The sequence below is a fragment of the Pseudomonas sp. CFII68 genome (assembly GCF_000416195.1).
Taxonomy (GTDB): Bacteria; Pseudomonadota; Gammaproteobacteria; order Pseudomonadales; family Pseudomonadaceae; genus Aquipseudomonas; species Aquipseudomonas kilonensis.
Window position 1 is genome coordinate 1 of sequence record NZ_ATLN01000102.1, and the last position, 47,966, is coordinate 47,966.

General features: G+C 61.6%; 45 protein-coding genes. 24 read left to right on the forward strand and 21 right to left on the reverse strand.

Features of this window, described 5'->3' with window-relative positions; all coding sequences use genetic code 11:
- Positions 1-238 precede the first annotated feature (238 nt).
- Entirely contained in the window at positions 239-1,480 is a 1,242-nt protein-coding gene (locus CFII68_RS08810; protein ID WP_162493989.1) for a glutamine synthetase family protein, read from the forward strand.
- 70 nt (positions 1,481-1,550) lie between these two features.
- Positions 1,551-2,918 carry an MFS transporter gene (locus CFII68_RS08805; protein ID WP_018610264.1) on the forward strand — a complete coding sequence of 456 codons (1,368 nt, stop codon included), beginning with the start codon at positions 1,551-1,553 and terminating at the stop codon, positions 2,916-2,918.
- A 61-nt stretch (positions 2,919-2,979) separates the two neighbouring features.
- Here the strand turns inward: CFII68_RS08805 and CFII68_RS08800 are convergent, their stop codons facing one another.
- From CFII68_RS08800 to flgA, 4 genes are all read right to left on the reverse strand, one after another.
- The gene (locus tag CFII68_RS08800) at positions 2,980-3,726 is read right to left on the reverse strand and encodes a flagellar brake protein (protein WP_018610265.1); all 747 of its coding nucleotides are present in this window, start codon (positions 3,724-3,726) and stop codon (positions 2,980-2,982) included.
- Positions 3,727-3,818: 92 nt separating this feature from the next.
- Positions 3,819-4,286 carry a flagella synthesis protein FlgN gene (locus CFII68_RS08795; RefSeq protein WP_018610267.1) on the reverse strand — a complete coding sequence of 156 codons (468 nt, stop codon included), beginning with the start codon at positions 4,284-4,286 and terminating at the stop codon, positions 3,819-3,821.
- A 47-nt stretch (positions 4,287-4,333) separates the two neighbouring features.
- On the reverse strand, positions 4,334-4,651 hold the full coding sequence (flgM, locus tag CFII68_RS08790; protein ID WP_018610269.1) for a flagellar biosynthesis anti-sigma factor FlgM: 318 nt from the start codon (positions 4,649-4,651) through the stop codon (positions 4,334-4,336).
- A gap of 172 nt (positions 4,652-4,823) precedes the next feature.
- Positions 4,824-5,588: a flagellar basal body P-ring formation chaperone FlgA gene (gene flgA / locus CFII68_RS08785; protein ID WP_018610271.1), complete on the reverse strand. Its 765-nt coding sequence runs from the start codon at positions 5,586-5,588 to the stop codon at positions 4,824-4,826.
- A 78-nt stretch (positions 5,589-5,666) separates the two neighbouring features.
- On the opposite strand from flgA, the gene CFII68_RS08780 reads away from it, so the two are divergent.
- The 6 genes from CFII68_RS08780 (at position 5,667) to flgE (ending at position 10,758) form a co-directional block, all read left to right on the forward strand.
- Positions 5,667-6,593, forward strand: coding sequence for a chemotaxis protein CheV (locus tag CFII68_RS08780; protein WP_018610273.1), 927 nt, complete (start codon positions 5,667-5,669; stop codon positions 6,591-6,593).
- 58 nt (positions 6,594-6,651) lie between these two features.
- A complete protein-coding gene (gene cheR, locus CFII68_RS08775; protein ID WP_018610275.1) occupies positions 6,652-7,479 on the forward strand; it encodes a protein-glutamate O-methyltransferase CheR in 828 nt (275 codons plus the stop codon).
- A gap of 359 nt (positions 7,480-7,838) precedes the next feature.
- Positions 7,839-8,246: a flagellar basal body rod protein FlgB gene (gene flgB, locus CFII68_RS08770; RefSeq protein ID WP_018610277.1), complete on the forward strand. Its 408-nt coding sequence runs from the start codon at positions 7,839-7,841 to the stop codon at positions 8,244-8,246.
- Between the two features lie 3 nt (positions 8,247-8,249).
- Positions 8,250-8,693, forward strand: coding sequence for a flagellar basal body rod protein FlgC (gene flgC, locus CFII68_RS08765; protein WP_014339780.1), 444 nt, complete (start codon positions 8,250-8,252; stop codon positions 8,691-8,693).
- Between the two features lie 15 nt (positions 8,694-8,708).
- Positions 8,709-9,431 carry a flagellar hook assembly protein FlgD gene (gene flgD / locus CFII68_RS08760; protein ID WP_018610281.1) on the forward strand — a complete coding sequence of 241 codons (723 nt, stop codon included), beginning with the start codon at positions 8,709-8,711 and terminating at the stop codon, positions 9,429-9,431.
- A gap of 28 nt (positions 9,432-9,459) precedes the next feature.
- Positions 9,460-10,758 carry a flagellar hook protein FlgE gene (gene flgE / locus CFII68_RS08755; protein ID WP_018610283.1) on the forward strand — a complete coding sequence of 433 codons (1,299 nt, stop codon included), beginning with the start codon at positions 9,460-9,462 and terminating at the stop codon, positions 10,756-10,758.
- A gap of 266 nt (positions 10,759-11,024) precedes the next feature.
- Here the strand turns inward: flgE and CFII68_RS08750 are convergent, their stop codons facing one another.
- Complete coding sequence (locus tag CFII68_RS08750) at positions 11,025-13,916, reverse strand: ribonucleoside-diphosphate reductase subunit alpha (RefSeq protein ID WP_018610285.1); 2,892 nt, start codon at positions 13,914-13,916, stop codon at positions 11,025-11,027.
- Positions 13,917-14,810: 894 nt separating this feature from the next.
- On the opposite strand from CFII68_RS08750, the gene CFII68_RS08745 reads away from it, so the two are divergent.
- Positions 14,811-15,533, forward strand: coding sequence for a response regulator transcription factor (locus tag CFII68_RS08745; RefSeq protein WP_018610287.1), 723 nt, complete (start codon positions 14,811-14,813; stop codon positions 15,531-15,533).
- Positions 15,530-17,140: an ATP-binding protein gene (locus CFII68_RS08740; protein WP_018610289.1), complete on the forward strand. Its 1,611-nt coding sequence runs from the start codon at positions 15,530-15,532 to the stop codon at positions 17,138-17,140. Before CFII68_RS08745 ends, CFII68_RS08740 begins: the two co-directional genes overlap by 4 nt.
- Positions 17,141-17,272: 132 nt before the next feature.
- Here the strand turns inward: CFII68_RS08740 and CFII68_RS08735 are convergent, their stop codons facing one another.
- Both CFII68_RS08735 and CFII68_RS08730 read right to left on the reverse strand, forming a co-directional pair.
- A complete protein-coding gene (locus CFII68_RS08735; RefSeq protein WP_218187453.1) occupies positions 17,273-17,998 on the reverse strand; it encodes a 4'-phosphopantetheinyl transferase in 726 nt (241 codons plus the stop codon).
- Between the two features lie 201 nt (positions 17,999-18,199).
- A complete protein-coding gene (locus CFII68_RS08730) occupies positions 18,200-18,988 on the reverse strand; it encodes a dienelactone hydrolase family protein (protein WP_018610293.1) in 789 nt (262 codons plus the stop codon).
- A 144-nt stretch (positions 18,989-19,132) separates the two neighbouring features.
- Here CFII68_RS08730 and CFII68_RS08725 point away from each other — a divergent pair, with 144 nt between their 5' ends.
- The 3 genes from CFII68_RS08725 (at position 19,133) to CFII68_RS08715 (ending at position 21,858) form a co-directional block, all read left to right on the forward strand.
- On the forward strand, positions 19,133-19,732 hold the full coding sequence (locus CFII68_RS08725) for an outer membrane beta-barrel protein (RefSeq protein WP_018610295.1): 600 nt from the start codon (positions 19,133-19,135) through the stop codon (positions 19,730-19,732).
- Between the two features lie 105 nt (positions 19,733-19,837).
- Entirely contained in the window at positions 19,838-20,515 is a 678-nt protein-coding gene (locus CFII68_RS08720; protein ID WP_014339772.1) for a response regulator, read from the forward strand.
- The gene (locus CFII68_RS08715) at positions 20,512-21,858 is read left to right on the forward strand and encodes an ATP-binding protein (RefSeq protein WP_018610300.1); all 1,347 of its coding nucleotides are present in this window, start codon (positions 20,512-20,514) and stop codon (positions 21,856-21,858) included. The genes CFII68_RS08720 and CFII68_RS08715 overlap by 4 nt, the downstream gene beginning before the upstream one ends.
- 189 nt (positions 21,859-22,047) lie before the next feature.
- On the opposite strand, the gene CFII68_RS08710 is transcribed toward CFII68_RS08715, so the two are convergent.
- On the reverse strand, positions 22,048-23,046 hold the full coding sequence (locus CFII68_RS08710) for an AraC family transcriptional regulator (protein WP_018610302.1): 999 nt from the start codon (positions 23,044-23,046) through the stop codon (positions 22,048-22,050).
- Between the two features lie 333 nt (positions 23,047-23,379).
- Here CFII68_RS08710 and CFII68_RS08705 point away from each other — a divergent pair, with 333 nt between their 5' ends.
- Together CFII68_RS08705 and CFII68_RS08695 are read left to right on the forward strand one after the other, a co-directional pair.
- Positions 23,380-24,732, forward strand: coding sequence for a dicarboxylate/amino acid:cation symporter (locus CFII68_RS08705; RefSeq protein ID WP_018610304.1), 1,353 nt, complete (start codon positions 23,380-23,382; stop codon positions 24,730-24,732).
- A gap of 314 nt (positions 24,733-25,046) precedes the next feature.
- Positions 25,047-26,228: a CaiB/BaiF CoA-transferase family protein gene (locus tag CFII68_RS08695; protein ID WP_018610308.1), complete on the forward strand. Its 1,182-nt coding sequence runs from the start codon at positions 25,047-25,049 to the stop codon at positions 26,226-26,228.
- Between the two features lie 119 nt (positions 26,229-26,347).
- Here CFII68_RS08695 and CFII68_RS08690 read toward each other — a convergent pair whose 3' ends face one another.
- Both CFII68_RS08690 and CFII68_RS08685 read right to left on the reverse strand, forming a co-directional pair.
- Positions 26,348-26,842 carry a SprT family zinc-dependent metalloprotease gene (locus CFII68_RS08690; protein WP_003204703.1) on the reverse strand — a complete coding sequence of 165 codons (495 nt, stop codon included), beginning with the start codon at positions 26,840-26,842 and terminating at the stop codon, positions 26,348-26,350.
- Positions 26,843-27,016: 174 nt separating this feature from the next.
- The gene (locus tag CFII68_RS08685; RefSeq protein ID WP_018610315.1) at positions 27,017-27,619 is read right to left on the reverse strand and encodes a Yip1 family protein; all 603 of its coding nucleotides are present in this window, start codon (positions 27,617-27,619) and stop codon (positions 27,017-27,019) included.
- Between the two features lie 414 nt (positions 27,620-28,033).
- Between CFII68_RS08685 and ttcA the strand changes: the two genes are divergently transcribed.
- The gene (gene ttcA, locus CFII68_RS08680) at positions 28,034-28,858 is read left to right on the forward strand and encodes a tRNA 2-thiocytidine(32) synthetase TtcA (protein WP_003178962.1); all 825 of its coding nucleotides are present in this window, start codon (positions 28,034-28,036) and stop codon (positions 28,856-28,858) included.
- Between the two features lie 64 nt (positions 28,859-28,922).
- Entirely contained in the window at positions 28,923-29,597 is a 675-nt protein-coding gene (locus CFII68_RS08675; protein ID WP_018610318.1) for a DNA-3-methyladenine glycosylase I, read from the forward strand.
- A gap of 96 nt (positions 29,598-29,693) precedes the next feature.
- Here CFII68_RS08675 and CFII68_RS08670 read toward each other — a convergent pair whose 3' ends face one another.
- Genes CFII68_RS08670 through arsC form a run of 3 tightly spaced genes read right to left on the reverse strand, consistent with a single transcriptional unit; the run spans position 29,694 to position 31,070 of the window.
- Positions 29,694-30,122: a DUF2069 domain-containing protein gene (locus tag CFII68_RS08670; RefSeq protein ID WP_018610320.1), complete on the reverse strand. Its 429-nt coding sequence runs from the start codon at positions 30,120-30,122 to the stop codon at positions 29,694-29,696.
- Complete coding sequence (wrbA, locus tag CFII68_RS08665; RefSeq protein ID WP_003204695.1) at positions 30,115-30,720, reverse strand: NAD(P)H:quinone oxidoreductase; 606 nt, start codon at positions 30,718-30,720, stop codon at positions 30,115-30,117. Before wrbA ends, CFII68_RS08670 begins: the two co-directional genes overlap by 8 nt.
- The gene (arsC, locus tag CFII68_RS08660) at positions 30,717-31,070 is read right to left on the reverse strand and encodes an arsenate reductase (glutaredoxin) (RefSeq protein WP_018610326.1); all 354 of its coding nucleotides are present in this window, start codon (positions 31,068-31,070) and stop codon (positions 30,717-30,719) included. Before arsC ends, wrbA begins: the two co-directional genes overlap by 4 nt.
- 114 nt (positions 31,071-31,184) lie before the next feature.
- On the opposite strand from arsC, the gene CFII68_RS08655 reads away from it, so the two are divergent.
- The gene (locus tag CFII68_RS08655; RefSeq protein ID WP_018610328.1) at positions 31,185-31,652 is read left to right on the forward strand and encodes a TlpA disulfide reductase family protein; all 468 of its coding nucleotides are present in this window, start codon (positions 31,185-31,187) and stop codon (positions 31,650-31,652) included.
- A 124-nt stretch (positions 31,653-31,776) separates the two neighbouring features.
- Here CFII68_RS08655 and CFII68_RS08650 read toward each other — a convergent pair whose 3' ends face one another.
- The 4 genes from CFII68_RS08650 to CFII68_RS08635 form a co-directional block, all read right to left on the reverse strand.
- Positions 31,777-32,181, reverse strand: coding sequence for an META domain-containing protein (locus CFII68_RS08650; protein ID WP_018610330.1), 405 nt, complete (start codon positions 32,179-32,181; stop codon positions 31,777-31,779).
- Positions 32,181-32,615 (reverse strand): hypothetical protein, encoded by a 435-nt coding sequence (locus CFII68_RS08645; RefSeq protein ID WP_018610332.1) that lies wholly within the window; start codon positions 32,613-32,615, stop codon positions 32,181-32,183. The genes CFII68_RS08650 and CFII68_RS08645 overlap by 1 nt, the downstream gene beginning before the upstream one ends.
- 193 nt (positions 32,616-32,808) lie before the next feature.
- Entirely contained in the window at positions 32,809-33,798 is a 990-nt protein-coding gene (locus CFII68_RS08640) for a 2-hydroxyacid dehydrogenase (protein WP_018610334.1), read from the reverse strand.
- 191 nt (positions 33,799-33,989) lie between these two features.
- Positions 33,990-36,740, reverse strand: a complete 2,751-nt coding sequence (locus tag CFII68_RS08635; RefSeq protein ID WP_018610335.1) for a response regulator — start codon at positions 36,738-36,740, stop codon at positions 33,990-33,992.
- Between the two features lie 817 nt (positions 36,741-37,557).
- On the opposite strand from CFII68_RS08635, the gene cysM reads away from it, so the two are divergent.
- The 5 genes from cysM to CFII68_RS08605 all read left to right on the forward strand — a co-directional run bounded on the left by cysM (position 37,558) and on the right by CFII68_RS08605 (position 43,779).
- The gene (cysM, locus tag CFII68_RS08625) at positions 37,558-38,460 is read left to right on the forward strand and encodes a cysteine synthase CysM (RefSeq protein WP_003204682.1); all 903 of its coding nucleotides are present in this window, start codon (positions 37,558-37,560) and stop codon (positions 38,458-38,460) included.
- Positions 38,460-39,830, forward strand: a complete 1,371-nt coding sequence (gene rlmD / locus CFII68_RS08620; RefSeq protein ID WP_018610340.1) for a 23S rRNA (uracil(1939)-C(5))-methyltransferase RlmD — start codon at positions 38,460-38,462, stop codon at positions 39,828-39,830. The genes cysM and rlmD overlap by 1 nt, the downstream gene beginning before the upstream one ends.
- A gap of 100 nt (positions 39,831-39,930) precedes the next feature.
- Positions 39,931-42,177, forward strand: coding sequence for a GTP diphosphokinase (gene relA, locus CFII68_RS08615; protein ID WP_003204671.1), 2,247 nt, complete (start codon positions 39,931-39,933; stop codon positions 42,175-42,177).
- 202 nt (positions 42,178-42,379) lie between these two features.
- Complete coding sequence (gene mazG, locus CFII68_RS08610) at positions 42,380-43,213, forward strand: nucleoside triphosphate pyrophosphohydrolase (protein ID WP_018610342.1); 834 nt, start codon at positions 42,380-42,382, stop codon at positions 43,211-43,213.
- A gap of 26 nt (positions 43,214-43,239) precedes the next feature.
- Entirely contained in the window at positions 43,240-43,779 is a 540-nt protein-coding gene (locus CFII68_RS08605; RefSeq protein ID WP_003204668.1) for a DUF2058 domain-containing protein, read from the forward strand.
- 187 nt (positions 43,780-43,966) lie between these two features.
- On the opposite strand, the gene CFII68_RS08600 is transcribed toward CFII68_RS08605, so the two are convergent.
- The 4 genes from CFII68_RS08600 to purM form a co-directional block, all read right to left on the reverse strand.
- Positions 43,967-44,161, reverse strand: a complete 195-nt coding sequence (locus CFII68_RS08600; protein ID WP_018610345.1) for a hypothetical protein — start codon at positions 44,159-44,161, stop codon at positions 43,967-43,969.
- Positions 44,162-44,456: 295 nt separating this feature from the next.
- Positions 44,457-45,170, reverse strand: a complete 714-nt coding sequence (locus CFII68_RS08595; RefSeq protein ID WP_018610347.1) for a DUF3108 domain-containing protein — start codon at positions 45,168-45,170, stop codon at positions 44,457-44,459.
- 8 nt (positions 45,171-45,178) lie between these two features.
- Positions 45,179-45,829 (reverse strand): phosphoribosylglycinamide formyltransferase, encoded by a 651-nt coding sequence (gene purN, locus CFII68_RS08590; RefSeq protein WP_018610350.1) that lies wholly within the window; start codon positions 45,827-45,829, stop codon positions 45,179-45,181.
- Positions 45,829-46,887 carry a phosphoribosylformylglycinamidine cyclo-ligase gene (gene purM, locus CFII68_RS08585; RefSeq protein ID WP_018610352.1) on the reverse strand — a complete coding sequence of 353 codons (1,059 nt, stop codon included), beginning with the start codon at positions 46,885-46,887 and terminating at the stop codon, positions 45,829-45,831. The genes purN and purM overlap by 1 nt, the downstream gene beginning before the upstream one ends.
- 366 nt (positions 46,888-47,253) lie before the next feature.
- Between purM and CFII68_RS08580 the strand changes: the two genes are divergently transcribed.
- Positions 47,254-47,966 (forward strand): DUF2066 domain-containing protein (locus CFII68_RS08580; RefSeq protein WP_018610354.1); only part of this gene is annotated, 713 nt, incomplete at its 3' end.

The window sequence follows — 47,966 nt, forward strand, 5'->3', positions numbered from 1 at the left end:
CGCTTTCGCGAGCAAGCCCGCTCCCACATTTCCCGCACTCGGTGTTTATTGCCTCCGGGTGCTTGATATTCCGAACAGCTGAAGCCTATTTTGTACGGGTTGCCGTTCGCGGCTCGCACATAACAAGGATTGCGTCATGACGACCGATGGCCAGCGTTCACTCGCGCAGCGACTGACGGGCATTGATGAGATTGAATGTGTCACGCCGGATTTGAATGGCGTGCCGCGGGGCAAGGTAATGACCGCTGAGGGTTTCCTCGAAGGCCGGCGGCTGCAGTTGGCGCGGGGCGTGCTGCTGCAATGCATCATGGGCGGTTATCCGCCGTCGCGTTTCTACGGCAGCGACGACGGCGACCTGGCGTTGGTGGCCGATCCGAAACAGATCCACCGCCTGCCCTGGAGCCAACAGCCCCGTGCCCTGGCGATCTGCGACGCCGACGAGCTGAGCGGTGAAAGCTCCCGGCTCTCGACGCGCGGCCAGCTCAAGGCCGTTGTCGCTCGCTATGCCGCCCTTGGCCTGGCGCCGGTGGTGGCGACCGAACTGGAATTCTTCGTGTTCGCCCCCAACCCGGACCCGACCCAGCCGTTCCAGCCGCCGATGGGCCTGGATGGGCGTCGTGAAGACGGCCATTCGGCGTTCAGCGTCAGCTCCAACAACGGCCTGCGCCCGTTCTTCAGTGAAGTCTATGCCTGCATGGCGGCGCTGGGCCTGCCTCGCGACACCTTCATGCATGAAATGGGCGTGAGCCAGTTCGAGATCAATCTGCTGCACGGCGATCCGCTGTTGCTGGCCGACCAGACGTTCCTGTTCAAGCACCTGCTCAAGGAAGTGGCCCTCAAGCACGGCCTGACCGTGGTCTGCATGTCCAAGCCCCTGGCCCACACGCCGGGCAGCTCGATGCATATCCACCAGAGCGTCGTCGAGGCGGACAGCGGTCGCAACGTCTTCAGCGACGAGGCAGGCGAACCGACGGCCGCTTTCCGGCACTTCATCGGTGGGCAACAGGCATGCCTGGCGGATTTCACCGCGTTGTTCGCGCCGAATGTGAATTCCTACCAGCGCCTGTGCCACCCGTTCGCCTCACCGAACAATGCCTGTTGGTCCCATGACAACCGTTCGGCCGGGTTGCGGATTCCCGCCAGTTCGCCAGTGGCCCGGCGGGTCGAGAACCGCTTGCCGGGGGCCGATGCCAACCCCTATCTGGCGATTGCTGCCAGCCTGGCCGCCGGGCTGTATGGGATCGAACATCACCTGGAGCCGAGCGCGGCGATCCAGGGCGAATTCGAAGTGCCGGATAATCTGTCGCTGCCATGTACCTTGCATGCTGCCCTGGAGCGTCTGAAGCGTAGTCATCTGGCGAAGGAACTGTTCGGTACGGAGTTCATCGAAGGCTACATCGCCTCCAAGACCCTGGAACTGACCAGCTTCTTCGATGAAATCACGCCTTGGGAGCGGCGTGTCCTCGCGGCCCAGGCATAACGAACCGTCGCATTCGGGCTATCTTCAACAGGTAGCCCTTACTCACCTCAAGGAGCCGCTCGGAACGCCGATGCGCCAAATCTGGAAACCTTTTCGAGCGCTTTATTTCGCCTCGCTGATGATGTTGATCGGCTCGGGCCTCTTGAGTACTTACCTGGCCTTGCGCCTGGCCGCCGACCATGTGGACAGCCTCTGGGTCGGTGCGCTGATGGCTGCCAACTATTTCGGCCTGGTGCTGGGTGGCAAGATCGGCCACCGGCTGATCGCCCGCGTCGGCCACATCCGCGCCTATTCGGCCTGCGCCGGGATTGTCGGGGCGGCCGTGCTGGGCCATGGCCTGGTGGACTGGCTGCCGGCCTGGATTGTGCTGCGGATGATTGTCGGCCTCGGGATGATGTGCCAGTACATGGTCATCGAGAGCTGGCTCAACGAGCAGGCCGACGCCAAGCAGCGTGGCGTGGTGTTCAGCGGCTATATGATCGCCTCGTACCTGGGGCTGGTGCTGGGCCAGTTGATCCTGGTCATGCACCCGGCCCTGGGGCCTGAGCTGTTGATGCTGGTGGCGCTGTGCTTCGCCTTGTGCCTGGTGCCGGTGACACTGACCCGGCGAATTCACCCGGCGGCGCTGCATCCGGCGCCCATGGAGCCGCGTTTCTTCATCAAGCGTGTGCCGCAGTCATTGAGTACGGTGCTGGGTTCCGGGTTGATCGTCGGCTCGTTCTATGGCCTGGCGCCCCTGTATGCCTCTCAGCAGGGCCTGTCGACCGAGCAGGTCGGTCTGTTCATGGGTAGCTGCATCTTCGCCGGATTGCTGGTGCAGTGGCCGCTGGGGTGGCTGTCCGACCGTTATGACCGGGCGCTGTTGATCCGCTGCTTTGCGCTGGTCCTGACGATCTGTGCGCTGCCATTGGCAATTCTTCCGACGGTGCCGCTGGAGGTGCTGTTCGTCGCGGGATTCTTCTGTTCGCTGGTGCAGTTCTGCCTCTATCCGCTGGCGGTGGCATTTTCCAACGACCACGTCGAAGCTGATCGAAGGGTGTCCCTGACCGCGATGCTGCTGGTGACCTATGGTGTTGGCGCCAGTATCGGGCCGCTGGTGGCTGGTGTGCTGATGAAGATGTTCGGCAGCCAGATGCTCTACGCCTTCTTCGCTTTCTTCGCCTTGGTGCTGGTGTGGCGGATCCGGCCGAAAGCGGTGACCAACCTGCATCAGGTCGATGACGCACCGCTGCATCACGTGGCAATGCCGGACAGCATGTCGAGTTCGCCTTTGGTGGCGTGCCTTGATCCACGGGTGGATGAGCAGGTGGTGCAGGAGCAGATGCAGTCGCCAGCCAATCCGGACGTGGAGCCTGAACCGACCACTGAGGCTGCGGCCGAGGCTGAAACTGAAACCGAGGCGCCTGAGACACCGAGTTTTACCCAGGCCAGGCCTTGAAGCAGGCATAAAAAAACGGGCAGTCACCGCAAGGGACTGCCCGTTTTTTATGCCTCGAAAATCAGAGGTCGTCTTTATCGAAGCGCCGGGCTTCTCGCTGGAGCTGGTAGACGAACCGCTCGACCTGCCGTTGCACCAGGCCGCTGATGTTGTGGAAGCGTACACCGGCGAACGTGGTGTTGATCCTTTCTTCGAAATGCAGGTAGCGCAGCTCGACTGGCGCGGTCATGTTGCCAAAAGGCAGGGCCGCGATGAAGCGCTCGTACACCTGGCCCAATTGCAGACGCTCCGTGATGTCGCCCTCGAAGCGCAACTTGCAACCGGTGGCGGAAATGTCCAGCAGCTTGCCATCCACCGGGGACTTCATCTTGTCGCCGCCCAGTTCAACGCTCACCAGTTGTGCCAGTTTCAGGGCGGCGCGGAAGGCGTTGCGACGTTGGTGGTAGACCACTTCGTCGGGCAGGGCGCCGCGATAGCAGCGACCGTCGCTGGATTCATCGATGGTCAGTGGGCCCTTGCCATCCCATGCGATACGCACGCCGTCATGGAAACCCTCGACACGAAACGGCTCGCCGGCCAGCAGGAAACGCTCGCCGTCCCGGGGGATCATTTCATCCAGGGCAATGGAGTTGGTCTCGCGATCGACGTTGACCAGATAACTCTGGAAGCGCTGGGTGCGTTCGTGGAAGGTAATGATCAGCGGGTCGTGGCTTTCTTGCAGCATCCGCAGGTTGCCGGAGATTTCCAGGGGCGTGGTGAGGACCTTGGGCGGCTGCGGAGCATCATCCGCGTTTGAGGCATTGAACACGGTGAGTCAATCTCCAGGCAAAATACGACTACGAAAGGCGGGCATTTTGCCAGCATGTATCGCGCGTTGATAGAGCGAAGGCATTGTTCGTTTCATGCCTGGCTGAGCGGGCGGTGCTTGACCATTCGGGCCGTTGAACCGCTAGCGTCATACAGCGTCGGGATCTCGCCACCGTTGAGAATGCGCAACTGGTTGGCGGTGGCGGCCTGCTGCATCAGGATCGACTGGCCGTTGCGGGCGTTGGTCGCCTGGCATTGGGCGAGCAGGTCGTTGAGCACGTTGCTCTGGGACAGCAACTGATCGCCGAGGGTCGACTGGCTGGCCAACTGCTCAAGGCCGTCATGATTGGCGGGCAGGTTGAGGCTGGCGAGGATCTCGCTGCGTTTGCGGCCATGCTGGTCAAGCAAGATGATCAATGCCTGTTTCTGCGCCAGGATATTCTCCAGCAGAGGCATGTCGCGACCGTGCAGTGCCACGGATTCGGCCTGCAACAATTCCAGCAATTGTTGTGCTGGAACAAAGTCGTCGATGATCAGTTGCAATAAATGAGTGTCGTGCATGGCTGGCCTTGGGTCTTAGCGTCCAAAAGCCTGGCGCAGGCGGTGGCCTAGCGCTGGGCTTCGAAGTTGAGCAGTTTGCTGGCTACGCGGTTGCTGTCGACTTTGTAGCTGCCATCGGCGATTGCTGCTTTCAACTCGGCCACGCGGGCGTTGTCGACGACAGGTTGATCGCGCAGCTTGTCAGTGACCTTCTGCAACTGCTGAGCCTCAGTGCTGAGGTGTACCGACTCCCCGTTGCTGACTTGTTCGGCGGGTGTAGGCAGCGGCGCGGATTTGCCGGCTTCGGCGGTTTCCTTGGTGGCGCTGGTACGCGTAGTGCCTGTCAGCGGTGAAGAGCTGTTTAAACGATTGAAATCGATGACCATGGTAAAAAACCTCTGGGTATTTGGACGCTTGCCATGTTTTCGGCCATCCCCCAAAAAACTTTAGGCTCATTTATACAATGAGCGTGCGCACGTCTGCGCTTGCCTTTGCGTAAGGCACAGTCTAGGGAACACCGGGATCAAGCGCCAGCTTTCTACCTCCTCTACCCAATCACTACATCGCCACTTCCACTTGGCCAGGGGCCATCACTTGCGCCTTGATCACGCGCTGGGAGTTGAGGTTTTTTACCCGTATCTGTTCACGCATGCCGCCGTTGGACAGGGCCTCGCCGGGCATCCGCACGGCCAGGGAGCCGCTGCGGGCGGTGATGACCACCTGGTCGCCCTTGCGGACCACCTCGGCCTGCTCCAGGTGCACCAGTGTCACGACCTGATCGGCGACCATTGGTCGGACAAGTTTCTGCCCGATGGCCTGGTCGACGGAGGTCAGGAAGCCTTGGGTGATCTGGCTGATGTCCCGTTCGCGCAAGATCACGTCCTGGGGCTCGACGATCCCGGCCCGTTTAAGCGGACGAGTGGTGGTGACAATGTCTCGAAACAGGCGCACTTGAGCGGGCACGAACACCGTCCAGGGCGCGGCGCTGTCGCAACGAACCTTCACCGTGACGCGGCCCAGGGGCCGGGCCGGGCTCTCCAGCGAAGCAGTCAATTCCTTGTCACACATGGGCATGCGCAGGCGTGGGTCGAGCTGGTTGACTTCGATTTCGTAACGACCTTCGGTTTGACTGGTAGCCAGATAGTCTTCTACGGTGAATTCAAGAAAGCCCTGAGTGACGCCGATAAGTAGATCAGGCAAGGTAACCGGAACTGCAGCAAGGGCAGGACCGCCCGAAGCGAACAAGCAGACAGCCAGCAGTGCACCGAGCCAGTGGCGGCAGTGAGTGGTCAGGCGTCGAGAAAATGTCGTTTGTGCGTTCATGCCGGTTCAATAGCAAGCCCCGTGCCGTTTAGTGATGAATGCGCGTCGGACACATTAGCGTTATGTAGGAGTCAGGGCATGGCGGGAGTAATGGATTCGGTAAACCAGCGCACTCAGCTGGTCGGTCAGAATCGCCTCGAGCTGTTGTTGTTCCGTCTCGACGGCCAACAAATGTATGGGATCAACGTATTCAAGGTTCGCGAGGTGCTGCAATGCCCCAAGCTGACCCTGATGCCCAAGTCCAATCCCGTCGTGTGCGGCGTGGCGAATATCCGCGGGGCGACCATCCCGATTCTCGACCTGGCGATGGCGACGGGTTCCGGTCGGCTGCTGGACCAGAGCAATCCGTTTGTGATCATCACCGAGTACAACACCAAGACCCAGGGTTTTCTGGTGCGCTCGGTGGAGCGGATCGTCAACATGAACTGGGAGGAGATCCATCCGCCACCCAAGGGCACCGGCCGCGATCACTACCTGACGGCGGTGACCCGGGTCGATAACCAACTGGTGGAAATCATCGACGTGGAGAAGATCCTTGCCGAAGTGGCGCCCACCACGGAGACCATTTCCCTGGGCGTGGTCGATGCCGAAACCCAGCACAAGGCGATTTCACTGCGCGTACTGACCGTTGATGATTCTTCGGTGGCACGTAAGCAAGTCACCCGTTGTCTACAAACGATCGGCGTCGAGGTGGTGGCCTTGAACGATGGACGGCAGGCGCTGGATTACCTGCGCAAACTGGTCGACGAGGGCAAGAAGCCGGAAGAAGAGTTTCTGATGATGATCTCCGACATCGAGATGCCGGAGATGGACGGGTACACCCTGACCTCGGAAATCCGCAGCGACCCGCGCATGCAAAAGCTGCACATCATCTTGCATACTTCGTTGTCCGGGGTTTTCAACCAGGCGATGGTCAAGAAGGTCGGTGCCGACGATTTCCTGGCGAAATTCCGCCCCGATGACCTGGCTTCCCGGGTCGTCGATCGGATCAAGGCAGCAGAATAAAGTAAAGGTCGGGCGCGTGGTGCGCCCGGCAAGTCAACACGATGAAAGAGGCGGTATCTTGTCTACGGGTAATTTGGATTTCGAACAGTTCCGGGTCTTCCTGGAAAAAGCCTGTGGCATCTTGCTTGGTGAAAACAAGCAGTACCTGGTGTCGAGCCGTCTCAATAAATTGATGGAGCAACAGGGCCTCAAGTCATTGGGCGAGTTGGTGCAGCGTATCCAGACCCAACCGCGCAGCGGCTTGCGCGAGATGGTGGTGGACGCCATGACCACCAACGAAACCCTGTGGTTTCGTGACACCTATCCGTTCGAGGTGCTGAAGAACAGAGTGCTGCCGGCAGCCATCAAGGCCAGCCCGGGCCAGCGCCTGCGAATCTGGTCGGCGGCCTGTTCATCGGGGCAGGAACCCTATTCGCTGTCGATGTCCATCGATGAGTTCGAACGCTCCAACCTCGGCCAGTTGAAAGGCGGCGTGCAGATCGTCGCCACCGACCTGTCCGGAACCATGCTCAACAACTGCAAGACCGGCGAGTACGATAGCCTGGCCATCGGCCGGGGCCTGTCGCCGGATCGCCTGCAACGGTTCTTTGATCCGAAAGGGCCGGGTAAATGGGTGGTCAAGGCGCCGATCAAGAGCCGGGTGGAGTTCCGCTCGTTCAACCTGCTGGACAGCTACGCCAGCCTGGGCAAGTTCGACATCGTGTTCTGCCGCAACGTGCTGATCTACTTCTCTGCCGAAGTGAAGAAAGACATCCTGCTGCGCATCCATAGCACGCTCAAGCCGGGCGGTTACCTGTTCCTCGGCGCCTCCGAGGCGTTGAACGGTTTGCCGGATCATTACCAGATGGTCCAATGCAGCCCGGGGATCATCTACCAGGCAAAGTGATTGGCTTGAGCTGTCAAAAAAACGGGAGTCCCAAGGGGCTCCCGTTTTTTTTGCCTGCCAGTTTCCCCCAATCCACCACAGTCTCCTGTGGGAGCGGGCTTGCTCGCGAAAGCGGTGTGTCAGTCAAGATAACTGTCACAGTCACACCGCTTTCGCGAGCAAGCCCGCTCCCACATTTGGAATATCACTGCCCTTGAAAAGCGGCAGAAAAGCGGCAGCCGGCGGAAACCCGTTGCCGCTTTTCTGGCATTGCCGCGTTGCCGGTGCCCGCAAAGCCCCGGTTTATGGGGTTTCTGAAAATGGCACGACGCTTGCTTTAGCCGTCGTACGTACATTCTGGTCACCCAAAGGTTTCCGCCATGAGCATCAGCTTCGATAAAGCGCTCGGTATCCACGAACAGGCCCTGAGCTTCCGCGCCCAGCGTGCCGAAGTCCTGGCCAATAACATCGCCAACGCCGACACCCCGAACTACAAGGCGCGGGACCTGGACTTCTCCAAGGTGCTCGCCGAGCAGAGCGAGAAGACCAAGAACGGCCACTTCGCCCTGAACATGACCAACACCCGTCATATCGAAGCCGAAGGCCTGGGCAATGGCGACGAATCGCTGATGTATCGCACGCCGATGCAGCCGTCGATCGACCAGAACACCGTGGACGCTCAACTGGAACAGTCCAACTACACGGAAAACTCCGTGAACTTCCAGGCCAGCTTCACCCTGCTCAACAGCAAGTTCAAAGGGCTGGTATCGGCCCTGCGCGGAGAGTAAGCCATGTCGATTGCTAGCGTATTCAACATTGCCGGCAGTGCCATGAGTGCCCAGACCACTCGCCTGAACACCGTCGCCAGTAACATCGCCAACGCCGAGACCGTTTCGTCGAGCATCGACCAGACCTACCGCGCTCGCCACCCGGTATTTGCCACCATGTTCCAGGGCGGCCAGTCCGGCGGCAGCGATTCGCTGTTCCAGGAGCAGGACGCGGCCGGGCAGGGCGTACAAGTGCTTGGCGTGGTCGAAGACCAGAGCAACCTCGATGCCCGTTATGAGCCAAACCATCCGGCTGCCGACGCCAAGGGTTACGTCTACTACCCGAACGTCAACGTCGTCGAAGAAATGGCCGACATGATTTCCGCCAGCCGTTCGTTCCAGACCAACGTCGAAATGATGAACACCGCCAAAACCATGATGCAGAAGGTCCTGACCCTCGGTCAGTGATAAGGGGCGAGTCACATGAGCGTTACCAATACGACAAGTGGTTTGAGCCTCAACGAGATTCTGGCCAACTCCTCGGTCAAGACCAACACCACGACTGATTCCCTGGGCACGGTGACTGGTTCGGCGACCGGCAAGAAGGAATTGGGCAAGGATGCGTTCCTGCAGTTGCTCGTGACCCAGCTGAAAAACCAGAACCCGCTGGAGCCACAGGATAACGGCGAGTTCGTTGCCCAGTTGGCGCAGTTCAGCAGCCTGGAAGGCATCACCACCCTTAACGACACCGTGAGCGGTATCGCCGGCAACTACAACTCGTCCCAGGCCTTGCAGGCCTCGTCGCTGGTGGGCCGCTCGGTCATTGCCCCGGGTGACAAGGCGGTGGTCGATACCTCCAAGAGCCTCAACGGCACGGTGGTGGTACCGACATCGGTGTCTTCTGTCGCCGTCAAGATCGTGGACAAGGACGGCAAGACCGTTCGCACCATCGACTTGGGCAGCCAGAACGCCGGCAATTCCGCGTTCATCTGGGATGGCAAGAACGATGCGGGCACGGTCGTTGAATCGGGCACTTACACCTTCGCGGCCTCGACCACCATCGACGGCAAGGCCACGTCACTGATTACCAACCTGCCGGCCACGGTCAGCAGCGTGACGATCAGCCAGACGGGCGGTGAACTGATGCTCAACCTGGCCGGACTGGGCAGCATTGCCCTGTCCAAAGTACAAACTATTGGTATGTAGAGCCGACTAACCGGCAAAAGGAGTCAACATGTCTTTCAACATCGGCCTTAGCGGTCTCTATGCAGCCAACAAACAGCTGGACGTGACCGGCAACAACATCGCCAACGTGGCGACCACCGGTTTCAAATCGTCCCGCGCGGAATTCGAAGACGTCTACTCGGCCACCAAGCTGGGTTCGGGCAGCAAGACCGTCGGCAACGGCGTGCGCCTGGCCAACGTTTCCCAGCAGTTCGGCCAGGGTGACGTGAACAACACCGGCAACGTGCTGGACATGGGCATCCAGGGCCAGGGCTTCTTTGTCCTGAGCAACGACGGCTCCCTGAGCTACACCCGTGCCGGTACCTTCAAGACCGACAAGGAAGGCTTCATCACCAACAGCGACGGCACTTCGCGCCTGCAAGGCTATGGCGTGGATGCCAACGGCAAGATCCAGAACGGTATCCTGACCGACCTGCGCATCGATACCTCGAACCTGCCGCCGAATGCCACCAGCCTGGTTTCCTCGACGATCAACCTGAACTCGACGGCAACGCCGATCACCGCGGCGTTCAATCCGGCCGACACCGCCACGTTCACCAAGCAATTCACCACCCCGGTCTATGACACCCAAGGCAACCAGCATTCCATGGACCAGTACATGGTCAAGACTGCCGGCAACACCTGGAACGTCTATACCTTGATCGATGGTCGTAACCTCAACGGCACCGCGCCGACCACGACCGGTGTGACCGCGCCTGTTCCTTCGACCATGAACTTCGATTCGAGCGGCAGGTTGACCACGGTCACCACTCCGCCAGCGACGGTCAATAGCGATCTGGTATTGACCGGTTGGGTTCCTGGCACCGTGACCAACGGGACATGGACCGCCAACGGCGCCGCCAGTGCACCAACCATCACGATCTCCATGGGCAATACCACCCAGTTCAACGCCGACACCGCGCGTTCGATCCCGGCTCAGAACGGTTACGCCACTGGCCAGATCACCAACCTGACCATCGACGGCAGCGGTGTATTGCTGGCCAACTTCAGCAACAACCAGACCAAGCCGATCGGTCAGCTCGCCCTCGCCAGTTTCACCAACGAGCAGGGTTTGCAGCCGGTAGGCGGCACCAGCTGGAAAGAAACCTTCGCCTCGGGCATCCCGGGCTACGATGCTCCGGAAACCGGGACCCTGGGTTCGATCGTCTCCAACTCCCTGGAAGAGTCCAACGTCAACCTGACCAACGAACTGGTCGAGCTGATCAAGGCGCAAAGCAACTACCAGGCGAACGCCAAGACCATCTCCACACAGAGCACCATCATGCAGACCATCATTCAGATGGCTTGATGTCGATGGTTGTTTGAAGGCTGCACAAGGAGCCCCTCGCAAGAGGGGCTTTTTCATGGGCGGTGATTTTTGTGGTGCCTGGCCTGACCCCATCGCGAGCAAGCTCGCTCCCACATTGGAATGCTTACCCCTGTGGGAGCGAGCTTGCTCGCGATGGGGCCAGTCCAGGCACCGACTTTTCTCCAGGCAAAAGAAAACCCCCGATAAACCAGCAGTCTATCGGGGGCTTCTTTCAGCAGGCGCCTTTACGCGCCCATCCGCTCAGCTTATTGGCAAGCTTCGCAATCCGGCTCGTCGATCGCGCAGGCCTTTGGCACTGGCGCTGGGCCTGCTGGAGCAGCCAGGACCGAATCGTCACCGTGGTTGCCGCCGCTGGAAACAGCGTTCAGCTTGCCGGTGTTGATGGTCGACTTCTCGGTGCTGGTCGCGGCCAGGGCACGGAGGTAGTAAGTGGTTTTCAGACCACGGTACCAGGCCATGCGGTAGGTCACGTCCAGCTTCTTGCCCGAAGCACCGGCGATGTACAGGTTCAGCGACTGAGCCTGGTCGATCCACTTCTGGCGACGGCTGGCGGCGTCGACGATCCACTTGGTGTCCACTTCGAACGCAGTGGCGTAGAGCTCTTTGAGCTCTTGCGGGATGCGTTCGATCTGCTGCACCGAACCGTCGTAGTACTTCAGGTCGTTGATCATGACCGAGTCCCACAGGCCACGGGCCTTGAGGTCGCGAACCAGGTACGGGTTGATCACGGTGAACTCGCCCGACAGGTTCGATTTCACATACAGGTTCTGGTAGGTCGGTTCGATCGACTGCGACACGCCAGTGATGTTGGCGATGGTGGCGGTCGGTGCGATGGCCATGATGTTGGAGTTACGAATGCCTTTCTGTACACGGGCACGAACCGGTGCCCAGTCCAGGGATTCATTCAGGTCAACGTCGATGTACTTCTGGCCGCGCTGGGCGATCAGGATCTGTTGCGAGTCCAGCGGCAGGATGCCCTGGGACCACAGCGAACCCTGGAACGTCTCGTAGGCGCCACGCTCGTCGGCCAGGTCGCAGGAAGCCTGGATCGCGTAGTAGCTGACCGCTTCCATGGACTTGTCGGCGAACTCGACCGCGGCATCGGAACCGTACGGGATGTGCTGCAGGTACAAGGCGTCCTGGAAGCCCATGATGCCCAAGCCGACCGGACGGTGCTTGAAGTTGGAGTTCTTCGCCTGTGGCACCGAGTAGTAGTTGATGTCGATCACGTTGTCGAGCATGCGCACGGCGGTGTTCACGGTGCGTTGCAGCTTGGCGGTGTCCAGCTTGCCGTCGACGATGTGGTTCGGCAGGTTGATCGAGCCCAGGTTGCAGACCGCGATCTCGTCCTTGTTGGTGTTCAGGGTGATCTCGGTGCACAGGTTCGAGCTGTGGACCACGCCCACGTGCTGCTGCGGGCTGCGCAGGTTGCACGGGTCCTTGAAGGTCAGCCATGGGTGGCCGGTTTCGAACAGCATCGACAGCATCTTGCGCCACAGGTCTTTGGCCTGGACGACTTTGAACAGCTTGATCTTGTTGTACTCGGTCAGGGCTTCGTAGTACTCGTAGCGCTCTTCGAAAGCCTTGCCGGTCAGGTCGTGCAGGTCTGGCACTTCGGATGGCGAGAACAGGGTCCACTTGCCGTCATCGAAGACGCGCTTCATGAACAGGTCAGGGATCCAGTTGGCGGTGTTCATGTCGTGGGTACGACGACGGTCATCACCGGTGTTCTTGCGCAGCTCGATGAACTCTTCGATGTCCATGTGCCAGGTTTCCAGGTAGGCACAGACCGCGCCCTTGCGCTTGCCGCCCTGGTTGACCGCGACTGCGGTGTCGTTGACCACTTTGAGGAACGGCACGACGCCCTGGGATTTGCCGTTGGTGCCCTTGATGTACGAGCCCAATGCGCGAACCGGAGTCCAGTCGTTGCCCAGGCCACCGGCGAATTTCGACAGCATGGCGTTGTCGTGGATCGCGCCGTAGATGCCCGACAGGTCATCTGGAACGGTGGTCAGGTAGCAGCTCGACAGCTGTGGACGCAGGGTACCGGCGTTGAACAGGGTCGGGGTCGAGGCCATGTAGTCGAAGGACGACAACAGGTTGTAGAACTCGATCGCACGGTCTTCGCGCTGCTTCTCTTCGATCGCCAGGCCCATGGCCACGCGCATGAAGAAGATCTGCGGCAGTTCGAAACGCACGCCATCCTTGTGGATGAAGTAACGGTCGTACAGGGTTTGCAGGCCCAGGTAGGTGAACTGCTGGTCGCGCTCGTGGTTGATCGCCTTGCCGAGTTTTTCCAGGTCGAATTCGGCCAGGACCGGGTTCAGCAATTCGAACTCGATACCCTTGGCGACGTAGGCCGGCAAGGCCTTGGCGTACAGGTCGACCATTTCGTGGTGGGTCGCGCTCTCGGCGACTTCCAGGAAGCTCAGGCCTTCGGCACGCAGGGTGTCCATCAGCAGGCGGGCGGTCACGAAGGAGTAGTTCGGCTCGCGTTCCACCAGGGTCCGCGCGGTCATCACCAGCGCGGTGTTGACGTCCTTGAGGGCGACGCCGTCATAGAGGTTCTTCAGGGTTTCGCGCTGGATCAGGTCGCCATCGACTTCTTCCAGGCCTTCGCAGGCCTCGGTGACGATGGTGTTCAGGCGGCCCATGTCCAGCGGCGCCAGGCTGCCGTCGGCGCGGGCGATGCGGATCGATGGGTGGGCCTGGACCGGTGCGTCGGCCGGGGTGCGGATAGCACGTTCCTTGGCGCGGGAGTCACGGTAGATCACGTAGTCGCGGGCTACTTTCTGCTCGCCGGCACGCATCAGGGCCAGTTCGACCTGGTCCTGGATTTCTTCGATATGGATGGTGCCGCCCGAGGGCATGCGACGCTTGAAGGTCGCGGTGACCTGTTCGGTCAGGCGGGCCACGGTGTCGTGGATTCGCGACGAAGCGGCAGCGGTGCCACCTTCAACTGCGAGAAACGCTTTGGTGATGGCGACGGTGATCTTGTCATCGGTGTAAGGAACGACAGTGCCGTTACGCTTGATCACACGCAGTTGGCCCGGCGCGGTGGCGGACAGATCCGGGTTCGAATCGGCGGCCAGCGGCGCGGTGCCCTGCGGGTTCTCGCGAGTTGTGTCGGTGTGCATGGGTGTCTCCACGTTCTCTATGTTTGTTTGGGCACCATCACGGTGCCCACCGTTCCGTCCTGAAGCACTACAACCGACTGGCGCCGGGCATAACAACCTCGGGACAGTAGGAAGCAGGCGTTTAATGCCGCTTCCATCCGAAGTTCTCAGGTTGCGAGCGAGGCTCGAAACCGGGTTGACGGGGTGGCAGCAATTGACTGCAACACCCGTACCGTTTCGGTCGTTTTCGACCTTGAAACAGTTGCCATCCGCAGGGGCGGTCTGGGCTTGGGGGAATTCGGTGTTTCAGCTGGACAGAAGCAAGAAAAGCGCTTGAATTCTCTGCCCGACTTGTGTTTGGTTTTTGGCCTGAAACCCTACATGTAGGGTTTTTTGCGCGGCGGGCTACAAGATAATGCGTTTTTGGGGGGTATGCAACGTACTACCTGTGGATAAGCCTGTGCGTAATTTGTGTGCGAAACGTGGAACTGCTCTGTAGGCCGCGACCTAGCTGGAGTGGACCTTTTTTCGTCGATTTCGACGATCCGAAAACAGCCCGGTGGTTTTTGCGGGCGCGGACATTACCACATAAAACCCAGCCGATCGAAACGCATTTGTCCGCTTGTTTTCCGCGCAGGCGACGTTTATACAATCGGCCCATGCGTGGGTGTGTTTATCCTCCTTTAACATGACAAAAAGACGGGGGCTGTATTCGAAGCGGACACTTGTGGCGAGGGGATTTATCCCCGCTGGGTCGCGAAGCGGCCCCCTGCGTTCTGTCTGACACGCACGGTTGCCAATGTGGGGCTGCTGCGCAGCCCAGCGGGGATAAATCCCCTCGCCACAGGGTTTTGTGTTCGCCACAGGGGTTTGTGCTGATCCTTCCTTTTATATTCGCAGCAAGACGAGGCCCCAGTGGAACAAGAAGCCTGGCAGGTATTGATCGTCGAGGATGACCAGCGTCTGGCCGAGCTGACCCGGGAATACCTCGAAAGCAACGGATTGCGTGTCGCCATCGAAGGCGACGGCGCGGTGGCGGCGGCGCGGATCATTGCCGAGCAGCCGGACCTGGTGGTCCTCGACCTGATGCTGCCCGGCGAAGACGGCCTGAGCATCTGTCGCAAGGTGCGCGAGCACTATGACGGGCCGATCCTGATGCTCACCGCCCGCACCGACGACACCGATCAGATCCAGGGCCTGGACCTGGGCGCCGATGATTACGTCTGCAAGCCGGTTCGCCCGCGTTTGCTCCTGGCGCGCATCCAGGCCCTGCTGCGGCGCAGCGAACCGGAGCCGAACGTCGCGCAGAAGCCGCGACGCCTGCAATTCGGCCCGCTGGTGGTCGACGACGCCCTGCGCGAAGCCTGGTTGCAGGGCAACGGTATCGAGCTGACCAGCGCCGAATTCGACCTGCTGTGGCTGCTGGTGTCCAATGCCGGGCGCATTCTGTCCCGGGAAGAAATCTTTACCGCCCTGCGCGGCATTGGTTATGACGGCCAGGACCGTTCCATCGATGTGCGCATTTCGCGTATCCGCCCCAAGATCGGTGACGACCCGGACCATCCACGGTTGATCAAGACCATTCGCAGCAAAGGCTACCTGTTCGTTCCTGAAGCCTGCGTAGACCTCGCACCGTGAATTCGATCTTCCTGCGTATTTATGGCGGCATGTGCGCGGCACTGGTGCTGGTGGCGGTCCTCGGTGTGCTGGCCCTGCACCTGCTCAACCAGACCCGCAGCGAGCAATACCGCGAGCGCCTGGCCCACGGTACGTTTTCGTTGATGGCCGACAACCTGCGGCCGATGAACGACACCGAGCGCCGCCGGGCGCTGGCGGTGTGGGAGCGCCTGCTGGGCATTCCCCTGGCGTTGCAGACCTTCACCCAGGCCGGCCTCGACCTTGGCCAGCGCACCCGCGTACTGCGCGGCCAGGCCTTGGTCGAGCAGACCGGGCCGCACGCGGCGAAAGTCTATCGGCTGGTCAGCGATGGCGAACAACTGATGTTGGTGGGGGAAGTCCAGCAGATCAGCGAACAACTGGCCCGCGCGACCATCTACCTGTTGGCCGACGAGCTGGTGCGTTACCCGGTAGCCGAGCAACCCCAGCGACTCGCCCAATTGGCGCAGGAAAAAGGTTTTGGTTTCGACCTGCGGCTCATGACCGCCGAGCAGGCCGACATGGACGAAGACCAGCGCCGTCGTGTGTCCGAGGGCGATACGGTGATGGCGCTGGGCAAGGGCGGCGACTCCATCCGGGTCTTCGCCGGGATGGTCGGCACGCCGTGGGTGCTGGAGATCGGTCCGCTGTACCAGATGAACCCTTATCCGCCGCAATGGCTGGTGTTGATCGCGGCGCTGGGGTTGAGCCTGATCGGCTTGATCGTCTACCTGTTGGTTCGCCAATTGGAGCGGCGCTTGCGTGGCCTGGAGTCGGCCGCTACCCAGATCGCCCAGGGCAGCCTGGAAACCCGGGTGCCGGCCCGAGGCGCCGACTCGGTCGGGCGACTGGCCGCGGCGTTCAACGGCATGGCCGAGCACCTGCAGCAACTGTTGGCGATCCAGCGTGAGCTGGTGCGGGCGGTGTCCCACGAATTGCGCACCCCGGTGGCGCGCCTGCGCTTCGGCCTGGAAATGCTCGGCAGCGCCACCACGCCCCAGGCCCGGGACAAATACCTGGCGGGCATGGACCACGACATTGAAGACCTGGATCGGCTGGTGGACGAAATGCTCACCTACGCACGGCTGGAGCAGGGGTCGCCGGCCCTGAATTTCCAGCGGGTGGACCTGGATGCGCTGGTCAATCAAGTGATCGATGAGCTGGGGCCGTTGCGGGCCGGGATCACGGTCGAGCGCGGTCTATGCCTGTCGGCCGCCGATTGCGACGGCGCCTGGGTCGAGGCCGAGCCACGCTTTCTGCATCGCGCCCTGCAGAACCTGGTGGGCAACGCCATGCGCCACGCCAGTTCCCGAGTCACCGTCAGCTACCAGGTGGGCCAGTTGCGCTGTCGGGTGGACGTGGAAGACGACGGGCCTGGTGTGCCGGAAGCGGCATGGGAGCGGATCTTCAAGCCCTTCCTGCGCCTGGACGACAGCCGCGCCCGGGCTTCGGGCGGCCATGGGTTGGGGCTGTCGATCGTGCGACGGATCATCCACTGGCACGACGGTCGGGCACTGATCGGCAAGAGCAAGAGTCTGGGTGGGGCGTGCTTCAGCTTGAGTTGGCCGCGGCATCAGGACAGGTCTTGATAGGTGGGGTGCCTGATCGACCGCCATCGCGGGCAAGCCTTGCTCCCACAGATCAGTGCTCCCTGATTTAAGTGTGGTTTGCTGTGGGAGCAAGGCTTGCCCGCGATGAGGCCCTGAAAAGCAGCACAGCTCTCAGGCCTTGATCCCCACCAGGCTCAATAGCTGCCCATCCTTCACCCCAAACTGCGCCTGCAGTTCACTGCCATGGCACCACTCGGCCGACAGGTCCGTCAGCAAACGCAGGCGCACCTGTCCATCGAGTGTCCAGTCCAGCACCTCGGCATGCTCGAAATAAAAGCGCTGCCTGACGATCGGATACAGCGCCTTGAACAGGCTTTCCTTCACGGAAAAGGTCAGGGTCACCAGCAAGGCCCGGTCATCGTGCGTGAGACGGGTCATGCGCTGCAACTCTGGCGAGGTGAGGATTTCACCGGCCAGGCGCTCGGCGCGCTCGGGGTCGAGCAGGTTTTCCACGTCCATGCCCAGCCCTTGCCAGTGATCTTTTTTCGCGACGATGGCCGCTGCCCGACCGGTGCTGTGGGTGATCGAACCGCTGACATGCGCCGGCCACACCGGGGCGCGGTCTTCGCCGATGGCCGGCACGCAGGCCTGGCCGTCGAGCCGCTGCAAGGCCGCCCGGGCGCAGATCCGCCCGGCCAGGAATTCTGCCTGGCGCTTGGCGACCGAGCGCTGGATGCTCGCCGGGGGCTCGATGGCACTGCTTGAGAAGTCGGCGTTCACCAGCAACAACGGGTCGAAGCGGGTGCTCAGCAGCACCGTATCGGGCAGGGCATCGGGCAAGAGCCAATGTTCATCCAAAGGCGAGCAGCAGGCGGGCAGGGTAGGGAGTGTGTTCATGCCGGGCATTTTGCCGGGTTGGCCTGAGGCTGGGTAGTGGGGGGCGTGTGTAGGGAGCAGAAGCCGGCTTTTGTGGCGAGGGAGCTTGCTGTGGGAGCAAGGCTTGCCCGCGACGAAGGCGATGTGGTCCTCCAGAAATCGAGTCGCCTGGGTCGCGAGCAAGCTTTGCTCCCACAATTCCCTCGCCACAAGGGGGATGTATCAGAAGATTTTCTTGAAGAACTTCTGCATATCCGCCCACGACTTTTCATCGGCTTCCTTGTTGTAGCCAATGTCCGGCCCGCCATGTTCGCCGTGGCTCAAGCGGTCGGCCTCGGGGTTGCTGAAGCCGTGCTTGGCACCTTCGAGGCTGACGAATTTATAGTCGGCGCCGGCCTTGTCCATCTCGCTCTTGAACGCGGTGACGTTGTCCTGGGTGACCATGCTGTCCAGGGAGCCATGCTCGACCAGCACCTTGGCCTTGACGCTGCCTGGCGTGGCCGGGGTGTTGGTCACCAGCGCACCGTGGAAACTCACCACGCCGGCCAGCGGCACACCCTGGCGCGCCGCATCGAGCACCACCTTGCCGCCGAAGCAGTAGCCGATGGCAGCGAGTTTGTCCGGATCGGTCTGAGGCTGTTTCTTCAGCAGGTCGAGACCGGCCTGGAAGCGGGCACTGGCCGCCTTGCCGTCCTTGAGCGCCGCCTGCATGAAGGCCATGGCGTCCTTGGGGTGTTCGGTGTTCTTGCCGTCGCCGTACATGTCGATGGCCAGGGCGCTATAGCCCAGGCCGGCGAGGTCACGGGCACGGCGCTTGGCGTAGTCGTTCAGCCCCCACCATTCATGCACCACCACCACGCCTGGGCGCGGGCCTTTGACGGCGTCGTCATACGCGTAATAGCCGATCAGTTGGGTGCCGTCGGCACTGGTGTAGGGGAGTTCCTGGGTCTGGATGGCGGCGTGGCTCACGCCGCTCATGGCCAGAAGTACAACAGCAAGCAGCCTGCGCATGACGGATCTCCTTATAAAAGTGGTCCGCACAGATTAGCCGATTCATTCAGCGCAGGTTCAGAGAACGTTCAAGGGGTGTTCAGGGACCGCTGGTTAAGGTGACCACGACTTCACAAAACATCCACGCTGCAAAGGAGCTTGACCATGACTGCTATGAAAAAACTGCTGTTGGCTTTCACCGTGCTGGGCGCCAGCGCCATGGCCCACGCCGATGACAATTTCGCCAGCCTGACCCTCGGCCAGACCAGCGACAAGGTGAAGAAATCCGACGCCTTGGACAGCGCCCTGAACCACCCGAACGCCGACGGCATCATCGGCAAGGACACCACGTATGGCCTGCGACTGGGCAAGCAAAACGACCAGGGCCGCTACTACGCCACCTACGACAATGTTTCGGGCAGCCACAACGGCATCAAGCTGCGCCAGGAAAACCTGCTGGGCAGCTACGATGTGTTCTATCCGGTCACCAGCAGCACCAAACTGTTCGGTGGCGGTACGGCGGGCCTGACCAAGCTGACCCAGGATTCTCCTGGCTTCAGCCGCGACAGCGACATCGGCTACGCCGTGGGCTTGCAAGGGGGTGTGCTGCAACAAATTTCGCAAAACACCTCGGTTGAACTGGGTTACCGTTACCTGCGCAGCAACGCCAGCACCGAGATGAGCCCGCACGGTGGCGACAAGGTCGGCTCGCTGGACCTGACCAGCAGCGCCCAGACTTACCTGTCCGCCAACTACACGTTCTAAACGGTCGATGGTGAGCGTATCCAGCCGGATCGGTCGAAGACGATCCGGCGCCTTTCGTTGAGGTGCGCGGCACTGGATTGTTTGATTTGCCTGGGGAGAGGCTCCATGAAATTACTGGTCGTCGAAGACGAAGCGCTGTTGCGTCACCACCTGCAAACCCGTCTCACCGACAGCGGCCATGTGGTGCAGGCCGTGGCCAATGCCGAAGAGGCCTTGTACCAGGTCCGGGAATTCAACCATGACCTGGCGGTGATCGACCTGGGCCTGCCGGGCATCAGCGGGCTGGAACTGATCCGCCGGCTGCGCTCACAGGACAAGACGTTTCCGATCCTGATCCTCACCGCCCGCGGCAACTGGCAGGACAAGGTCGAAGGTTTGGCCGCCGGTGCCGATGACTACGTGGTCAAGCCGTTCCAGTTCGAAGAGCTGGAGGCCCGGTTGAACGCCTTGTTGCGTCGTTCCAGCGGCTTTACCCAGTCGACCATCGTCGCCGGCCCGTTGCTGCTCGACCTCAATCGCAAGCAGGCGTCCCTCGATGAGGAACCGCTGGCGTTGACCGCCTACGAATACCGCATCCTCGAATACCTCATGCGCCATCACCAGCAAGTGGTGGCCAAGGACCGCTTGATGGAGCAGCTTTACCCCGATGACGACGAGCGTGATCCCAATGTCATCGAAGTGCTGGTCGGGCGCCTGCGCCGTAAGCTGGAAGCCCCGGCCGGCTTCAAACCCATCGACACCGTGCGTGGCCTGGGCTACCTGTTCAACGAGCGCTGCCAGTGATTCGTTCGCTTCGCCTGCGGCTGATGCTGGCTGCCATGACCCTGGCGGTGCTGTTCATGCTGGCCTTGTTGCCGGCCATGCAAGGCGCGTTCAGCCTGGCGTTGCAGGAATCCATCGAGCAACGCCTGGCTTCGGACGTGACCACGCTGATTTCCGCCGCCCGAGTGGAAAACAACCGCTTGAAGATGCCGGCGCAATTGCCCGATGAGCGTTTCAACCTCGCCGATGCCCGCCTGCTGGGCTACATCTATGATCGCGAGGGGCGATTGGTCTGGCGGTCGAAGGCCACCCAGGAAGAAAACATCAACTACACGCCGCGCTATGACGGCCAGGGCAACCAGTTCGCGCGCATTCGCGAAAACGACGGCCAGGAGTTTTTTGTCTATGACGTCGAGATCAAGTTGCTCGGCGGTCAGAGCGCGGCGTTCAGCATCGTCACCCTGCAACCGGTGCGCGACTACGAAGTGACCCTGCAGGGGCTGCGGGACAATCTCTACCTGGGCTTTGGCGCGGCCCTTTTGGTGTTGCTGGCGCTGTTGTGGATCGGCCTGACCTGGGGGCTTCGGGCGCTGCGGCGCCTGAGCCAGGAGCTCGACGAAATCGAAAGTGGCGCCCGGGAAAGCCTGAGCACCGAGCATCCCCGGGAACTGCTGCGCCTGACCGGTTCCCTCAACCGTTTGCTGTACAGCGAGCGCGAGCAGCGCAGCCGTTATCGCGACTCCCTCGATGACCTGGCCCACAGCTTGAAGACCCCGCTGGCGGTGTTGCAGGGCGTCAGCGAGGACATGGCCCGGCGCCCCGAGGACCGTGGACAGGCCTGGGTGCTGCAATCCCAGATCGAGCGCATGAGCCAGCAGATCGGTTACCAGTTGCAGCGCGCCAGTCTGCGCAAAAGCGGGCTGGTACGCCATCAGGTGCCCTTGCGCCCGGTGCTGCAAAGCCTGTGCGACACCTTGGACAAGGTCTATCGCGACAAACGGGTCAATGTCAGTTTCGATTTGCCGGAGCACTGCCAGGTGCCGATCGAACAGGGTGCCTTGCTGGAGATGCTCGGCAACCTGCTGGAGAACGCCTATCGGTTGTGCCTGGGCGAGTTGCGCATCAGTGTGCACCAGACCCTCGGCGGCACGGAGTTGAGTGTCGAGGACGACGGGCCGGGCGTGCCACCGGATCAACGTGCGCGGATTCTCCAGCGGGGCGAGCGACTGGATCGCCAGCATCCGGGGCAGGGCATCGGCCTGGCGGTGGTGAAAGACATCATCGATAGCTACGGCGCCAAGTTGACCCTGGGGGACTCAGAGTTGGGCGGGGCGGCGTTCCGGATTCATTTTCCGGTGGTTTGACTGGAATATTTTTCGGTATGTGTTTGCGGGCCTTTGTGGCGAGGGGATTTATCCCCGCTGGGCCGCGAAGCGGCCCCCTGCATCCTGTCTGACACACCACCTCCACCCCTTTGGGGCTACTGCGTAGCCCAGCGGGGATAAATCCCCTCGCCACAGGGATAGCACACCTCAGAAGTTGGATGTCACCACTCAGCTCTCCAACTCCCTGTAAGCCCCCGGCGTCAGCCCCGTCCACTTCTTGAACGCCCGATGAAACGCCGACGGCTCTGAGAACCCCAACTGCTCGGCAATCTGCTGCAACGACAAGTCCGCACGCCCCAAGTGGTAGATGGCGATATCCCGCCGCAGCTGATCCTTGAGTTCCTGGAAGCTGGTGCCTTCCTCCCGCAAGTGCCGGCGCAAGGTCTGTGGGCTGATGTGCAAATGGTCGGCGACGGTGTCCAGGTCGGGCCAGCGCGCGGTGTCGCGGCTGAGCAAGCGGCGCAGTTGGCTGCTCAGGCTGTGGCCATCGTCCGGGCGCGACAGCAGGTCGGCGGGGGAGCGTTCGAGGAAATGCTTGAGGGTGCGTTCATCCTGCAGCAGCGGCATGTCCAGGTAGCGGCTGTGGAACAACAGGCTGCTGCTGCGCGCTTCGAACATCAGCGGACAGGGAAACAGTAGGTCGTATTCGGCACCGTGGGCGGGTTTGGCGTAGCCGAAGGTCGCCTGTTCGAGGCCGATACGCTGGCCGATCAGCCAACTGGCGAGGCGATGCCAGACCACCAGCAGGCTTTCAGTCAGGAAGTGGTCCGGGTCCCGCAGCGTCGAATCGTCCAGCACCAGGCGCACTCGCTCGCCTTCGGCTTCCAGGGTCAGGCGCGGGGCGTCGGCGAACAAACTGTAGAACAGCAAGCCGCGTTGAAGGGCCTTGCCCAGGGTCCGACAGTGGATCAACGCGTGACACATCATGGCAAACGTCCCGGGTTTACTCGCCGCCCTGCCGAATCCCAGGTATTCGTCCCCCAATGCCAGCCACAGCGCCTGCAACAGGCGGGCGAACTGCTCGGGCGCAATCCGCGCGCGTGGCTCATCCAACAGCTCAGGGCTGATGCCCAACTGTTGCAGCAGAGGAAAATAGTCGAAGCCTTGCCGACGCGCGCCGCCCAGGGCTGCGCGGGCGAAGTGGCTGGCGATCGTGCGTTGACGCATGGCTGGAGTCCGTCCGTTTAGCGGGCGATGGTAGCAGGGCACTGCAGCCCGACAAGGCGGATATCCGCCAAATCCCGGAGTGATAAACGCCCCGTGGGCGGAAATCCGCCATATTCCACGTCGGTGTTTAACCCGTGAATAATTCCAGGACCCTTCTGCAACAGTGCTTGTAGGGTTTTTCTGAAAAATGGCACGAGCCTTGCGATACAGCACACAGGTCTGCCGCGTGCAGCCGACAAAAAACAAATCCCTCCAGTGCAGGAGGGTTCGCAATTGAGGTGCCGTGGACGACAGGTGGATGTCGTCAAACGGGACTCTTGAGGAAGGTTTGCCATGACGACTCGTCAGCCACTGTACAAATCCCTGTATTTCCAGGTGATCGTAGCCATTGCCATCGGTATTTTGCTCGGCCACTTCTACCCGCAGACCGGTGTTGCCCTCAAGCCATTCGGCGACGGGTTCATCAAACTGATCAAAATGGTCATCGCCCCCATCATCTTCTGTACCGTCGTCAGCGGCATCGGCGGCATGCAGAACATGAAGTCGGTCGGCAAGACTGGCGGCTACGCGCTGCTGTACTTTGAAATCGTTTCCACCATCGCCCTGCTGATCGGCCTGGTCGTGGTCAACGTCGTGCAGCCGGGCGTCGGCATGCACATCGACGTGGCAACCCTGGACACCAGCAAGATCGCCGGTTTCATCAATGCCGGTAAAGACCAGAGCATCATCGCCTTCGTCCTCAACGTGATCCCGAACACCATTGTCGGTGCGTTCGCCAACGGCGACATCCTGCAGGTGCTGATGTTCTCGGTGCTCTTCGGTTTCGCCTTGCATCGCCTGGGCGCCTACGGCAAGCCGGTACTGGACTTCATCGATCGCTTCGCCCACGTCATGTTCATCATCATCAACATGATCATGAAACTGGCGCCTATCGGTGCGTTCGGTGCCATGGCCTTCACCATCGGCGCCTACGGTGTCGGTTCGCTGGTGCAGTTGGGCCAGTTGATGATCTGCTTCTACATCACCTGCGTGGTGTTCGTGCTGGTGGTCCTGGGCGCCATCTGCCGTGCCCACGGCTTCAGCGTCGTCAAGCTGATCCGCTACATCCGTGAAGAACTGCTGATCGTGCTGGGTACTTCCTCGTCGGAATCGGCCCTGCCTCGCATGCTGATCAAGATGGAACGCCTGGGTGCCAAGAAGTCGGTCGTAGGCCTGGTGATCCCGACTGGCTACTCGTTCAACCTCGACGGTACTTCGATCTACCTGACCATGGCCGCGGTGTTCATCGCCCAGGCCACCGACACCCCGATGGACCTGACTCACCAGATCACCCTGCTGCTGGTGCTGCTGCTGTCGTCCAAAGGTGCTGCTGGCGTGACCGGTAGTGGTTTCATCGTACTGGCGGCCACCCTGTCGGCCGTGGGCACCTTGCCGGTGGCCGGCCTGGCACTGATCCTGGGTATCGACCGCTTCATGTCCGAAGCCCGCGCCCTGACCAACCTGGTGGGCAACGCCGTCGCCACGATCGTGGTTGCCAAGTGGGTCAAGGAACTGGACGAAGACCAGTTGCAGACCGAGCTGGCTTCCGGTGGTCGTGGTATCTCCGATGTCCGTGAAGATGACGAGCAGATTGCGGCGGCGCAGATTGCAGCGGCTGAATCCTCTGCTCCAGGCGCTGTGAAGTAATCTTCAGTCTGTAATGAAAAACCCGCTTCGGCGGGTTTTTTTTGCACTCAATTTCAAGACGGACATGCTTTTTGTGGCGAGGGGATGTATCCCACACTTTGTGGGAGCAAGGCTTGCCCGCGATGCAGGCGATGCGGTCTTTCAGAAGTCGAGGCGCCTGTTTCGCGAGCAAGCTTTGCTCCCACAGCCCAGCCTCGCCACAAAGGATCTGCGCCAGCCTTGAGCGCAATCGTCATTCGAAGTGACACCTGCGGTAATTGCCCCATCACCAACCCCTGCCTAGTCTTCAACCATCACCCTCTTGGAGATCGCTCATGCAAGGCCCACTGGCATCGCTCAAGGTTCTGGACTTCTCGACCCTGCTGCCCGGCCCGTTCGCCTCGCTGTTGCTGGCGGACATGGGGGCCGAGGTGTTGCGCATCGAGTCGCCGACCCGCCAGGACCTGCTGCGGGTACTGCCGCCCCATGACCAGGGGGTATCGGCCAGCCACGCCTACCTCAACCGCAACAAACGCAGCCTGGCCCTGGACCTCAAGCAGCCGGAAGCGTTGGCGGTGGTCACGCAGCTGCTGGCGGACCACGACATCCTGTTGGAACAGTTCCGCCCCGGTGTGATGGAGCGGCTGGGCCTGGGGTACGAGGCCTTGAAGGCGATCAATCCGCGGCTGATCTATGTGTCGATCACCGGCTACGGCCAGACCGGGCCCTACAAGGACCGCGCCGGTCACGACATCAATTACCTGGCCCTGGCGGGGCTGGCCAGCCACACCGGCCGTGCCGACAGCGGTCCGTTGCCGCTGGGGATCCAGGCGGCGGACATCGCCGGTGGTTCGTTGCACGGCGTGATCGGGCTGTTGGCGGCGGTCATCGCCCGTCAGCAAACCGGGCAGGGTCAGCACCTGGACGTGAGCATGACTGACTGTGTGTTCAGCCTCAACGCCATGGCCGGTGCCGGTTACCTGGCCTGCGGTGTCGAGCCGGGTTGGGAAAAGCAGATGCTCAACGGCGGCAGCTTCTATGACTATTACCGCACCCGCGATGGTCGCTGGATGTCGGTGGGCAGCCTGGAACCGGTGTTCATGCAGGCGTTGTGCGGGGCCTTGGGGCGTCCGGAGCTGGCGGCCCAGGGGTTGTCCCCCAAGCCTGAACAACAACACGCTCTTAAGCAGGCACTGCAGGCCGAGTTCGAGAAACATGACTTTGACGAGCTGTGCAGGGTGTTTGCCGGGATCGATGCGTGCGTCGAGCCGGTGCTGAGCCTGGAGGAGGCTTTGCGGCATCCGCAGTTGCAGGCTCGAGAGCTGGTGACACAGGTGCCCCGGGGCGATGGTTCGAGCCAGGCGCAGATAGCTTGCCCGTTGAGATTTTCCGAAGGGTTGCCCGAGCCACGGCATATTGGCGCGGGGGTGGGGGCGCATACGGATCAGGTGTTGGGGGCGTTGGGGTTTAGTGCGCAGCGGATCGCTCAATTGCGGGATGCCAAGGTGATTTTGTAGTGCCCTTTGGGGCCTCTTCGCGAGCAAGCCCGCTCCCACAGGGATTTGTTAACACCGAAGATCCAGTGTGGGAGCGGGCTTGCTCGCGAAGGGGCCAGCCCAGCCACCACAAAAGCCTGCTATTCCACCCGGGTCTCCCCACTGAACACCAAGGTATTGCGGCAGCTCCGGCACAAATACCGCCGCCCCTGGCGCACCAGGCTGTGGCGCTGGGCCGAGAACGGGAAGTCGCTGCCGTCGCAGGGGCATTTGTAGATGTAGCGGGTCACGCTGCGGCGTTTGATTTCGTAGGTGTGGCAGCGGTTGGGCGGCAGTTCGTAGACCCCGCGCATGATCAGTTGCCATTCTTCGCCATGGGGCTGGATGCGTTCGCCAAACAGTTGATGGGCGATCAGGTGCGCGACTTCATGGGCGACGGTCTGCTTGAGGAAGTCTTCGGCGTTTTCCCGGTACAACTGTGGATTGAAGCGCAGCAGGTTTTCATGCAGGTGCGCAACACCGGCCTTCTGGCCACGCAATTTGAAGCTGACCACCGGGCGTTTGAAAGGACGTTTGAAAAAGGATTCGGCTTGTTGGTAACACTCTTCGACGCGGGTATTGAGTTGCTCGAGCATGCTTTACGGGTCTCCAGAAGCCCGAGTATGCCGCAAGCGTCGGCCGTTGCGAATCGTCCAGGCGCTCAGTGGTCGTTTCGCGCGGCTCAAACACAGGAAGGCCGCCTTGCGGCGGCCTGTGTCGGCAGATCCTGCTTTTTTATTGGAGGGGACTATCGGGACGGTTTCAATCCTTCAACTGGTATAGACCGGGCCGACGCCCAGCCCCCAGACGATGACCGTGAACGCCATGATGGCCACCAGCACCACGAGGCCGACGGCGAGTACCGAACTGGAAAACAGAAAACCTTCGTCCTGGGGAATGTTCATGAACGTCGGCAGGCCCACATACAGCAGGTAGACCGTGTAGCAGATCGCCGCCGTGCCGACGATCATTCCCAGCCACATGTGCGGGTAGAGCGCCGCCAGGCCGCCGATGAACAAAGGTGTCGCGGTGTAGGTGGCGAATGCGACGCAGCGGGCCAGGCTCGGATTGGCGTCGTAGGTACGGGCCATCCAGTGGATGAAGGCGCCCATCACTGCCACCCCGCCCAACATGGCCAGGTACGACATGACGGTCATCCACAGCGCACTTTCCTGGGTGAGCATGACCGGCGGACGATTGCCGATGACCCATCCCACCTGCGTGGTGCCGATGAATGCCGATACCGCGGGAATAGCCGCCAGGATCAGCGTGTGGGTGAGGTACATGTGGCTGATGCTTTCCTCCTGATCGCCACGGATTTCTTTCCATTCTTGATCAGGGTGGGTAAAGAGCCCCACGACATGATGGATCATAGTCAGTCACTCCTTTGTTATTGCCATCGCCCCCCAACGGAGCGCCTACGGGCCAAATGGCCGGGTAAGTGAAGGTCTGTAAGTGTGTGCGACCTTATGTCGCAGTATAGAAAGGAGTCACCCCGAGGGGGATGGGGGGCTTAGAGCAAATCGCGCTGTCGGCCGTGGTGCTAATCGCCGATGGGTCTGTACACAACCCTTGGCAAAGAAATTCACCTTGTAGCGAGGCGATTGTGGGAGCAAGGCTTGCCCGCGATGGAAGCGATGCGGTCTTTCAGAAACCGAGGCGTCTGTTTCGCGAGCAAGCTTTGCTCCCACAAACCCTGACCACAACAGTGGTGCATCAACTCTTCGCCGAAAGCCGGTTTTTGCGTAAAATGCCGGCCTTTCGTCACACCTCACGGATTTCGCGTCATGGGCACTCTTACGGTCAACCAGAACAAACTGCAAAAGCGCCTGCGCCGCCTGGCCGGTGAGGCGGTCGCCGATTTCAACATGATCGAGGACGGCGACAAGGTCATGGTCTGCCTGTCCGGCGGCAAGGACAGCTACACCTTGCTCGATGTGCTGATGCATCTGCAGAAAGTTGCGCCGATCAAGTTCGACATCGTCGCGGTGAACATGGACCAGAAGCAGCCCGGGTTCCCCGAGCATGTGCTGCCGGCCTACCTTGAGTCGCTCGGCGTGGAATATCACATCGTCGAGAAAGACACCTATTCGGTGGTCAAGGAACTGATCCCCGAAGGCAAGACCACCTGTTCGCTGTGCTCACGCCTGCGGCGCGGAACGCTCTACACCTTCGCCGATGAGATCGGCGCAACCAAGATGGCCCTGGGGCACCACCGCGACGATATCGTCGAGACCTTCTTCCTGAACATGTTCTACAACGGCTCGCTCAAGGCCATGCCGCCCAAGCTGCGCGCCGATGACGGGCGCAACGTGGTGATCCGCCCGCTGGCCTATTGCAACGAGAAAGACATCCAGGCCTATTCGGATTTCAAGCAGTTCCCGATCATCCCCTGCAACCTGTGCGGCTCCCAGGAAAACCTGCAACGCCAGGTGGTCAAGGAGATGCTCCAGGAATGGGAACGCAAGACCCCGGGTCGTACCGAGAGCATTTTCCGCGGCTTGCAGAACGTCATTCCGTCGCAACTGGCGGACCGCAACCTGTTCGACTTCACCAACCTGCGCATCGACGAAAACGCCACGCCGCGGTTCGTCAATGTGGTGAACCTCTGACTCTACCGATAGTTATTACGGCGCTTTCAAGCGCCGTTTTCATTTTTAACCCCCAGGAGAGGGCATGCGCGATTACAAGTGGCTGCACGAGTACTGTCTGAACCGCTTCGGTTCGGCGGCTGAGCTGGAAGCCCACCTGCCGGTGCCCAAGACTGCGGCGCAACTGCGCAAGATCGGCGACGACCGTTACCTCTCGACCATGGCGCTGCGGGTGTTCCGCGCCGGGCTCAAGCACAGCCTGGTGGACGCCAAGTGGCCGGCCTTTGAAGAGGTGTTCTTCAAGTTCGATCCGGAGAAAGTCGTGCTGATGAGCGCCGAGCACCTGGAGCGGTTGATGCAGGACGCGCGGATCATCCGCCACCTGGGCAAGCTCAAGAGCGTGCCGCGCAACGCGCAGCTGATATTGGACGTGGCCCATGAAAAGGGCAGCTTCGGCGCGCTGGTTGCCGACTGGCCGGTGACTGACATCGTCGGCCTGTGGACCTACCTGAAAAAGCACGGCCATCAACTGGGCGGCCTCTCGGCGCCGCGCTTTTTGCGGATGATGGGCAAGGACACCTTCGTGCCCAGCTATGACGTCGTGGCCGCGCTCAATGCTCAGGAGATCATCGACAAGGTCCCCACCAGCCTGCGGGACCTGGCGACGGTGCAAAATGCCTTCAACCAGTGGCATGAAGAGAGTGGGGGGCGGCCGATGAGCCAGATATCGATGATGCTGGCTTACACCGTCAATCATTGAAACCGAGTTGCACCCATCGCGAGCAGGCTCGCTCCCACATGAGGTTTGTGGCGTTCACGAATCCCCTGTGGGAGCGAGCTTGCTCGCGATAGCGGCCTATAAGGCAACGGCGGGTTCACCTTCTCCCGCCAACCGCCGATTCAACTGAAACCGCCAACGCACATACAGCAACGCCGAGCAGAACACGGCCACGCTCGCCGCCATTTCCAGCACGCCGAACAGTTGCCGGTTCGGGTCATAGGCCGCCAGCGCGCCCTTGATAAAATACAAATTCACCACGAAGCACATCCACGAGTGTCCGCGGGCGCTGCCGGTGAGCATGCCGGGGGCGAGTAGCAGCAGCGGCACAAGTTCGATCAGCAGAATGACCCAGGGGCGCGCGCCGTGCAGATCGGCGATCAGCAGGTAGTACGCGCTGAGCAACCCCACCAGGCCGAAAAAGCACAGCAGGCTGAGGACGCGGGCGAGGCGTACGCGCGGTTCCAGCCATTGGATGGAAGGCAGGATCTTCGGCTTCTTAGCCACGGCCGTTCTCCAGCAACAGGGCGGTTTTCGCCAGGCGCAAACCCAAGGCGCGGCACAGGGCGACCTCATGTTCGTTCAAGCCGCTTTTGCCGTCGGCCCCGGCGTGATGGCTCGGGCCGTAGGGCGTACCGCCGCCCTGGGTGTCGATCAAGGCCGATTCACTGTAGGGCAGGCCGGTGATCAGCATGCCGTGGTGCAGCAGCGGCAGCATCATCGACAGCAGGGTGGTTTCCTGGCCGCCGTGCAGGCTCGCGGTGGAGGTGAATACCCCGGCCGGTTTGCCCACCAGCGCGCCGGTCAGCCACAGGTTGCTGGTGCCGTCGAGAAAGTACTTGAGCGGCGCGGCCATGTTGCCGAACCGGGTCGGGCTGCCCAAGGCCAGGCCAGCGCAGTTCTTCAGGTCATCGAGGCTGGCGTAGAGTGGGCCTTGCTCCGGGATGTCCGGGGAAACCGCTTCGCACTCGGCAGAAATCGCCGGGACCGTACGCAACCTGGCTTCCAGCCCGGCCTGCTCGACACCACGGGCGATCTGCCGGGCCATTTCGTTGGTGGAGCCGCTGCGGCTGTAATACAACACCAGGATGTACGGCGTGGTCACGGCAGGATCTCCAGGATTTTCTCCGGCGGACGGCCGATCATGGCCTTTTCCCCGGCTTCCAGAATCGGCCGTTCCATGAGCTTCGGGTGGGCGGCGATGGCGGCGATCAACTGGGCCTGGCTGAGGCTTTCGTCGGCCAGGTTCAAGTCTTTGTATTCGTCTTCGCCGGTGCGCAGCAACTGCCGGGCGGTGATGCCGAGCTTGCCCAGCAGGCGTTCCAGGTGCGCGGCGTCGAGTGGGGTTTCCAGGTAGCGGACCACGGTGGGCGTCAGGCCACGGGCCTCCAACAGTTCCAGCGCACCGCGGGATTTCGAGCAGCGCGGGTTGTGATAAAGCGTCAGATCGGTCATGAGTGGGTCGCATCTTGCGTAAGGTGGCGGCTATTCTACTGTGCCGCGAAGCCCCTAGCACCTGAGAGAGGCGACGGGTCGCAGCAGCGTTCACATTCAGACAAGGATTGGCACATGGCAAGGCGATTGACGGCGGCACTGACATTCATCGGCATTTTGTTGCTCGCCGGTTGTGGGAACGACTACGGCGTGGACCAGAACGGCCAGGCCATTGCCTCGCAGCGGTTGGACAAACAATGGGTGGTGCTCAACTACTGGGCCGAATGGTGTGCGCCGTGCCGTACCGAAATCCCGGAATTCAATGCCTTGGCCGAACAGCTCAAGGGGCGCAACATCGGTGTGTTCGGGGTCAACTTCGACCAGGTACAGGGCGAAGAACTCAAGAGTGCCAGCGACAAGATGGGGATTCGCTTCACGGTGCTGGCCCGGGATCCGGCCGAGATCTTCGACCTGCCTCGCAGCGAAGGGCTACCGGTGACGTACATCATCGATAACCAGGGCAAGGTGCGCGAGCAGTTGCTGGGGGAGCAGACGGCGGCGGGGGTGATGGCCAAGCTTGAGGCGTTGCAGGCGCTCAAGTGATGATCGTTCCCACGCTCTGCGTGGGAATGCAGCCCGGGACGCTCTGCGTCCCAAAAGCGGAACGCGGAGCGTCCCCAGAGGCGTTCCCACGCGGAGCATGGGAACGATCAAGTGGGGCCGGTGCTCAGCCCTCTTCCAACCACCAACGCAGCGGCTTGCCCTGGGCCGGCCAGAAGCGCATTTGGTCGATGGGCGAGATGTCCCAGCGTTCGACCTTTTCCAGGGCCTGCAAGAAGCGCGTTTCTTGCTCCATCACCGCCGGGGCACAGCGTTTGCGCGTGCTGCCGATCTTGCCGAAGCTCAAGCGGTGGCCCTCCTGGGTGTAGGGCGCGAACCAGTGGTTGCAGCCGCCGTTGCCATAGGCACGACCGTCATCCCCAAGGGTGATGGTCAGGTGGCTGTAGTCCATCAATGGTCGTTCACCGATCCACTCCAGGATGTAGCTGCGGTTGTGTTGCAACTGCACAGGTTCAGCGGCACACCCCATCAGGCTCATGCCGATCGACGCGGACAGGGCCAGACGTTTCATCAGGCGGCTTCCTGGCATTTCGGGCATAGGTGTTTTTCACCCACGGTGGTCCAGCCCAGTTCGGCGATCCGTGCGGTGGCGGCCGGTTTCTGGGCCTTGACGCCGAGCTTGGCATCAACGGCGAATTCGAAGCTCAATTCTTTGGCGCAGCTATCGCAGTTGACCTGCCAAGTGTGGATCGCCAGTTCGCCGAACACCGGACCGGTGGCCATGGCGGTCCATTGGCCCATGGGCTTGAGCAGGTGCCGCACGGTGTCCACGGTCAGGCGCATGGACAAGTCCTTGCTGCCCTTGAGCGTGACGAGCAACACATCATTGGCCTGGATCGAACCGCCATTGCCGGTGACCTGGTAGCGGCCCGGCGCCAGCGCGCGGACTTCGGTCAAGGTGTGCTGGGGGTTCATCAGGGTGTAGCGGAAATCGTGTTCGGCCATGGGTCCTCCAAATAGGCGCGACATGCTAGCACGGGGCATGGGTTGGGATGGTCAACCACGAATCTTGCCGACGAAACTCCATCCCTAATGTGGGAGCGGGCTTGCTCGCGAAGGCGGTGTGTCAGCAACACATAGGCTAACTGAAACACCGCCTTCGCGAGCAAGCCCGCTCCCACAGGGGGGACTGGGAGGATCAGCTGTCTACCAGGTTTTGCGGCGTGCCGGCCGCCCAGGCGGCGATGTTGTCCAGGGTGGTCATGGCAATCGCTGCCAACGCTTCATGGGTCAGGAACGCCTGGTGGGCGGTGACAATCACATTGGGAAAGGTCAACAGCCGTGCCAGCACGTCATCCTGCAAGGGCAGGTCGGAGCGGTCCTTGAAAAACAACTGGGCCTCTTCCTCGTAGACATCCAGTCCCAGGTAGCCCAACTGGCCGCTTTTCAGCGCCTCGATCAAGGCCGGTGTGTCCACCAGGCCGCCGCGTCCGGTGTTGATCAGCATGGCGCCGCGTTGCATCGCGGCAAGCGATTGAGCGTTGATCAGATGCCGGCTCTGTTCGTTCAGCGGGCAATGCAGGCTGATGATCTGCGCTTGCGCGAGCAGATCGGCCAAGGGCAGGTAGCGGGTGCCCAAGGCTTCGACCTGCGGGTTGGGGTAGGGGTCGTAGGCCAGCAACTGGCAGCCGAAGCCGGCCATGATCCGCGCGAAGGTAGCGCCGATCTGCCCGGTGCCGATCACTCCGACGGTCTTGCCCACCAAGTCGAATCCGGTTAGCCCATGGAGGCTGAAATTGCCGTCCCGGGTGCGGTTGTAGGCGCGGTGCAGGCAGCGATTGAGGGCCATGATCAACGCCACGGCATGTTCGGCCACGGCATGGGGCGAGTAGGCCGGCACCCGGACGATGCTCAAGCCCAGGCGCTGGGCGGCGAGCAGGTCGACATGGTTGTAGCCGGCCGAACGCAGGGCGATCAGCCGTGTGCCGCCTTCGGCCAGCCGCTCCAGCACCGGGGCACTGAGGTCATCGTTGATGAAGGCGCACACCACTTCATGCCGTTCGGCCAGGGCCACGGTGTCGAGGTTCAGGCGGGCGGGCTGGAATTGCAATTGAAGGCCCGCGGGCGTCGGGGCCTGGGTGAAACTGTCGCGGTCGTAGGTCTGGCTACTGAAAAAAATGACGCGCATGGCGGCCTCCTGGCAGAAAAAACTAGCCTGTAGGAGCTGTCGAGCGAAGCGAGGCTGCGATCTTTACGCTGACAATTGAGTCGCAAGCGAAAGATCAAAAGATCGCAGCCTCGCTTCGCTCGGCAGCTCCTACGGTCCGGGGTCGGAGCATGGATTTTCAGCGATTCCGGTTCCAAGGGTATTGCCCTGGATCAGGCGCTGATACGCGCCTCGCTCGCCAGGCGGTTGATGGCCCGCTCCAATTCTTCCAGGGCGGCGGCGGCCTTGGGATCCTGTTGCTTGAGCAGGGTTTCGCTGCGCTGGCAGGCCGCCCGCAATTGCGGTACGCCGCAGTAGCGGGTGGCGCCGTGCAGGCGGTGGACGCGTTCAATCAGCGCGTTGTGATCGTTGGCCTCGCAGGCCTGGCGGATCGCTTCGCGGTCGGCTTCCAGGGACGCCAGCAGCATCGCCAGCATGTCCGCCGCCAGGTCGGCCTTGCCGGCGGCCAGGCGCAGGCCTTCTTCGTGATCGAGCACCAGCAGTTCGCTGCTGCCCTGGGCGTCGCCGCCGCGCTCCGGCGATTGGTTGCGCAGGGCCAGGCCGGTCCATTTGAGCACCACCTGGGCCAGTTGCCGCTCGCTGATGGGTTTGGTCAGGTAATCATCCATGCCACTTTGCAGCAGGGCACGCTTTTCGTTGGCCATGGCGTGGGCGGTGAGGGCGACGATCGGCAGCGGCGTGCAGTGCCGCTCGCTTTCCCACTGGCGGATCGCCTCGGTGCTCTGGCGACCGTCCATGCCGGGCATCTGCACGTCCATCAAGACCAGGTCGAAGGTTTCCTTCTGTACGGCCTTGACCGCCGCATAGCCGCTTTCCACCGCCAGCACCTTGGCGCCCATGTCTTCGAGCAGGGTCTGCACCAGCAACAGGTTGGCCGGGTTGTCGTCCACGCACAGCACTTTCGGGGCGCGGCTGGAAACCGGTTCATGGGGTTCGCTGCGGGTCGGGCGTGGGTTGACCAGGTCGGAAAGCGAGCGGCGCAACTTGCGGGTGCAAGCGGGTTTGGCCTGCAACTGACTGTGAGGGTTGGGCACCGAGAGATGGTACAGGGTCTGTTCGGTGGTGGGGCACAGCACGAGCACTTTGCAGCCCAGGTGCTCAAGGTCCCAGATGTGTTGGTTGAGGCGCTCCGGTGGCATGTCGTTGCTGGTGATGCCCAGCACGGCCAGGTCGATGGCCTGATCGGTCTGGTGGGCGACGGTGATGCCGTTGGTCAGGCTTTCCAGGGTGTTGAACGGCGTCACTTGCAGGCCGCAGTCTTCGAGCTGGTGCTGCAACGCCTGGCGGGCCAGTTCGTGGTTCTCCAGCACCGCCACGCGCCGGCCCAGCAGCGGCGGGCCTGGCAGGTCTTCGGCATCGTCACGGGTCTTGGGCAGGCGCAGGCTGATCCAGAACTCCGAACCTTCGCCCGGTGTGCTGTCGACGCCGATTTCCCCGCCCATCTGTTCCACCAGGCGCTTGGAAATCACCAGGCCCAGCCCGGTGCCACCCGGTTGTCGCGACAGCGAGTTGTCGGCCTGGCTGAACGCCTGGAACAGCGCTCGCACATCCTGGTTGGACAGGCCGATACCCGTGTCCTGGATGCTGATACGCAACTGCACGCTGTCTTCGTGCTCGTCTTCGAGCATGGCCCGGGCGACGATGGTGCCCTCGCGGGTGAACTTGATGGCGTTGCTCACCAGGTTGGTGAGGATCTGCTTGAGGCGCAGCGGATCGCCCACCAGCGACAACGGCGTGTCCCGGTAGACCAGGCTCACCAGTTCCAGCTGCTTGGCGTGGGCGGCGGGGGCGAGGATGGTCAGGGTGTCCTGCAGCAGGTCGCGCAGGTTGAACGGAATGTTGTCGAGCACCAGCTTGCCGGCCTCGATCTTCGAAAAGTCGAGGATCTCGTTGATGATCCCCAGCAGGCTGTCGGCGGATTTCTCGATGGTGCCCAGGTAGTCGAGCTGGCGCGGGGTCAGTTCGCTTTTCTGCAACAGGTGGGTAAAGCCGAGGATACCGTTGAGCGGCGTGCGGATTTCATGGCTCATGTTCGCCAGGAATTCGGATTTGATCCGGCTCGCTTCCAGGGCTTCCTTGCGGGCCAGGTCCAGCTCGATGTTCTGGATCTCGATGGTTTCCAGGTTCTGGCGCACGTCTTCGGTGGCCTGGTCGATGCTGTGCTGCAATTCTTCCTGGGCGTTCTGCAAGGTACTGGCCATGCGGTTGATGCCCGAGGCCAGTTCATCCAGCTCCTGGCTACCCAGCGGCGGCAGGCGGGTTTCCAGATGGCCGTCCTTGAGTTGCGCCACGGCCTGCTTGATCTGGCTCAGTGGACGGTTGATCGTGCGGCCCATGCGCAGGGCCAGCAACGCGGTCAGGCACAGGCCGGCGCCGATCAGCAGCAGGCTGGCGAACAGGCTGCGATAGCCGCGCAGCAACATGCCGCTGTGGGACAACTCCAACTCGACCCAGCCCAACAGGCGGTCGGCTTCTTCGGGAATCAGTTCGCCCGCCAGGTTGCGGTGCTTGCCGAATACCGGCAGCAGGTAGCGCGTGGCGTCGTTGCCGGTGCGTTGCAGTAGCTGCGTGCTGTTGCCCTCCGGCGCCCGGTTGAGCATGGTCGGGCCGGCGTGGGCCAGCGGTATGCGGTCGGGGGCGAGGAAGGTTACGGCGCGCACGTCCGCCTGTTCGAGGGACTGGGTGGCGATGCGCTCCAGCAGATCGGTGTCCTGGCGGCTCATGGCCGGGGCGACCAGCGGGGCCAGTTGTTCGGCGATCATCTCGCCACGTTGCAGCAACTGGGCGTGCAGGTCCGATTGCTGCATCCAGGTGAAATAGCCGCCCAGGACCAGCGCCATCAGGCTGGTCGGCAACAGGGTCAGCAACAGCACGCGGCCTTTGATTCCCAGTTTCTTGAGCACACTTGTCTCCTGCATCCAGCGTCTGATTGAGCGGTGCGCGCATCCGGCACGCATTACCTGCGCAGTGTAGCGATTTGCGGGCGGGGGATCTTTGTAAAATTCGTGTCCACCGTGCATCACCAGTCTCAACCCTGGAAACCCGTTCGATCCTGCTCTACCTCCCGATGGAGGTCACATGTCCGTTCTCCCTCCCCAATCGCCAGCCAAACTTCACTGACACTCAGCAAGCGCGCCAATTGCGCCATCCGCAACCGAGGCACACCCCGCACGCTCCAGTTCGTCAGGCATTGAGGGCTAACACGTAGTACCTCGGCAAAAGCCGACGGGGCGATGTCGTACTCTTCCAATAGGTTGCGCAAGCGTTGCCCGCAGGCCTGTCGGGCGCTGGTCTGTGGATCTTTTTGTTTCGCGTTGACCATCGTTATTGCTCTGCATCTTGCTCGTACATTTAGCGGTGCGACTGTAAAGAACACGGTGTAAAGCCAGATAGCCTTGACCGCTTGGTTACCAATACAAAAGGAACGAACCCACAAACAGGCAGGAAGAGTGCTTACAGACGGTGCTTACAACAGATATGCATGCACGATTTGAGCGTTCAGATCTGTAGGAAAAGCATTCTGTGGAGTACCGAATCGACTACATGGGCCTGAGTATCAGGCGCTCGCGAGGATCCGGTGGCGAGTAGACAAGCTCCCCCGCAACGCAGCACACGCCTCGCTTATTCCCATAAGCCATAACCCCCTTACTTTGCGTGATATGGCCGCGCCAGGTTTGCCGGTATGATAGGCGCCCCCGCAGTCCGGATTGCGAATACGCCATGACTCTGCAGTACCCAACCATCGCCGATTGCGTCGGCAACACTCCGCTGGTCCGTTTGCAACGCTTGCCCGGCGTGACCACCAATACGCTTTTGCTCAAGCTCGAAGGGAATAACCCGGCGGGTTCGGTCAAGGACCGGCCGGCGCTGTCGATGATCACCCGTGGCGAATTGCGCGGGCAGATCCAGCCCGGCGATACGCTGATCGAGGCGACCTCCGGCAACACCGGCATAGCCTTGGCGATGGCAGCGGCGATCAAGGGCTACAAGATGATCCTGATCATGCCCGACAACTCCAGCGCCGAGCGCAAGGCGGCGATGACGGCCTACGGTGCCGAGTTGATCCTGGTGACTCAGGAGGAGGGCATGGAGGGCGCCCGGGACCTGGCCGAGCGCATGCAGGCCGAAGGGCGTGGCAAGGTGCTGGATCAGTTCGCCAACGGCGACAATCCAGAAGCTCACTACACCACCACCGGCCCTGAGATCTGGCGCCAGACCGACGGCACCATCACCCATTTCGTCAGCTCGATGGGCACCACGGGCACCATCATGGGCACCTCGCGCTACCTCAAAGAACAGAACCCGAACGTGCAGATCATCGGCCTGCAACCGATGGAAGGCTCGGCCATCCCCGGCATTCGTCGCTGGCCCGAAGAGTATCTGCCGAAGATCTACCAGGCCGAGCGCGTGGATCGCATCATTGATATGGCCCAGAGCGAAGCGGAGGACGTGACCCGTCGCCTGGCTCGCGAAGAAGGCATCTTCTGCGGCGTGTCTTCGGGCGGTGCCGTGGCGGGGATGCTGCGCCTGTCCAAGGAAGTTGAAAATGCGGTGATCGTCGCGATCATCTGCGACCGTGGCGACCGTTACCTGTCGACCGGCATTTTCGACGCGCCCAACTGATGGCCAAACAAGAAAGAGGCTTGCGCTTCCAGCCCAGCGGCGGAAGCCGGGCCCCGCAAGTGCCCACCGGTAAAAAGCAGCGCTTGACCATTGAGCGCCTGGCCAACGATGGCCGCGGCATCGCCTTTGTCGAGGGGCGCACCTGGTTTGTCATCGGCGCCCTGGCCGGCGAAGAAGTCGAGGCGCGGGTGCTCGGTGCCCATGGCAAAGTGGTCGAGGCGCGCACCGAGCGGGTGTTCCTGCCCAGTGAGCTGCGGCGTGCGGCGCCGTGTGTTCATGCCGGTCGCTGCGGCGGTTGCAGCGTCCAACATTTGCCCCATGACGAACAACTCGCCCTGAAACAGCGCATGCTCGCCGAGCAGTTGTCGCGGGTGGCCGGGGTGGTGCCAGAGGAATGGGCCGCTCCCCTGAGCGGGCCGGAGTTCGGTTATCGGCGTCGCGCCCGGGTGGCGGTGCGCTGGGACCAGAAGGCGAAAAAACTCGAAGTCGGTTTCCGTGCCGTCGGCAGCCAGGACATCGTTGCCATCGGTGATTGCCCGGTGCTGGTACAGCCCTTGCAGCCGATCATGAGCCGCCTGCCGGAGATGCTGCGTCGCTTGAGCAAACCCCAGGCGCTGGGGCATGTGGAGTTGTTCGCCGGTTCGTCCCTCGCGGTATTGCTGCGCCACATGGCGCCGCTGTCGAAGGCCGACCTGACGATCCTCAAGGACTTCTGCGTTTTCCATGAAGCCCAGTTGTGGTTGCACGGTGAAGGTGAACCGCAACCGGTCGAGCCCGGGCAGGCCCTGGGGTTTCGCCTGGATGCCTGGGACCTTGAGCTGGCGTACCGGCCGGGGGACTTCATCCAGGTGAACGCCGGGGTCAATGAAGCGATGATCGCCCAAGCCTTGCAATGGCTGGCGCCGCGCCCTGAGGAACGGGTGCTGGATCTGTTCTGTGGGCTGGGCAATTTTGCCTTGCCGCTGGCCCAAAGCGTGCGCCAGGTAGTGGCCGTCGAAGGCGTGCAAACCATGGTGGACCGTGCGGCGGCCAATGCCGTCAGCAACAATTTGAATAACACTGCCTTTTTTCAGGCTGATTTATCCCAGCCTCTGGCCGATGCCGAATGGATCGGCGAAGGCTTTTCTGCGGTACTCTTGGACCCACCCCGTGACGGTGCTTTCGAGGTGGTGCGCAAGCTGTCGTCCCTGGGTGCCAAGCGGTTGGTCTATGTATCGTGCAACCCGGCAACTTTGGCCAGGGATACGGTCGAACTGATCAAGCAGGGCTACCGGTTAAAACGTGCCGGGATTCTCGATATGTTTCCTCAAACGGCACATGTCGAGGCCATGGCGTTATTTGAAGCGAGCCAGGATGGCTTGTCCGACTGACCCGTTCGTGCCAACCCGCCACAGTCCTGGGCGCAAACACGGGCATGAAGGTCAGCGAAGTTGACGCATTGAATCTGCGTCGTAGGGAAGGTAAGTAAAGATGGTACAGGTGAGAGCACACCAGCCGATCAACACTGACGGCAGTATCAATCTCGAGGCTTGGCTCGATCATGCGGTCAGCGTCGACATGGCACTGGATCGCGAAGCCTTGAAAGCCGCCTGCGAGTTCGCTCGCGAGGCGGAGCAGCAACACAACGCGGCGAAGAACCTGTGGTCCGAAGGCACCTCGAGTTTCCAGACGGGCCTGGAGATCGCCGAAATTCTCGCTGACCTCAAGCTCGACCAGGACTCCCTGGTGGCGGCGGTGCTGTACCGCGGCGTGCGCGAAGGGCAGATCCAGCTACCGGTGGTCAGCCAGCGTTTCGGCACGGTGGTGGCCAAGCTGATCGACGGCGTGCTGCGCATGGCCGCCATCAGTGCCAGCCTCAGCCCGCGCCAATCGATGGTGCTGGGCACCCAGGGCCAGGTGGAAAACCTGCGCAAGATGCTGGTGGCGATGGTCGACGACGTGCGCGTCGCGCTGATCAAGCTGGCCGAACGCACCTGCGCCATCCGCGCCGTGAAGTCTGCCGATGACGAAAAACGCAATCGCGTCGCCCGGGAGGTGTTCGACATCTATGCACCCCTGGCCCACCGTCTCGGCATCGGTCACATCAAGTGGGAGCTGGAGGACCTGTCCTTCCGCTACCTGGAGCCCGATCAGTACAAGCAGATCGCCAAGCTGTTGCATGAGCGGCGGCTGGATCGCGAGCGCTTCATCACCGATGTGATGACCCAACTGCGCGAAGAGTTGCAGGCCACCGGCGTGGTAGCCGACATCAGTGGCCGGGCCAAGCACATCTACTCGATCTGGCGAAAAATGCAGCGCAAGGGCCTGGAATTCAGCCAGATCTACGACGTTCGCGCCGTTCGCGTACTGGTCCCGGAAATGCGCGACTGCTACACCGCGCTGGGGATCGTCCATACCTTGTGGCGGCACATTCCAAAGGAGTTCGACGACTACATCGCCAACCCCAAGGAAAACGGCTATCGCTCGTTGCACACCGCCGTGATCGGCCCCGAGGGCAAGGTACTGGAAGTGCAGATCCGCACCCATGCCATGCACGAGGAGGCCGAACTGGGCGTCTGCGCCCACTGGAAATACAAGGGCACCGACGTCAAGTCCGGGTCCAACCATTACGAAGAGAAAATCTCCTGGCTGCGCCAGGTGCTCGAGTGGCATGAGGAACTGGGTGACATCGGCGGCCTGGCCGAACAGCTGCGGGTCGATATCGAGCCGGACCGGGTCTATATCTTCACCCCCGACGGCCACGCCATCGACCTGCCCAAGGGCGCGACGCCGCTGGACTTCGCCTACCGGGTCCACACCGAGATCGGCCACAACTGCCGTGGCGCCAAGATCAATGGGCGGATCGTACCGCTCAACTACAGCCTGCAGACCGGTGAACAGGTCGAGATCATCACCAGCAAGCACGGTACGCCGAGCCGCGACTGGCTGAACCCGAACCTGGGCTACATCACCACCTCGCGGGCACGGGCGAAAATCGTCCACTGGTTCAAGTTGCAGGCTCGCGACCAGAACGTCGCCGCCGGCAAGACCTTGCTCGAGCGTGAACTCGGGCGCCTGGGCCTGCCGCAGGTGGATTTCGACAAGCTGGCCGAAAAAGCCAACATGAAAACCGCCGAGGACATGTTCGCCGCCCTCGGTGCCGGCGATCTACGCCTGGCGCAGTTGGTCAACCTGGCCCAGCAACTGGTGGAGCCGGAGCGGGGCAACGAGCAACTGGAGCTGATCCCGCGCAAGGCCACCGGCTACAAGCCAGGCAAGCGCGGCGATATCCAGATCCAGGGCGTGGGCAACCTGATGACCCAGATGGCCGGCTGCTGCCAGCCATTGCCGGGGGATGCGATCGTCGGCTACATCACCCAGGGCCGTGGCGTGAGCATTCACCGCCAGGACTGTGCCTCGGTGCTGCAACTGGCCGGTCGCGAGCCGGAGCGGATCATCCAGGTCAGTTGGGGCCCGGTGCCGGTGCTCACCTACCCGGTGGACATCGTCATCCGCGCCTACGACCGATCCGGTCTGCTGCGTGACGTGTCCCAGGTGTTGCTGAACGAGCGGATCAACGTACTGGCGGTCAACACCCGTTCGAACAAGGAAGACAACACCGCGCTGATGTCCCTGACCATCGAGATTCCGGGGCTGGATGCGCTGGGGCGGTTGCTGGGGCGGATTTCCCAGTTGCCGAACATCATCGAGACCCGGCGTAACCGGACGCCGGGGTGATCCCTAACCACTAATGTGGGAGAAAGCCTGTGGGAGCTGACCTGTGGGAGCAAAGCTTGCTCGCGATAACGGTGGGTCAGCCTCTATATGGGTTGGGTCCACAGCCCCAATCGCGAGCAAGCTTTGCTCCCACAGGCTCTCTCACCACAGGCTGCTCCTATGGATTATTTCCCACAGGGCTTTGTGTGATGAGACGGATTTAATGTACAGCCTTGAAGACCTGCTCCACCTGATGAACCGCCTGCGGGACCCGCAGTACGGCTGCCCGTGGGACATCCAGCAAACCTACGCGACCATCGTCCCTCATACCCTGGAAGAAGCCTACGAAGTGGCCGATGCCATCGAGCGCGGCGACTTCGATCACTTGCAGGGCGAGTTGGGCGACCTGTTGTTCCAGGTGGTGTATTACAGCCAACTGGCCCGGGAAGAAAACCGCTTCGAATTTGCCGGCGTGGTCGACAGCATCACCCGCAAGCTGATCCGTCGCCATCCCCATGTGTTCCCTACTGGTGATCTGTATGCGCCCATGGATATCCCGCGCCTGAGCGAAGAGCAGGTCAAGCAGCGCTGGGAAGAAATCAAGGCAGAGGAGCGGGCCGAGAAAGCCGCGGCGCCCGAGCAGTTGTCGTTGCTCGACGATGTGCCGGGGGCGCTGCCGGCGTTGTCCCGTTCGGCGAAGTTGCAGAAGCGTGCGGCCCAGGTTGGTTTCGACTGGCCAGGCCCGTTGCCGGTGCTCGACAAGGTGCGGGAGGAATTGGACGAAGTGCTCGAAGCCATGGCCGACAATGATCCGGTGGCCATCAGCGACGAGATCGGTGACCTGCTGTTCAGCGTGGTGAATCTGGCGCGCCACCTCAAGGTCGACCCGGAAACCGCCCTGCGCGACGCCAACGGAAAATTCGAGCGGCGGTTCCGATTTATCGAACAGGCATTGCGCGACACCCACCGTCCCATGGAAGATTGCACCCTCGAAGAGTTGGACGCCTTGTGGGGCGAAGCCAAACGTCAGGAAAAGAATTTGCCCAGCTGTGGCTGAGGCCGTTGCCTAAGTGAGTAAGCACCATGAGCCTTTCCCTTCGCGACCAGTTGCTCAAAGCAGGGCTGGTCAACCAAAAGCAGGCCAAGCAGGTCGGCAAAGAGAAACAGAAGCAGCAACGCCTGGCCCATAAAGGCCAGATCGAACTGGATGACTCCCAGCAGCGTGCCGCCCAGGAGGCGATGGCCGAAAAGGTCAAGCGCGACCAGGAACTCAACCGTCAGCAGCAGGAAAAGGTCGAGCAGAAGGCTCGGGCCGCGCAGATCAAGCAATTGATCGAAGTCTCGCGCCTGCCGAAGCTGACCACTGAGGACTATTACAACTTCGTCGACGACAAGAAGGTCAAGCGTATCTCGGTCAACACGCTGATGCGCAACAAGCTGAGCAGTGGCTCGCTGGCGATTGTCCACCATGCCGGCGGCTACGAAGTGATCCCGCGCGAGGCGGCCCTGAAGATCCAGGAGCGCGACCCCCAGCGCATCGTCCAGCTCAACACCCAGACCGAAGAAGTGGATGCCGATGATCCGTACGCGGCGTATCAGATTCCTGATGATTTGATGTGGTAAGCGGGGCTGTAAGCTAAACGCACAACCTGGAGCATCTGCAGAGGTCTCCAGAAAAACTGTGGGAGCCTGTGGGAGCAAAGCTTGCTCGCGATAGCGCAGTATCAGGCAATATTTTTCTGTCTGACACAGTGCTATCGCGAGCAAGCTTTGCTCCCACAGGCACAAGTCCCATAGGGGTTTGTGTTGTTCAGGATTCTGCTATCTCACGCGAGCGCTGCCGCTCCTCACGCTCCAGCTCGGCCTTGTAGCTGTGGGCGTCCGTTTCGGAGTGGAACATCCCCACCAGTAAATCCTGTTGATGCACATCCCAGATCCGGATACCGGCGGCAATGCCTTCGTGGGACATGTGAGCGTCGTCGCGTTCAGTTACTTTCACAGTCATCTTGCAAGCTCCAATCTCTGTTATCTGCAGCAAGGCGTGTGCAGGGCTTTGTTATAGATTTTGGTAGCGTGCTAAGTAAATGCTTCGGCGTGTTAAGAAATTTTCATGGAAAGCGCAGCAATCCTGCAGGCCAGGCGGTGCGCGGCATTCGGTCGCAGGTGGCGTTCATGAAAAAGGTTTCATGTGGCAGCGCCAATCCTTGAGCAAGCCCGCTCCCACAGGGTCATTGGGTGGTCATGAAGTCCTGGCAAATAAAAAGCCCCGCATCGGCGGGGCTTCTTGTTATCGGCGTCAATCAGCTGCCTTTCACAGCCTTGCCGTTGACCGTACCGTCCAGGAGCATGATGTTGTACTCCTTGCCGTCGGTCTCGACCTGTTGCAGGCGCACCAGCAGGTAGTCCCAGTCCTTGGCGAACCAGAGCACGGTGATGCGCTTGCTTTGTGTCGGGTCGCGCACGCGCTCGACCTTGATCGCCTCGATCTGGCCGGCCTTGGTGTCGACCTTTTCCGAGCCCAGCACGCGGAAGTCATAGGTATCGATTTCGCCATCATCGACGACCTGATAGCTCATGCTTTTCTTGCCGGCCGCCACGTCGTGCTGCAGGGCCAACTGGTAAGTGGATTTATCGACCATGCCACGGTTGAGCGGCAGCTTGACCGCGTCACCGCGATCGGTGCCGGTGACCATCTTGGTGTTCCAGTCGAAGTCCAGGTCGGCCTTCTTGGCTTTGCCCAGGCCACCGCGTTCGAAGTGGTAGGACTGCGGCAGCAGCGTGTCCTTGTCCAGGGTCAGGGTGCTTTCTTCGGTCAGGCTGGCGATCATCATCGAAGCCTTGAAGCTCAGCTTCCAGGTGCCGTTGGCTTCCTTGGTCAGGCTGCGCTCGGCAGTGCCGCTCATGGGCAACTGTTTCCAGTCGGCGGTGTAGCTGGCGGAGAACGGTTGAAGGTCTGCGGCCTGTGCCAGGGGCAAGGCAAGCAGAGCGCAAGCGAAGAGCAGGGCGCGACGCATAAAATCTCCTAGTATCGAATCAAATGGCCGCTGGCGGCGAGCAACTGGCCGTCCAGTGAGGCACCGCGATCGTCGAGGGTCAGCCTTCCTTCGGCAAACCAACGCACGGCCATCGGGTAGATCTGGTGCTCGCGGGTGTGAACCCGTTGCGCCAGGCTTTGCGGCGTGTCGTGCAACTCTACCGGTATTACTGCCTGTACGACCAGTGGTCCGCCATCGAGTTCCTCGGTGACAAAGTGCACAGAGCAGCCGTGCTCCGTGTCTCCGGCCTCCAGCGCCCGCTGGTGAGTGTGTAACCCTTTGTATTTGGGCAGCAGCGAGGGATGGATATTGAACAGGCGGCCCTGGTAGTGACGCACGAAGCCAGCGCTGAGGATGCGCATGAAGCCAGCGAGGACCACCAGTTGCGGATTGAAGGTGTCGATTTGCTCGATCAGCGCGGCGTCGAAGGCTTCGCGGCCCTCGAACGCCTTGTGATCCAGGACGCGGGTGTCGATACCCGCCTCCTTGGCGCGTTGCAGGCCGTAGGCATCGGCGCGGTTGGAAATCACCGCGCGGATACGGACCGGGCTGTCGCCGGTCCGTGTGCTGTCGATCAAGGCCTGCAAGTTACTGCCGGTGCCGGACAGCAGCACCACCACGTCACAGGTTGCGGACATCAGTGCGCCTTAAGGTTTTTCAGCTCGACCTGTGCAGCGCCTTCGGCCGCGATAGCGATCTGGCCGATGACCCAAGGCTGCTCGCCAGCTTCACGCAATACGTTCAGGGCCGTCTCGACGTGCTCCTGGGCCACGCAGATGACCATGCCCACGCCGCAGTTCAGCACGCGGTGCATTTCGGTTTCATCGACATTGCCTTTCTCTTGCAGCCAGTCGAACACCGCCGGGCGGGTCCAGCTCGCCACGTCGACCACGGCCTGGGCGCCTTTTGGCAGCACACGCGGGATGTTGTCCAGCAGGCCACCACCGGTGATGTGGGCCATGGCCTTGACGGCGCCGGTGTCCTTGATCAGCTTGAGCAGCGGCTTGACGTAGATGCGGGTCGGGGCCATCAGCAGGTCGGCCAGTGGCTTGCCGTCGAGCTGGGTGTTTTCGATGTCGGCACCCGAAACTTCGATGATCTTGCGGATCAGCGAGTAGCCGTTGGAGTGCGGGCCGGAGGACGGCAGGGCGAGCAGGGCATCGCCAGCGGCGACTTTCGAGCCGTCGATGATCTCGGCCTTTTCCACGACGCCGACGCAGAAGCCGGCCAGGTCGTAGTCTTCGCCTTCGTACATGCCAGGCATTTCAGCGGTTTCGCCGCCGACCAGGGAGCAGCCGGACAGCTCACAGCCAGCGCCGATGCCGGTCACGACCTGGGCGGCGGTGTCGACGTTGAGCTTGCCGGTGGCGTAGTAGTCGAGGAAGAACAGCGGCTCGGCGCCGCAGACCACCAGGTCGTTCACGCACATGGCCACCAGGTCGATGCCGATGCTGTCGTGCTTGTTCAGGTTCAGGGCCAGGCGCAGCTTGGTGCCGACGCCGTCGGTGCCCGAGACCAGGACCGGTTGCTTGTAGCCGGCCGGGATCTCGCAGAGGGCGCCGAAACCGCCCAGGCCGCCCATGACTTCCGGACGCGCAGTGCGCTTGGCGACGCTCTTGATGCGTTCGACCAATGCTTCACCGGCGTCGATGTCTACACCGGCGTCCTTGTAGCTCAGGGAGGGTTGCTTGCTCATGATCCAGGCCTTTAGGGGGGGGATTTCTGGGTAACGACCGACGCCGGGGCCATTGAATAACCGTTGTACGAATTATTCCGGGAGCCCAGCCATTGCCGGTCTGCGAAGGCGCGCGATTTTATCAGGCTTGAGGGGCAGCGGCCATCCTCGCGCCGACGGGCAGGGACATATCCACGGAAAAAAACCGATATTTCTTATATTGGTACTGCGTAGCGCGTCTGTATAAGGTGTAGCGGTAACCGGTTATGGTGATGACCGTGCGAAACTTCCACCGGGCGTGTGAATGTTTTGCCGGTTGCTGTGGTCACAGCCATGCTCAATCTTCTTCACACGGCCTGTTCCAGCCGTTATGTCCGGGAATCTTCCATGCGTTTGTTCAAATTCTTGTCCGTGAGCTGCTTGTCGCTGATCAGCCTGGCGAGCCATGCCGAAACCGTCAATGGCCTCTATCAGGTGCTCGAACCGGTCGCCAGCCAGACCCCGGAGGAGCGCAACCAGGCGACGCTGCGCGCCCTGGACACGCTGGTGCTGCGCCTGACCGGCGACGCCAAGGCTGCCCAGAATCCTGGCCTGGCGGCGATTCGCAAGGACCCGCAACAGATCATTCTTCAATATGGCTACGACGCCGGCCCGCCGGAAAGCCTCAAGGTGGACTTCGACCCGGCGAGCACCGACCGGGCATTGCGTTCGGCAGGCTTGTCGCTGTGGAGCGCGAACCGGCCATCGATCCTGGGCTGGTGGCTGAACGACTCAGCCGAGGGCTCCAGCCTGGTGGGCGATGGCCAGGCCAGCGCCACGCCATTGCGGCGTGCCGCCCAGCATCGGGGGCTGGCATTGCACCTGCCGCTGGCGGACTTGAGCGAGCAGATCGTTGCCACCGCACCCAACCTGGAAGGCAGCGACCCGGCGCCTTTGCGCGATGCCTCGGAGCGCTACGCGACAGACGCCTTGCTGGCGGTCCATGCCAAGGAAGAGGGTGGACAGTGGCACGGCACCTGGCGCTTGTGGCTGGGCGAGCAGCGTGAGCAGGGCACTGCCCAGGGCGCCGATCCGGCCGCACTGGCTGACGCGGTGATGCT

Bases quoted from the DNA above. Each gene is read 5' to 3' on its own strand.
- CFII68_RS08810 (WP_162493989.1), top strand. From the start codon at position 239: ATGACCGCTGAGGGTTTCCTCGAAGGCCGGCGGCTGCAGTTGGCGCGG.
- CFII68_RS08805 (WP_018610264.1), top strand. From the start codon at position 1,551: ATGCGCCAAATCTGGAAACCTTTTCGAGCGCTTTATTTCGCCTCGCTG.
- CFII68_RS08795 (WP_018610267.1), bottom strand. From the start codon at position 4,286: ATGCACGACACTCATTTATTGCAACTGATCATCGACGACTTTGTTCCA.
- flgM (WP_018610269.1), bottom strand. From the start codon at position 4,651: ATGGTCATCGATTTCAATCGTTTAAACAGCTCTTCACCGCTGACAGGC.
- flgA (WP_018610271.1), bottom strand. From the start codon at position 5,588: ATGAACGCACAAACGACATTTTCTCGACGCCTGACCACTCACTGCCGC.
- CFII68_RS08780 (WP_018610273.1), top strand. From the start codon at position 5,667: ATGGCGGGAGTAATGGATTCGGTAAACCAGCGCACTCAGCTGGTCGGT.
- flgB (WP_018610277.1), top strand. From the start codon at position 7,839: ATGAGCATCAGCTTCGATAAAGCGCTCGGTATCCACGAACAGGCCCTG.
- flgC (WP_014339780.1), top strand. From the start codon at position 8,250: ATGTCGATTGCTAGCGTATTCAACATTGCCGGCAGTGCCATGAGTGCC.
- flgD (WP_018610281.1), top strand. From the start codon at position 8,709: ATGAGCGTTACCAATACGACAAGTGGTTTGAGCCTCAACGAGATTCTG.
- flgE (WP_018610283.1), top strand. From the start codon at position 9,460: ATGTCTTTCAACATCGGCCTTAGCGGTCTCTATGCAGCCAACAAACAG.
- CFII68_RS08750 (WP_018610285.1), bottom strand. From the start codon at position 13,916: ATGCACACCGACACAACTCGCGAGAACCCGCAGGGCACCGCGCCGCTG.
- CFII68_RS08735 (WP_218187453.1), bottom strand. From the start codon at position 17,998: ATGAACACACTCCCTACCCTGCCCGCCTGCTGCTCGCCTTTGGATGAA.
- CFII68_RS08730 (WP_018610293.1), bottom strand. From the start codon at position 18,988: ATGCGCAGGCTGCTTGCTGTTGTACTTCTGGCCATGAGCGGCGTGAGC.
- CFII68_RS08725 (WP_018610295.1), top strand. From the start codon at position 19,133: ATGACTGCTATGAAAAAACTGCTGTTGGCTTTCACCGTGCTGGGCGCC.
- CFII68_RS08720 (WP_014339772.1), top strand. From the start codon at position 19,838: ATGAAATTACTGGTCGTCGAAGACGAAGCGCTGTTGCGTCACCACCTG.
- CFII68_RS08710 (WP_018610302.1), bottom strand. From the start codon at position 23,046: ATGCGTCAACGCACGATCGCCAGCCACTTCGCCCGCGCAGCCCTGGGC.
- CFII68_RS08705 (WP_018610304.1), top strand. From the start codon at position 23,380: ATGACGACTCGTCAGCCACTGTACAAATCCCTGTATTTCCAGGTGATC.
- CFII68_RS08695 (WP_018610308.1), top strand. From the start codon at position 25,047: ATGCAAGGCCCACTGGCATCGCTCAAGGTTCTGGACTTCTCGACCCTG.
- CFII68_RS08690 (WP_003204703.1), bottom strand. From the start codon at position 26,842: ATGCTCGAGCAACTCAATACCCGCGTCGAAGAGTGTTACCAACAAGCC.
- CFII68_RS08685 (WP_018610315.1), bottom strand. From the start codon at position 27,619: ATGATCCATCATGTCGTGGGGCTCTTTACCCACCCTGATCAAGAATGG.
- ttcA (WP_003178962.1), top strand. From the start codon at position 28,034: ATGGGCACTCTTACGGTCAACCAGAACAAACTGCAAAAGCGCCTGCGC.
- CFII68_RS08675 (WP_018610318.1), top strand. From the start codon at position 28,923: ATGCGCGATTACAAGTGGCTGCACGAGTACTGTCTGAACCGCTTCGGT.
- arsC (WP_018610326.1), bottom strand. From the start codon at position 31,070: ATGACCGATCTGACGCTTTATCACAACCCGCGCTGCTCGAAATCCCGC.
- CFII68_RS08655 (WP_018610328.1), top strand. From the start codon at position 31,185: ATGGCAAGGCGATTGACGGCGGCACTGACATTCATCGGCATTTTGTTG.
- CFII68_RS08650 (WP_018610330.1), bottom strand. From the start codon at position 32,181: ATGAAACGTCTGGCCCTGTCCGCGTCGATCGGCATGAGCCTGATGGGG.
- CFII68_RS08645 (WP_018610332.1), bottom strand. From the start codon at position 32,615: ATGGCCGAACACGATTTCCGCTACACCCTGATGAACCCCCAGCACACC.
- CFII68_RS08640 (WP_018610334.1), bottom strand. From the start codon at position 33,798: ATGCGCGTCATTTTTTTCAGTAGCCAGACCTACGACCGCGACAGTTTC.
- cysM (WP_003204682.1), top strand. From the start codon at position 37,558: ATGACTCTGCAGTACCCAACCATCGCCGATTGCGTCGGCAACACTCCG.
- rlmD (WP_018610340.1), top strand. From the start codon at position 38,460: ATGGCCAAACAAGAAAGAGGCTTGCGCTTCCAGCCCAGCGGCGGAAGC.
- relA (WP_003204671.1), top strand. From the start codon at position 39,931: ATGGTACAGGTGAGAGCACACCAGCCGATCAACACTGACGGCAGTATC.
- mazG (WP_018610342.1), top strand. From the start codon at position 42,380: ATGTACAGCCTTGAAGACCTGCTCCACCTGATGAACCGCCTGCGGGAC.
- CFII68_RS08605 (WP_003204668.1), top strand. From the start codon at position 43,240: ATGAGCCTTTCCCTTCGCGACCAGTTGCTCAAAGCAGGGCTGGTCAAC.
- CFII68_RS08600 (WP_018610345.1), bottom strand. From the start codon at position 44,161: ATGACTGTGAAAGTAACTGAACGCGACGACGCTCACATGTCCCACGAA.
- CFII68_RS08595 (WP_018610347.1), bottom strand. From the start codon at position 45,170: ATGCGTCGCGCCCTGCTCTTCGCTTGCGCTCTGCTTGCCTTGCCCCTG.
- purN (WP_018610350.1), bottom strand. From the start codon at position 45,829: ATGTCCGCAACCTGTGACGTGGTGGTGCTGCTGTCCGGCACCGGCAGT.
- purM (WP_018610352.1), bottom strand. From the start codon at position 46,887: ATGAGCAAGCAACCCTCCCTGAGCTACAAGGACGCCGGTGTAGACATC.